The organism is Rossellomorea aquimaris (assembly GCF_000935355.1).
GTDB classification, from domain to species: Bacteria; Bacillota; Bacilli; order Bacillales; family Bacillaceae_B; genus Rossellomorea; species Rossellomorea aquimaris_B.
In genome coordinates this window covers 978543-1036213 of sequence record NZ_JXZC01000001.1, presented here as the reverse complement: position 1 = coordinate 1036213, position 57671 = coordinate 978543, and the positions used below count along the sequence as shown (strand labels likewise).

The window sequence follows — 57671 nt, the reverse complement described above, 5'->3', positions numbered from 1 at the left end:
CAAACGCATATGAAATCAAGCTTTCCTAATTATATCATTATGGAATCCCACTTACGAAAAGCCATTGAAAAGGGAGAGCTGTATGTCCATTATCAACCACAGGTGAATTTATCGACTGGCACCATCGATAGCTTCGAAGCGTTAATTCGCTGGAACAACCGTAAATTTGGGTTTGTATCACCGGCACAGTTTATTCCCTTGGCAGAAGAAACGGGCTTGATTCATCAGATTGGTGAATGGGTATTGGAGCAAGTATGCTTACAATTGCAAAAATGGAGAAAAAAAGGGTACAGGACAGTGCGTGTAGCTATCAACATTTCCCCTAAGCAATTTCTACAGGAGCAATTGGTGGATACAATTGATTTCTATTTATCAACGTATAATATTCCCGCTTCCTGCATAGAAATTGAAATTACGGAGGGAGCCATGCAAGACACTCAACAAACATTGAAAATGCTGAAAAAGCTAAAAAATCTGGGTGTATACATTTCTGTTGACGATTTTGGGACCGGATATTCTTCACTTCATTATTTAAAGCGATTTCCAATCGACATATTAAAGATCGACCAATCCTTTGTGAAGGAAATAGGAATGAATCAGAAGGACTCTGCCATAACGACTACCATCATACACCTTGCACATAGTCTGGGACTGGAAGTGATTGCAGAAGGTGTAGAAAGGGAGGGACAAGTCGACTTTCTTAAAGAGGCAAACTGCCAAAAAGCTCAAGGGTACTTCTTTAGTAAACCGATTTGCCCAAAGGAAATCGAGGAACAGCAATTTGTTCTTATGTAACGTTCTTGTCCAACTATTTGAGGCAACCTGTCATTTAAATTGAAGATACGTTTTTATTTTCATGCTTTTTCACGTACGTCTACTAAATGCGATGAAATGTTTGACAGAGTAGTTCCTATGACTTATTTTAAAGTGAGGAGAGTAAAAGATTCATAGACTGGAAGCGATAAGATCGCACCCAAAGTGAATCAGAGTTCCGAATGCTTTATGAAGGAGAGGGATTATGAAAAAGACAAAACGTATGGAAATCCTATTTCTCCCTACCGATAGAGGAACGATTAAAGTATATGTATATGGCTTTAAATCTCCTCGATCTTTAGGCCAGGTAGTTGTTTCATATAATAATGTTTCAATTGAAGCAAAAGGATATAAGAGAAATAAAACCATTATTAAGGCGTTGGCGCAATTACACGATACCATTGTTAACAACCCGGATGGTTGATTTATCAGGCTGATTTTTTAAGAAAAAGATATTTTCTTAAAAATCAGTCTTTTTTTATCGTTTAAATGGTTGTAATGCATCTCTATATGATAAAATTGTGAGTGAGCATTCATTCATTAATGAGGGGGAGTTACATATGGGAGAACAACAAGTTGTAATTGTAACAGGCGGTTCGAATGGTATGGGGAAATATATGGCGAAGCGCTTTGTAGAGTCTGGCGCAAGCGTCGTCGTAACAGGGAGAAATGAAGAACGGCTTCAATCGGTGAAAGAAGAGTTTTCTTCTCTTAAAGGAAGTATAGAAGTATTTCAAATGGATGTAAGGGAACAAGAACACGTCAAGGCCATGGTTGAATTTACTGCAGGGAAATTCGGCAAAATTGATGTGCTCATAAACAATGCAGCAGGAAATTTTATTTGTCCGGCGGAAAAGCTAACTCCTAATGGCTGGAAATCTGTTATTGATATCGTCCTTAATGGAACGTTCCTTTGCTCACATGCTGTAGGGAATTATTGGATTGAGCACAAACAAAAGGGATCCATTATAAATATGGTTGCCACTTACGCCTGGAATGCAGGTGCAGGTGTGGCTCATTCAGCTGCAGCAAAAGCTGGGGTTTTATCGTTAACGCGCACGCTCGCCGTCGAGTGGGGCCATAAATACGGTATTCGTACAAATGCCATTGCACCTGGACCAATTGAAAGAACCGGTGGGGCAGAGAAACTTTGGATTTCTGATGAGGCAGCGAAAAGAACGATTGATAGCGTCCCGTTAAAACGGTTAGGGACACCGGAAGAAATCGCCGGCCTTGCTTATTTTATTGCGTCAGATCAAGCGGCGTATATAAACGGAGAATGCATTACAATGGATGGGGGCCAATGGCTTAATCAATTTCCATTCTAAAAAAGCATGAACAAATGATTAAAAGCTTTCCCCTATATGTCTAGACGACAGTGCAGGGAAAGCTTTTTTTTATGTGTTTTCAATTCCACTGTATAGTTGTGTTATAATTATGCAAAAAAACATGAGTAATGGTGGGGGAGTGCGTATGGACGCATTAGAAGTGTTAACCAATATTGAAAAAGTGATTCCGTACTTTCAACCAATTTTCAGTGCGGATGAACATAAAATCATCGGCTACGAGGTATTAGGGAGAATAGAAGTCGATGAAGGAACAATCGAGAGTCTTGGTCCATTTTTTGGAGATGAAGAAATACCGGATGAATATAAAGTTGAAGTGGACGAACGAATAACCAGGCTTGCTCTAAACAAGTTTTTACGTGAGGGACAAGAGGGGTACATCTTTCTAAACCGTGATGCAAGGCTATTGATGCTTGACCATGGAGAATCCTTACTTGATCTCCTCCAGGAATACGAAAAAAAGGGATTGAATTTGAACCGGACAGTCATTGAGCTGTCTGAAAAAACCTTTTCAGGGGATTTCGATCAGCTGGTCCATTTGCTTCTATATTACAAAACATATGGGATTAAAATCGCAATCGATAATGTCGGCGGTAATAGCGGTCAGTTGGATCGGCTATCGCAATTCTCACCGGATATATTAAAGGTGGATTTATTCCAGCTTCGAAATGATGCGGGTAATAAAGTATACAAAGATATATTGTACAGTTTGTCGGTGCTTGCCAGAAAAATCGGAGCTTCCCTCTTATTTGAAAATATCGAAATCAACTTTCAGCTGCAGTTTGCCTGGTTGAACGGCGGCCGTTATTATCAAGGATTTTATCTTCAGCACCCGTCAGCCTCATTTTTGAAACCCGATCTCCTAAAAGAAAAGCTGAAGGAAAAATGCCAGGACTATATTCGATATGAGAAGAAGCATCTTGAAGCAGGGTATGAATTCGCAGATGTCCTGCACAAAGAAATCAGTCAAAATCTGCTTATGATAAAAAAACAGAGCACTGAATTCGATGATATACTTTTTGAGTTAGGGAAGAATTTTACACATAAATGCTTCAGGCTGTACATTTGTGATGAAAATGGCTTCCAAGTGACTAGTAACGTAGTAAAAGTTGATCAAAAATGGAGGATCGAACCAAGGTACAAAGGGAAGAACTGGAGCTGGCGTCCTTACTTTCTGGAAAATATCATTCGTATGAGGATCAATAAGAAAGGTTTATTATCGGACATTTACAGCGATATTGATTCAGGAGAATCGATCCGGACCTATTCGTTTCCATTTGGCAATGGCTTATATTTATTTATGGATCTTTCATATGAATTTTTATTCGAGGAAGATGGTTTGATTTTTTAAATCCCCAGGTATCCCTCTGTCAGATTCGCCTTATGCTAGTCGGGCCTGATCGAGCCGCCTCCGCTTTTCGCTATGTCCAGCTCCAGGGGCTTGGGGCTCGAGGTCATAAGCCAAGTAACCCAAAAAGGCAAAGAGCGCCTTTCCGGGTTACTCGTCTTATGCTTGTCGCCCCAGGGCGAGCCCCTTCCGCTTTTCGATATGTCCAGCTCCGGCGGCTAGTCCCTCGAGGTCATAAGTCAAAGCAACCAAAAAGGCAAAGTGCGCCTTTCCGGTTGCTTCGCCTTATGCTTGTCGGGCCTGAACAAGCCGCCTCCGCTTTTCTTGTATAGCCTTTTCCTATTGGGACAAATTATTCTTAAGGACATTATGTAAGGAGGGGCTATGATGAGTATATATATGATTGTGCTTGCCCTGATTGTAATAGGGATAGCCGGTTATTCTTTGGTGTATACCTTTAAATTGGCTGGCCAGGAGAAGAGGCTGAAGGGTGAGTATGACACAGATATTCCGGATGTTGTGAAGGAACATCCTTATATCCGGAATCCTATTTTCTTGTCTATTTTAATTGCAACCATTCTAATTACACTGTTCATTATATATTGGTCCGTTCGCTATTTATCATAATTAAAGGGGTGCCGCATGTAATAATGCGGCACCCCTTTTTGGGTAAATGTACCATTGATTTTTGTGTTTGACTGTCATTAATAGGGGGAATTTTACAACCAAACCAAAATATATGTCAGTCCTTGTTAGGATTTAACGAACAAATGATAACCTATCGACAATTTTCCATTGCTACAATATTTTCAACAAGCATATTAAGGGAGGGAAAGCATATGGAAAAGAAAAAATTATGGCTATTATTTCTTATTATAGGGCTCGTTACAGCGGCATGTGGACATGTCAGTCAAACCCAAGCATCTGAATTTTCTAAAGAAAACGCATTGTCTCTTGTGGAAGATGCCTTTCGTACCCAAGTATCATTAAGTGAAAAACCACAATCCAAGAAACATATCAATGACAAGTTGTCACAGTATTTCACAAAGGATCTGACAGCTAGCTTCATCAGGGAAAATGTGTATGAAGTAGAGGGCGGTTATATTACATTTGGATCTGACTTTGCCCCACACTATATTCCATTTTTTAAGTATGATGACTCTACTAACGTAGAATACATAGATGGAAATTGGTATGTATGGGAAGAACGGACAGGGGAGGAAGAAGGGCCTGTATCAACGGATTCCGGTGTTGAAGCTGTCGTGGTAAGTGAAGAAGAAGGAACATGGAAGGTTTCATCCATAACGTACGAATTACCGGAAAAACTTCAATAAATATTAAAAGTTGGCCATTAAAAGAGATTGGCCAACTTTTTTGTTGATAAATTGTTAAATCATCTCAATTCTTATTTGTTTAAAGCTGCAGAAAGGGCTTCGAGGTTGAAGCCTGATATTACTTCGGAGTCCACTGTGATGGTTGGGGTGGAATATGACTTCAGCTCTTTCACAAGATAATTCCTTGCTTGTTCATCTTGCTTGATATCAATTTCTTTGTAGTCAACATTGTGTTCTTTCAGAAACATTTTGACTACTTCACAAGGGGGGCATTCTGGTTGAGTGTATAAAGTGACTATTTTCATAATGTTTCTTCTCCTTTGCTTTGCCTAATGAAGTAATCTGCGATTCCCATTGCAGATACATTCATATCAAGCTTTAATAATTTGAAAATCGAGTGGTCCGGCTCAACGCCTTTTTGGATCATTTTGCTTTTCGTTAGTTCAAAAAGTACAGAAGTTATCGCTTTTACGTTCTCTTCCACTGTTACTTTGGAAGAGAACTGTTTCTTACTTTTTTCCATGAAAAGGTCAAGCCATTTTTCTACTTCCCCTAATGCAAATGATACTTCTTCAGTGACACCGTAGTGCCCAAAATACAAACGATCCAGATGTAACTCCTTATACAAACGAATCGAATCCTTCATTCGTTCAGGACTAAATTGATTGGGGGAGGTGGAAGGGAAGTAAAAGTGCTTTGACCTAACAGAATACTGGATCCCGCATGTGTCCCCGGTGAACATCCCATTTGAAACAGGATCAAAGATGCTAAAATGGTGATTTGCATGGCCGGGAGTATCGAAAAACGTTAATGTACAGCTTTCGCTCAGTTCCAGCTTTTCTTCATGCCCCATCACAATCACTCGCTCTTCAGGAATTGGCACAATCGGGTGAAAAAGCTCATCGAATTTTTCTCCATATACCGCTCTTGCTCCTTTGATCAAGCGTGTCGGGTCAACAAGGTGCCGTTTGGCTTTCGGGTGAACGATGACCTTTGCATTAGGGCATTCTTTCAGAAAAAGACCTGCACCTCCCGCATGATCAAGATGGATATGAGTTAAAATTATGTATTGAATATCTTCAAGATTAATGTTTAACTTAGAGAGACCTTTTTTTAGATGAGGTATAGAAGGACTGGCAGACGTTTCGATAATGGTAAGGGACTCTTCGTTTATTATATAACTTCCTGTACGTTCCTGTAATGACAGATCCATTAGATCAACTAAGGATATTCGAGAATCTATACGATAAATACTCATCCAATCAATCCTTTCCGGGGAGAATATATTTCTACCCTTTCATTATAAAGGAATTTATGTAGAAAAAGGACAAAACATTAGATTTAACAGGATAGAATCTGGTACAATGCAAAAGCTATGACCAAGAATTAGAACAGGAAAGGAGAGACCAATTATGTCTCAGCTTCTTGGAATTATACAAAGATTAAAATCATTACAAGAACAAGGTGAACAAGGGGAAACTCAACAACGATTTTTCGAATACAATGGAAAGAAAATTTGTGAGGTAAAGTATTTACCAAAGCAAGATACATTCGAAATTGAAGTCATGAATGAAAAAGGAAGCAGTTTTCCTTTTGATAACATAGACATTACAGCGATTGAAATTTTTGAACTTCTACAAGAAGCTCAACAAGATTAATGTACTAAAAAGGTAACCATGTGGTTATCTTTTTTAGTCTTTATTCCAATCGTCAAAACATACATTTTTCTTCCAGTATGTTAAAATGGTCAGTGTCTGCTTCTTTTGTTTATAGATCGGCACGCAAATTCTTATTTTTTAAAATGAGGGGTTATACATGATTTCATTGAGTAGCAAAGAGTTATTAGAAACGAATATTAAAGATTTCATTATTCCTTCTGAGAAAGTTGCTCATGTTCAAATAGGGAATTCCCTGGAACATGCGTTACTATTACTCACAAAGAGTGGTTACTCAGCCATCCCTGTACTTGATCCGACATTTCGTTTTCAGGGCTTGATTAGTTCAAGTTTAATTACCGATTCCATTCTTGGTCTCGAGCGTTTTGAATTTGAAAAACTTGAAACAAAGAAGGTAGAGGAAGTCATGACAACTGAATTTCCAAGTGTATCCTTACAATCGGATTTCAAGAAAGCACTCGAGCTTTTAGTGGACCACCCATTCCTATGTGTGGTTTCTGATGACGGGTACTTTGAAGGGATCATGACAAGGAGAGTTGTGTTAAAGCAACTTCAAAGACAACTGTTTAAAAGGGATTAAACCCTTCATGGCAGTTACATAATGTTAAGATCATATAGGATGGCATATTTGTCATCCTCTTTATTTTTTATTGAACACGATTTAAAGGAGAAAAAGATGAGCAGTTTGGAATTGAATTCAGTCAAAAGGACAAAAAAACCGCTTGTATTGGCAGCAGTGATGCTGGCTATGTTCATGGGGGCGATTGAAGCAACAATCGTCTCTACTGCCATGCCTGCCATCGTGGGGGAACTCGGTGGGTTTTCTCTTTATAGTTGGGTGTTTTCTGCTTACCTTTTAATGAATGCCATTACGGTCCTGATCTACGGAAAGCTATCTGATTTATTTGGAAGGAAACCGATCATTACGATTGGGATCGTCATTTTTCTTATCGGCTCCATCTTATGCGGGTTTGCTCAAACGATGGGACAATTGATCTTATTCAGATTTATACAGGGCTTTGGAGCCGGAGCGGTTCTACCAATGGCAACTACCATCGTGGGCGATATATATTCCAAGGAAGAACGTGCGAAAATACAAGGGTATTTATCAAGTGTTTGGGGGATATCTGCCATTAGTGGACCACTTGTCGGAGGATTATTGGTTGAATATGCAAGTTGGAGATACGTTTTTTGGGTCAATATCCCGCTAGGTTTATTATCTATCGTTGGTCTATGGCTTTACTTACATGAAAATGTTGAAAAGAAAAAACCGGTTATCGACTATGGGGGAGCTTTTCTATTGGTTGTATCCCTCTCATCTTTAATGTTTTTACTGGTGGAGGGAGGGGTTCACCTACCTTGGAATTCCTGGCAGGCAATACTCCTGATCGCACTTTTCATTTTGGGATTTGGAGCGTTTATTTATCAAGAACGGCGAACGGCACAGCCGATGATGCCTTTTGATTTATGGAAGGTCCATTCCATTTTGGTCGCCAATATCGTTTCATTAACAACTGGCGTCATGTTAATCGGTATTTCAAGCTTCCTTCCTGCTTTTGTACAAGGCGTCATGGAGCAAAGCGCAACAGTTGCAGGGTTTACATTAACGGCGATGTCTATTGGATGGCCGATTTCGGCAACGATAGCTGGTCGCTTATTATTAAAAATCGGGTATTTTAGGACCTCCTTGATTGGTGGATTATCTCTTATACTGGGCGGAAGCATCTTTGTGATGATGGAACCATCCTACGGTCCATTATGGGCTGCATGTGGGTCATTCTTTGTAGGTGTAGGGATGGGTCTCACCTCAACATCGTTTATCGTTTCTATTCAGTCCACTGTCGAATGGCAGGTACGGGGGATCGCGACTGCCACCAATATGTTCATGAGGAATTTAGGTACGACGATAGGGGCTGCATTATTAGGTGGAATCCTTAACAGCCGGCTGCAGACGTACTTAGATGAAAGCGATAAGGACTTTTCCATTAACGATGTGAACATGCTCTTAAATAAAGGGGAAAGAGAGAATTTATCTTCTGATGTGCTCGAATTGTTTCAAGGGGCACTTACAGGTTCCTTGCAATCGGTATACGTTGTCGTTCTCCTCTTCGCCCTGTTTAGCTTTATCGGCATCCTATTCCTTCCAAGGGACCGTTCCCTAAAGAAATAGGTTTTTTCCGAGTTGTAGTATAAGAATGAAAGTGAGGATGTTTAGCAGGATTTGTACATGTTTGGTAGAAAGCTTAGCTGCTAGTCTTACCGCCACCTGAGCCCCCACAAGGGCACCCATAGCAAAAGGGATGGCAACTTCCCACTCGACGTGGCCATTATGAAAATACACCGTAAATGCACCTAAACAGCTTACAAATGTTTGAAAACGGGTAAGAGCTACTGATTTCAAATACGAAAGCCCGTGTAACAAATGAGTGTACATAAGCATGGTAGCCTGACCTGGTCCGAATAAACCGTCATACGTACTGATTAAGTACAAAAATCCATATGTCCGATAGTGCTTCTGTTTTTTTTCCCTTGGCTTGAATCCTTTTAAAATACTTAGTGAAAGAGCGAACAGCAGAAAGAAAAAGGCCATCCATTCGAGCAAGGAGGGAGATATGCTATCCGATAGAAATGCCCCCGATAATCCCCCAACCAGTGCAATGGGAAGAATGGGCAAACATTCTTTCCATGTAACTTTCCGGTCCCTAATTAAATAAACAAAGCTTGAAAAAGAACTGATGATATTTGAAAATTTAGCCGTAGCGATTGCTGTATGAATAGGTAAACCAATTAAAAGCATCACCGGCATACCAATCAAACCGCCGCTCCCTGCCAAAGTGCCAACAAGTGCAACAACCAATCCAGTGAAAAAGAGAATCACTTCCATTATCCAACACCTCTTTTCAAATCTACTATCAGTGTATTCCATTCCATCTGATAATGAAATTTTATATAAATTAAGATATAATATAAGAAAAACTTATGAAGGTGAAAAAAATGGCGTTTTCTGAATATCAATTACTAAACGTACTGGCTCAGGAAATGAACATGCGTAAAGCAGCAGAGCGGTTATTTGTATCACAGCCGGCATTATCGCAACGACTCCAGACGATTGAAAAGGAATGGGGAACAAAATTATTCCTCCGTTCTCAAAAAGGTCTTGCATTGACCCCTGCCGGTGAGCTTGTTGTGAAATTGGCTGAAGAGATGTTGCAGAAGGAAGAGAGTGTGAAGGAAAGAATTCAAGCTTTGGAGTTTGAGGTGCATGGAACCTTAAAGATAGCTTGTGCATCCATCGTGGGTCAGAATTGGCTTCCTAAAGTACTCAAACGATTCGTTGAAAGCTATCCTCATGCCAAGATTTCTTTAATGACAGGGTGGAGCTCTGAAATTCTTAAAGCGATATATGAAAATGAAGTGCATATCGGAATTATCAGGGGGACTCCTGATTGGAAGGGGCCAAAACACCATCTCTTTCAAGATACATTGTACTTGGTGGATAGAGAAATCCAATCGATTGAAGAGGTCATGAAAACCGATCGACCGTTTATCCAATTTAAGAGTGATTCGAATTATTATCAGGAAATTCAGGATTGGTGGCATCGTCAATTTCAGACAACACCGAAAAGAACGATTGTTGTAGATCAAATTGAAACTTGTAAGCAGATGACATTAAATGGAATCGGCTACGCAATATTGCCTGCCATCACGTTAGACGGCATGGAAGATGACATTTATAAAGTACCTTTAATCGATGAACATGATTCGTTGATACACCGGGATACGTGGTTACTCGGGTATGACTCTGCATTCCAATTAAGGCAAGTGGAAGCGTTTGTTGAAGTTGTAAACGAATTCATTGATGAAAACTCATAGGATTCGCCTTTATGGCTTGTCTTCCACTCTTTAATTTGATAAAGTAATTCAAGGAACGAATTCTGAATTTATACATAATTATGGAGGGTATTCTTATGAAAATGATGGACGCAAACGAAATTATTTCTTTTATTCAAAATAGTACAAAATCAACACCTGTGAAAGTTTACGTGAAAGGTGATTTAGAAGGAATCCACTTTGGTTCATCTTCTCAAACCTTCCTTCAAGGAAACTCCGGAGTAGTATTTGGTGAGTGGAACGAGCTTTCTGCTATTCTTGAAGAAAATAAAGAAAAAATCGAAGACTATGTAGTAGAAAATGATCGCAGAAATTCGGCGATACCTCTTCTTGACCTAAAGGGGGTTAAAGCGCGTATTGAGCCGGGCGCTATCATTCGCGATCAAGTGGAAATCGGTGACAATGCGGTCATTATGATGGGTGCAATGATCAATATCGGTTCTGTAGTAGGTGCAGGAACGATGATCGATATGAATGTTGTACTTGGTGGCCGTGCTACAGTAGGGAAGAATTGTCATATTGGAGCGGGTGCAGTGCTTGCCGGTGTAATTGAGCCGCCATCTGCAAAACCCGTCGTCATCGAAGACGATGTTGTCATTGGTGCAAATGCGGTTGTCCTTGAAGGTGTAACAGTCGGAAAAGGAGCTGTCGTAGCAGCCGGGGCGATTGTCGTCGATGATGTAGCTCCATACACGGTTGTGGCAGGTACACCAGCCAAGAAATTGAAAGACATTGATGAAAAGACAAAATCGAAGACTGAAATAAAACAAGAATTACGTCAACTGTAAACATTTCAACAATAGCATGATCAAGGAGAGAACGGACGGCTGGCGTCTGTTCTTTTCTTGTAAGATCCCATTTTCACTAACTATCCATCTATTATCCATGTAAGGAGGATACCCATGTCTACTTTAGACTTTAAGTCGATCAGGAGAGATCTCCATCAAATTCCTGAACTTGGGTTTCAAGAGTTTAAAACACAGCAATATCTATTAAATTATGTTTCAAGTCTGCCTGCTGACCGATTAGAGATTAAGACCTGGAGAACAGGGCTCTTCGTTAAGGTTCATGGCACAAATCCTACAAGAATGATTGGCTACCGCGGGGACATTGATGGCCTGCCGATCACGGAAGAAACAGGTTTGGATTTTCCTTCAACACATGAAGGGAGGATGCATGCCTGCGGCCATGACTTTCATATGTCCATTGAGCTGGGGGTTTTAACTCATTTCGTTCACCATCCGATAGAAGATGATCTTCTGTTCATATTTCAACCAGCAGAGGAGGGACCAGGTGGAGCGAAGCCCATGCTTGAAAGTGAGATCATGCAGGAATGGACGCCGGATTGTATATTCGCCCTTCACATTGCACCGGAATATGAAGTGGGGACGGTGGCTATTAAAGAGGGTCTGCTCTTTGCCAATACGTCTGAGTTATTTATTGATTTTAAAGGGAAAGGGGGCCATGCTGCCTATCCTCATCAGACCAAGGATATGATTGTCGTGGCCTCGTCCTTTGTCACACAAATGCAGTCGATCGTATCAAGGAATGTCGACCCATTAGACAGTGCGGTCATCACCGTCGGAAAAATGGAAAGTGGGACGGTGCAAAATATCATTGCTGAAACTGCCAGATTGGAAGGTACCATCCGTACCCTTTCAGCCGAGTCGATGGAAAGTGTAAAAAAACGGCTGGAAGCATTAATCGAAGGTATGAAAATCAGTTATGATTGTGATATTCAGGTGGATTATGGAAGCATGTATCGCCAGGTCTACAATGATCCTGAGTGGACAAATCATTTCATTTCTTTCCTCCAAAAAACGGATCGGAACCTAGTAATCTGTCAAGAAGCCATGACGGGTGAAGACTTTGGTTATATGCTTGAGGAAATACCAGGCTTTATGTTTTGGCTTGGCGTAAATTCTCCATATGGCCTGCACCATTCTAAATTAAACCCTGATGAGGAAGCGATTGACTTTGCCATCTCCCTTCTCTCAGATTATATTGGCGGATTAAAATAATGACTATGAATCACGGAACGTTATCTTTGGATATCGTTCCGTGATTTTTTTAATTTAAGAATAATTAACATAAATTCCTAAAATTTACTTGCTAAGAGATTAGAATAGTGTAAAATTACACTATGGGTAGGTGGAAACTGAGGAAAAAGATAAAAATAATAGAAACTTTTGCCATAAGGATTTCGTCTATTTTGTAGAGAGAAAGAAAGAGGGGAATTCATGTGAAAAGATGTACGAAAGCAATATTTGTGATAATAGTAGGGTTCTTGATGTTTCTTGTCATGGAAGATACAACACTTGCACAAGCGCAAATTAAAATTTCAGTGGATGAAGGTATCGATGGAAAAGTGAAGGAGGGAAGAGGTTTCCCTCTTAAAGTGACCGTCGAAAATACAGGTTCTGATTTCAAAGGAGATCTATTGTTTGATTATGCACCTTCCTACCAGACGGGAGGAGCAAGAGCATTATCAATAGATGTTCCTGCAAACTCCACACGTACATATACATTTTCCATTCCAGGATTTAATGACGAGATAAGGCATAACTCAAATCAGGAGACCATTCATTTATTCGAGGGCTCATGGGAAAAAGGGAAAGAGATGAAATTTAAAGGAGATAAACGATTAACTCCTAATTTCATTTATAGCAATTATACAGCCATCGGTTTATTGAGTGAAAATCCTGACCGTTTGAAGGGAATTAAAGGGGCTAACATGGGAGGGAATCAGGTAGAGGTGTTAACGCTCACAAAGGAAAATATTCCTGAAGAGAAGAGCGGATTTCAAATGCTTGATTATCTTATCATTGACCAATTCAATATTTCAGAACTTAGCCAGGATCAACAAAGCGCGTTAAAAAGCTGGGTTGAGGCAGGTGGTGTTTTATTTATAGGAGGGGCTCCTCATTTAGAGGATACTCTAGGATCTGCAGCAGATATGGCTCCTCTTACGTTCGGGGAAGAATCGACACTCTCCGACACTTCAACCTTTAATGTGAAGAAGAATATAAAGGCTTCCTTTAACTCATTAGCAATCTATAAAGGAACTGTTAAACCAGAATCGGATGTTCTCGTTGAACAAGACGGAATCCCATTGGTCGTGAAAAGTTCCGAAGGCTTAGGAGAAGTGTGGCAGACGGCATTCTCATTGGGTGACCCTGTATTAAATGCATGGGAAAGCTATGACGAATGGTTTGCAAATGTCCTTTCTAAAACAGAGCCATACTTTTTACTTGGCCAGTCCAACGGAGATCAAAGTTTCCTGGAGAGGATTTATTATGAAGTAGCTGACAGCAATGAGCTCTTTCCGACTACCAATTTTAAAGTAAGTACTCTAGTCATCATTCTCATCATTTATTTGATTGTCCTTGTACCTCTACTGTATTTCTTATTAAGAAAAGTGGATAAGCGTGAACAAGCATGGTGGATCATTCCTGCCATCTCGGTCCTCGTTTCCTCAGGCATCTTTATCACCGGAGCTAAAGATAGAATCTCGAAGCCACATTTGAATCAAATGAGTGTCTTAAAAGTTGAGGAAGATAAGAGCGTACACGGAATTTCAGCATTTAGCGCGTTATCCAACTCCGGGGGAGACTATGATTTTGTTTCAGATAAGCATAATTTAGAAATCACACCTGCAAGAGTAAGGAATAGTGCGGGGGGAGTGGATCAGTATAAGTTTGCAGTTGAAGAGATGACGAAGGATAATCGATCCATTACATTTCGGGATGTAGAATACTGGTCCACGAGGACATCACTCGGTACTAGCGAAAAGGAAGAAGTAGGAAGGTTTATACCGGAATTAGTGTTAGAGGATCAAACCTTATCCGGTACAATTCAAAATGATTTCCCATATGACTTTACAGATGTATATATTTGGTCAGGGTCCAGAATGTATCGTCTCGGAGATATGAAAGCCGGGGATACCCTCGAAGTTGATAAAAAGCTTTCAACGAATTATTTATCTTCTCCTATTGGTATGACCCCAAATATGTCAGCGCCTTTACCGAATCAGCAAAATATCAAGCAGCAAAAGAAAGAACGGTTGGAAAACTTCGCATCTCAAATGATTTCTGCGGATAATGAAAATAACTCCCCGGTCATTTTTGGGTATACAGAAGCGGAGATATTCAATATGAAGATTAAAAACAAAGAATCCAAGTCTGAAAATTTCTCATTACTCTATCAACATTTTCCATCCCTCGGAAACTATAAGGGTGCTTTTACACTTAGAAATGAACAGCTTGATCTGGATGTGTTGCCTATAAAGGGACAGGTGATTGAGCATTACTCACATAATGGTGCAAATGAGATGGGACTTGAAGATGGCACGTATGAGCTAACCATCCACCTCCCAAAACAGATTGATTTATCTAAAGTTACTCTTCATTCGCTGAATATGACTCTGCATACAGGAGGGGTGCTTCAGTTTTCTCTGATCGATCCACAAACAGATGAACGAATGGTGCTTTCTGAATCATCCACGAACTCAATCGAAGTAAAAGATAAATTGAACAAATATATAAATGACAATGGTGAAATCGTATTCGAATTTGAAAAACGATCTCAAGGGGATCCGTTTGTTCGTTTACCTGACATTGTGTTGAAAGGAGAGGTCCGACCATGATCGAAATTCAAAACTTATCTAAACGCTATGGGTCTTTCCTGGCCCTTGATGATCTGAACTTATCCATTGAGAAAGGAACCGTATTTGGCTTTGTTGGTCAAAACGGAGCGGGGAAATCTACGACATTCTCCATATTGGCCACTCTATTAGCTCCTACTACAGGAACGGCTACAGTGAACGGATTCAATATAAGTAAAGATCCAAAATTGGTCAGGAGGCAGATCGGCTATATGCCAGATTTCTTTGGAGTGTATGATCAATTAAAAGCTGACGAGTATCTGGACTTTTATGGTGCAAGCTATAAAATTCCCCAAGAGCAAAGAAAGAAACTCATTCCCCAGTTGTTGGAACTGGTAAATCTCTCTCATAAAAAGGACTCCTATGTTGACCTCTTATCCAGGGGGATGAAACAGCGCCTTTGTTTAGCAAGGTGCCTTATCCATGATCCGGAAGTGCTGATACTCGATGAACCGGCATCAGGGCTTGATCCGAGGGCCAGAATCGAAATGAGGGAAATTCTAAAAGAACTAAAGAAAATGGGTAAAACGATTTTAATTTCATCCCATATCCTTCCCGAATTAGCGGAAATGTGTGATGAAATTGGTGTGATCGATAATGGGAAGCTCATAGCTCATGGCTCTGTCCAGGATATTCAATTTCAACTTCAGGCAGATAAATTGATTGTCGTGAAAGTACGGGGGATGGTGGAAAGTGCTGTTGCATTCTTTGAAGACGACCCCTATGTTTCAAAGGTTGAAGTGGATGAAGCGAATAGAACATTTCAATTCCTTTATAAAGGTGAGGAAATGGAGCAAATAGAGCTATTGAAAAAGGCCATCTTAAATGACATCCAGATTGTGAGTTTCAAAGAGACTGAAACGAATTTGGAAGATGTCTTTATGGAGATTACGAAAGGAGTGACACTTTCTTGAAGCAGTTACTCATCAACCCTATGTTAAATAAAGAATTTAAACTTCGTTTTCGTTCCTTTAAAGCATTCATCGGGATGTTATGCTACTTAATTGCGGTAGGAATTGTCGTGATCGGTTTCATCTATATGCAAACGCGATTTTCAAATACTGGTTATTTTCGTCCCGAAGAAAGCCGTGTGATGTTTATGATTCTCTCATTTTTGCAGCTTGCTCTCGTGCTATTCATTACACCCGGGTTAACAGGAGGCGTCATCAGCGGAGAAAGAGAGAAACAAACGTTAAGCATGTTGTTGACGACGGAGCAAAGCTCAATGAGTATAATCCTAAGTAAACTGGTATCGTCCGTTTCTTATTTGTTATTACTCGTTGTCTCAAGTTTGCCTCTATACAGCTTTGTGTTCTTGTTCGGGGGAGTTTCACCAACGGATTTACTTTTTGTGTTCGGATTCAGCTTGTTCCTGGTTTTTGCATTTGGTTCCGTCGGAGTTTTATATTCAACGATTATTCGAAAGACGATCGTGTCCATGGTCACAACCTATGCGACGGTTCTGTTTCTTGCAGGTGGGACGTTATTCCTCTTTATGCTCTCAATGGCAATCGGGAGCGGCCCTTATCAGAATCAGACCAATCCTGCACCGTACCTAATCGCTATGTTTAATCCGGGGATTGTCATGATGGGGCATTTTGAGCCAATGGCGATTGAAGAAGTTTACACTCGCAGTGGCATCACATTTCCTTTATGGATTTCATTCCTGCTCATTTATACTGTTCTTGCAGTGATTTCCCTTTCCCTCAGTATTATGAAGCTAAGACCAAGTATGAAGGTGAAGAGCGATAAAAAAGGATGAGAAGATGGAACATACTCAACAATTTCTTCAATTGCTTCAGCAAATAAGAAAAAAGCTCTGGGTCAATCAATTCTGGTTTTACATTCAGCTCCTGCTTGTTTATGCAGGAGTCTTTACTCTATGCATCGTTTCAGTGGCAGCGTTAGTAGTCATTCCATTTTGGGAAAGGATCCTTTGGATAGGTTTTCCCTTTATTTTCATCGGTGTTGCGATTTTATTTTATCGAAGGAGAGCCACCTTGAAGGATAGTGCCTTCACCTATGATGGGTTCGTTGAGGACAATCGTGTAACTGCCGCTTATAGTAGCCTTAACAGTGGCCATGCCCTTTCCTCCCTGGTTGTGCATGATGCATTGAAGCAGATGAATAGGGTTCATCCGGAAGTGTTGAAATATAGAAAGAAGAGAGTTAAGCCTTCATTCCTGTTAACAAGCGGAATTCCTATGGTTTTATCCTTACTGATTTTCACACAATGGAATACCTCATTTCAGGTAGCGAATCGGATTGAGGAAGAAAGGGAAATCATTGCGGAGTCAAATAATAGAATAGCAGAACAGGCGGAAAAGAAAGAGAATGCTTCTATCAAAGAAGAGTTGTTGAAGAAAATTGAAGAGCTCGAGAAAGTAAAGGAAGCGACCAAACGATATGATGAACTATCCAAAAAAGTGAAAGAGCTCGAGTTACAGAAAAAATCAATTGAGAAACGGAATAATAATCTTCAGGAAGTGAAGAAAAAAATAGCAGAGGTTGAGAACGTAGACGAAGCGCTTCAAGAAAAAAATGGCGATAAACTCCAGCTAGCCATTAATCAAATGACACAAGCACAAAGGGATCAGCTTTTAATGGCTTTGAAGTCACAGGGGATTGACTCCTTGAAGGAATTGTCAGAAATAATGAAAGAGTCGGATAACGCAGAAGAACAGTTAGATCAACTAACTAAACTTCAAGATGAACTACAAAATGAAGCCGATCTCTTAAAGAATGCAATCGGACAGAGTGATACCACAAGTTCAAATTCATTGGCACAGAATTCCGATAAAGCGCCATCTAACCAGGCAAACAGTAAGTCACAGGGGAATAATGGTCCTTCTTCGTCTGCAAATGGAAATCAGCCAGGCAACAGCGATTCAAATTCACCTGGCCAGGGAGGGAATGGAAACGGTGCAGGAACTGGGAACGTTTCCTCCCCTCTAGCCGGAAACGGAGCCGGCAACGGGCAGGGGTCCAGAGAAATGCTTTCTGTCCCGGAAAAAATCGAAGGGCAGAACCATATTGAACGGGATACAGGCAAATTAGGTAAGGGTGAAGAGGGAGAGCGGTTTGATAGCAATGGACCGGTACAAAAGGGAACCCTCCGTCCATATGAAGAAGTGTATCAGGATTACTATTCTTCTTACCGGAAGTCGTCAGACCGATCGACAATCCCAAAAGATTTAGAAAATATCGTACAATCCTATTTCAGTGAAATTGATCCAGGGGAGTTGGCAGAGTGAAATTAGAGGATAAAGAACAACAATTTAAACATGCATCCTTGAAGATAACAGAAGTGAAGGAAGAAGTTCAGCGCTTTATCGTAGGGCAGGAGGGAATTGTAGAGGGTGTGCTTTGGTCCATCCTTGCGGGAGGTCATTCTCTCTTGGAAGGCTTACCCGGATTAGGGAAAACGATGTTGGTGCGTACTCTGGCAGATGTTATGGACCTTAGCTTTTCACGAATTCAGTTTACCCCTGATCTAATGCCTACAGACATCACTGGAACAATGGTCATGAAACAAAACCGGGACGATCAACAGCCGTTTGTATTCCATCAAGGTCCTTTGTTTCATCACTTAGTTTTAGCGGATGAAATCAACCGTTCGACCCCCAAGACGCAGAGTGCCCTTCTTGAGGCAATGGCAGAGAATACGGTGACGGTGGTAGGTGAAACGATGACCTTGGATAAGCCCTTCTTTGTCATGGCTACACAGAATCCGATTGATCTTGAGGGAACGTATCCTTTGCCTGAAGCACAAGTTGATCGGTTCATGTGTAAAATCTTGGTTTCCTATCCTACTAAAGCAGAGTTGAAACAAATAATCCAGCGTACAACAGGAACAGAAGACATCGTTCTTGAGAAAAGACTGAATGAAACTGAACTATTAAGCATTCAGGACCTGGTGAAAGAAATCATGGTCACAGATGAAATGATTGACTTTGCCATTGATCTTATTGATGCAACACACCCTAATAGTGAAAGAACAACGGAAAGAATCAAACAATATGTTGAATTTGGGAGTGGACCAAGAGGGCTTCAAAATGTCATTCTTATGGCCAAAGCCAGAGCATTGACACAAGGCAGGTACCATGTTTCCATTGGAGACCTGAAAAAGGTGGCTCCCCTCGTATTGCGGCACCGTATGATCCTGAATTTTGAAGGAGAAGCCATGAATGTTGGAACGGATGAGCTCATCCTTGAAATGATCGATTTCATTCAAAAAGGTGATAGTCGGTGAAAACACTTTGGCACAGCCAGTTTCTAGCTCAACTGAAAAGGCACAGGATCACTGGTAATCGATTAAAGAGCGGTCATCATAAAGGTTCACGTCTCGCAACCCATCATGGGGGTTCCCTGGAATTTTCCGATTATCAGATGTATGAACTTGGGGATGATGTAAGGCAGATCGACTGGAATGTGTATGCCAGAACGGAAAAGGTTTATATCAAAAGGTATGAGGATGAAAGAGAAATCAAGGTTCATATTTACCTTGATTGCTCGAACTCCATGTTAATAGAAAATAGAAAGTGGAAGAGAGCGAAAGAATTAGCTGGAGCACTGTCATTTTTAGCTCTTTCAAATGATGATCGGCTTTCATTGCATTGCATGGGGGCTCATCACCAAAAGTGCTTTATGAAAAAAGGGCCCCGGGACGCAAAAGCGATTCTCCATGACATTCAAGAGCTGTCTATGGACCATACAGGGGAAGAAGGAATTTCCTTTTTTTGAGCAAGTAGGAAAAGGGGTACGAAAAAAAAGCTCCGTATCCTTTATTCTTTCTGATGGACTCGAATCGCTCTCAGTGATAGAGGAAGCACTCAGAAAACTTTCGATTAAAAGAGAAATGGTTTATTTTATCCAACTCCTCGATGAAGAAGAGCTAACACCGTCTTATCAAGGTGATGTCAAATTATTAGATAGTGAAAAACAACGGGAAACGAATGTATCAATTAATCCGAGGATGGTGGAGCTCTATCAGGAGCGATTAGTTCATCACAACAAAGAAATAGAAGCATTATGCAATAAATGGGGATTTGGCTATATCCAGACAAGTTGCCTGCCACCATTAAACGGAATATTCTTTAAAGATTTCAAAAAAAATGGATGGATCCACTGAGGTGATAGGATGGGAATAGGGAATCCAGTCTTTTTTTTCTTTTCTGTTTTTATAGCCGCCGTTATTTTAATGTATTTCTTTCGAAAACAATACAGAGATCAAGTTGTTCCTTCAAATCTACTATGGGAAGAGGTTATGAAGGAATGGCAAGCTTCTCCATGGTTTCATAGATTACAGAAAAATCTCTTACTTCTTTTACAAGTCCTGGTCCTTTTCTTCTTAATGATCGCCCTGGTAAAGCCTTACACATTTAACGAAATGGCCAAAAAAGATCATCTCGTCATTTTACTGGACACCTCTGCCTCTATGAACGCATTGGTGAATAATCGATCTCACTTTGAAGAAGCAAAGGAAGACATTCAATCTTTGATTGAAGGAACTGATGGAAAAGTAACCTTATTGGCAGTGGGGAAATCTGTAACCACCATGGTCTCGGAAGAAACAAACGACAGGGTTGTTCTCAATGATTTAAAGAACCTGCCATTGTCTAATGACAACGAAGATATGAAAAAAGCGATTCACCTTGGAGAGGCATTGGCGATCGGGTCGGAATCAAGCATACATATCTTCTCGGACTCCATGGAAAAAGACGATTTTACAGAAGAACTTTCAAGTCCTATTCAGGTACATAATCTATTGACTAATCCTGTAAATGTATCACTAACAAGTTTCGGGGTTGAACGGCTGGGATCTTCTTATAAAGGAGTCGCTGTGATCGAAAATCAAAGTGAGATATCACGAAGGGGCCACCTCGCCATTTACGATGAAAAGAATGAAATCTTTTCAGTGGAACTGACATTGGATCCGGGAGAGGAAACCGTTGTTCCATTAGCTGACCTTTCCTATAGCCCATTTTATAAGGCGGTAATCGATTTTAATGATGATTACATGGAAGATAACAGCCTTTCAAGTATTCAGGCTGCTTCAAAACCAGCCATTTATGTCCTAGGGGAAATCAACCCCTTCTTATTAAAAGGGTTTCAATCCATCGGAGTAAACGTGAAAACCATTGAAGAGGATAAAATGAAGTCGGGGGATGAAATCATCTTGACCACAAAGGAGAAGTGGCAGCGTTTATCGGTCGAGGGTCCTGCCATGATTGTTCCGGAGCGGTCAAAAGAATCCACTCCCCTGACACAGGGGATTAAAGCAATGAATGATGATCCCATATTAAAACATGTTGATCTGCAAAAAGTGTACGTGGAAAAGGTGAATTCCATCCAAATGAAGAATCTCCAATCAGTTGTCACAGGTGATTCCATTCCTCTCATACAGAAGGGAGAAGTGAATGGTCAGAAGCTTGTCCTGTTAAATTTGCATCTCAACGAATCAGATTTCCCATTACATCCGGGATTTCCGATCTTTCTTTATAATTCTTATCAATTTTTATCAGAGAATCTCGGGTTTTTAGGCTATTATCAACCGGGTGAAGAGAGGACATTACCTCTTTCGGGAGATAAATGGGATATATACTCGACTGAAGGTGAGTTTGTTAAAGAATGGAATGGGGAGGGAGTGTTCAAGGCACCCGAAGCCCCTGGTGTATATCAGGCTATACAAAATGGTGACACGAATTATTTCACTGTCGAACTTGATGACCGTGAAAAACAAATATCAGCAGGGTCTTCCTTTTCCCTTGAACCCACTAAAGGGATGAATAACGAGGAATCAAAGAGCATTCCCGAATCCCTTACTGAGTGGTTTTTAATCTTGGCAATCCTTTTATTATTTATAGAATGGGAGGTTTACAGACGTGGGAATTGAGTTTAAAGAAATCCTTTGGTTATGGCTGATGATTCCCCTTGGATTTGTACTCTTCCTATTTGCCAAACAGGGATTGAAGAGGAAGGAAGATAAGATCGTCTTCCTATTAAGGGGATTCGGTATGAGTCTATTGATCATTGCCCTTGCTAACCCGTATATTTTGTTGCCGGATAAAGGGCGGTCGATACTCATTTTAGCAGACCGTTCTGCATCTGTGGCGGAACAAGAGAATCATATCCTGAATCTGATCAATCAAGCATCCCGGACCACTGAGGAACATGATGGATACGGAATCGTAGCCTTTGGAGAAAACGCGGAAATTGAACGAACAATTTCACAGGAAAGAAATGAAATCGATCAGTTTGCAGGAGAAATCAAAGAGGGAGAAACGAACCTCGAAGAAGGATTAGAATATGCATCGAATCTCCTTACCCGTGGAGGTAGAATTGTCGCCATTACGGACGGTAAGGAAACGACGGGGGCTGGGGGAAATGCCATACCATTATTAAGGGGTAAAGGGATTGAAGTGGATTGGATTCCGCTTTCACCTGATACGAAAGAAGACGTGGCAGTGACGAATGTTACGTCGCCCTCCATTCAATATGAAGGGGAAGAAACAATCATAACCGTTAACGCATACAGCACAACTAAAAAAGAGATAGAGATGCGCATATCCTTAAATGATCAGTCAATCATTAAGGAAATTGTACAAGTACAGGAAGGTGACAATGAATTTCAGTTCAAGCATGTCGTAGGTGAATCGGGTTTATTGGTATATAAGGCAGAGGCGTTTACTGAAGGAGATGGAAGCAAAGAAAATAATACCTTATACAACCTTGCCCGTTCAGAAGGTCCAGCCAAAGTCCTCCTGGTGGAAAGCCCTTCTGGAGAAAGTCCATTAACCCCTTTACTGAAATCAGCAGGGTTTAGTGTCGATTCATACAAACCTGAGCAGTTACCGGAAAAGCTGACTTCCTACCTTGAATATCAGACGATTCTTTTTGATAACGTATCTGCTACAAGCATTCCTGAAAATAAAATGCTCCTAATGGAGAAAAGCGTGAAAGAATTTGGACGAGGATTTATTATGTTTGGTGGAAGCGAAAGTTTTGCTCTTGGAGGATATTTTAAAACGCCGATCGAAAAATTACTGCCCGTCGACATGGATGTGAAAGGGAAAAAGGAGCTTCCTTCTCTTGGTCTTGTCATTGTTCTCGACCGTTCAGGCAGTATGAATGGTCAGAAGATTGCTCTTGCAAAAGAAGCTGCCGCGAGAACCGTCTCTTTACTTAGGGATATGGATACGCTGGGAGTCATAGCATTTGACGATCGACCATGGGAAATCGTCGAGACGAAACCACTTTCTGATCGTAAAAAAGTAGAAAAGCAAATACGATCCATCTCACCTGGCGGCGGAACGGAAATCTTTTCCTCCTTACGACAAGCGTATGAGAGTTTAGAAGATTTACCTTTAAAAAGAAAACATATCATTCTTTTAACGGACGGACAATCTGCCACTACAGGCAGTTACCAGTCACTTGTAGAGGATGGGCACGATAAACAAATCACCTTATCCACCGTCTCAATTGGTGAAGGAGCAGATCGAGGTCTCTTAAATGATTTGTCCCAATGGGGAAAAGGTCGATTTTATGATGTCGTCGACGCCAGTGTGATACCGAGTATCTTAACAAGGGAGACTGCCATTACAACAAGGACCTATATTGAAGACAATCCATTTTATCCAGCGATTTCTTCGTCTAAATGGGAACCTTTATTTACAGAAGGCATTCCCCAAATGAATGCCTATATTGCTACTAGTCCAAAAGGCACTTCTCAAGTGGAGATGAAGAGTGAGAAGAATGATCCAATTTTGGCAACCTGGAGATATGGTCTGGGGAGGTCATTTGCCTTTACGTCCGATACAACTGGAACATGGACAGGGGATTTTGTCAGGTGGGAAGGATGGCCGACGTTCATCAATCAGCTTGTTACACGTTCGTTTCCTGATATTCAATCCAATCCGTACACCATCGATGTGGAAGACGATCCGGGACATACTAAGTTGAAGCTTTCGTCACCTGCGGGAGATGTTTCGCAACTTGAGGTAACAACACTTGATGAAAGTGGAAAAGAGATTCCTGCAACGATGAGAATCAAGGCTCCGGGAGACTATGAAGTCGAATTTGAGAGCAGGTTATCACCCGGATTATATCATATGAATATCTCCAAGGCAGGTGAAGAGGGTGGAGGCTCATACCAAACAGGCTTTGCGGTTCCATATTCGAAAGAATACTCCTACAAGGGTGGAACCCGAACACTGGAAGAGATAGTAGAAGCAACGGGAGGGAAGCGGTATTCATCCCCTAAAGAAGTCTTTCGAGAGTTCAAATACAAATCATCCAGAGAGCAATCAATCCGTACACTCCTTATGATTATTGGTTTTCTACTATTTTTTAATGAAATTGCTATAAGAAGGTTTGGATTAGGACCTATATTGGAAATCATTCATAAGCTTAAAAGGAAGATCCCTGTCTCCGCTCCCAAAGAACAATCAACTATAGAACAACTTGGAAGCAAAGTGAAACAGAAACGCGGGGGGAATGAGCAGGAAAAACCTATAAGCAGCAATCAGACTATGCCTGAAGTTTCAGAGAAGAAGGGGCAGATGAACAAATTCAAGGTTAAACAGGAGCCACAAGAAACGAAGGATGATGATCGCCTTCAACGTCTACTGAATGCAAAAAGGAGAAGAGGCAAATAAAAAGAGAAGGTGCGGGCACCTTCTCTTTTTACTTTCATCAGCTTTCTTTCTTTTCGATATAAACCTGGTGAGGGTATGGAATTTCAATTCCATTTTGGTCAAGAGCTTCTTTTAGAGCTTTACGAAGCTTCCGTTCCACTCCCCATTGTTCCATGTTTTTCGTTTTGCATAGCACTCTCAATACTACATCTGAAGCGCCAAGTGTCTGAACACCTAACACATTTGGACCATCTACAATATTGCCATCTTCTTGAGCGATCGTGTCACAAACCTGCTGAAGCACGACCATCGCTTTGTCAATGTCATCATCATATGAAATCCCGATATCAACAAGTGCTCTCATATTTCCACGGGAATGATTGCTGACACTCGTAATTTCCCTATTTGGCACATAATGCAGAGTACCATCAAACCCACGTATATGAGTCGTTCTTAAACCAACCTCTTCTACAATCCCTGAGAAATTTCCAGTGGACACGTAATCCCCTACATCCACTTGCTTTTCCAATAGAATAAAGAATCCAGTCACTACATCACTTACTAATCCTTGTGCCCCAAAGCCGACTGCAAGGCCAACAATTCCTGCTCCGGCAAGAATAGCCGTTACCTGAATCCCAAAGATTTGTAAAATCGTAACAAAGAAAACGAAAATCAGAATGTATCCGATTATATTTTTTGAAAGACTTTGTAGTGTTTGGGCGCGGCCTTCAGAAACATCATTTCTCTTGCGGTACTTATCAAAGACTCTCTCAACCACTTTGTTAGCCGCACCTTTCACGATAATGAAAGCGATCCAAATCGCTACAATCTGTAAAGCGCCAATTCCGATCGTCACCAATAAACCGCCCCAATTAAAATTGGCAAGTCGGTCACTTAAAGCATTAAGACCAAGTATGTAATTCAATCCAAAACATCCTTCCATTAAATAATGACCATTCTAGTATACACAATTCACCATGGGACATGTCAAAGAGTATATCAAAATGCATATTGTTTTATTCCCCAGTTGAGAAATGGTAAACTTTATGTAGATGTTTAATCAGGCAGAAAAGTGAGTAAACTTCTATATTATAGGGAAAACCAAGTAAGGGATATTGTCAATAAATTATAATCATTTTAACATTAAATTGATTATAATTTGAGATTGACTAAAAAAAATTAATCCTATATAATTAAAATTGTGATTCAGAAAGGACAAGCCTTCCTTTCTCAGATAAAATATTTCATTAAAAACTCATTGGAGGGATTCACTCATGGCAGAACGCATGGTAGGCAAACAAGCTCCACGTTTTGAAATGGACGCTGTATTGCCAAACAAAGAATTCGGTAAGGTGTCACTGGAAGAAAATATGAAAAACGATAAGTGGACAGTATTGTTCTTCTACCCAATGGACTTCACTTTCGTTTGTCCAACTGAAATTACAGCAATGTCAGACCGCTACGATGAGTTCGAAGATTTAGATGCAGAAGTTATCGGTGTCTCTACAGACACTATTCATACACACTTAGCTTGGATCAACACAGACCGTAAAGAAAATGGTCTTGGTGAGTTAAGATACCCATTAGCTGCAGATACAAACCATAGCGTATCCAGCGAATACGGAGTGCTAATCGAAGATGAAGGTATCGCTCTTCGCGGACTATACATCATCAACCCGGAAGGGGAACTGCAATATCAAGTAGTATTCCACAACAATATCGGCCGTGACGTTGAAGAAACCCTACGTGTACTTCAAGCACTTCAAACTGGCGGACTTTGCCCGGCAAACTGGAAGCCAGGTCAGAAAACTTTATAATTTCTAAATGAATAAAGGCCTAACCGATTGTTAGGCCTTTTTCTTATCACATTCCATTAATTACAGGAGTAGGACAAATTCATCCTGTTGACAATAGAAATAATACTTAAGACAGATTGAAGGAGGCTCTATTAATGAAACTTCGTGAACCAATGCCTGATCTAACGGGCGCCACAGAATGGTTGAATGGAGAAGTAACAAAGGGGGATCTGGTGGGAGAAAAGCCGACGCTTATCCACTTCTGGTCCATCTCTTGTCACCTATGTAAAGAGGCCATGCCTCAAGTAAATGAATTCCGAGACAAATACAGTGATAAACTGAACGTGATGGCTGTTCATATGCCACGTTCTGAAGACGACCTTAACATGGAAGAAATCAAAAAGGTAGCGGCTGAGCACGATATCACTCAGCCAATCTTCGTAGACAGTGAGCATAAGTTAACTGATGCATTTGAAAATCAATACGTGCCAGCTTACTATGTATTTGATAAAGATGGGAATCTTCGTCACTTCCAAGCAGGAGGAAGCGGAATGAAAATGCTTGAAAAGCGTGTCAATCGTGTGTTGGATGAAATGGAAAAAAGCGAATGAGTTCAAACGTATTATGGAGAAGAGATCGGTCAAAAGACCGATCTTTTTTTGTGGATTCATTTTTACAATAAATAAGAATAATACGATTAGAAGGATAATTCATAAAAAAGTAAAAAATTCTAAAAAAGGGTAGATAAATATTTCGAAAGCCGATATATTTATTAGTACGTCGTTTTTTTCTGGAACATTGAAGGGAGAGAAATTATGGATACATTTAAAAAATTGAAAGCCTTTTATTGGCCTTATAAAAGGCATTTTATCATTTCAATGATCTTTTTGATCTTTGTTACAGGCATTACTGTTGTCTATCCAATGATCCTGCAAATCACGATCGATGATGTGATTCTGCAAGGGAACTACCAGTGGATTCCTTACCTGGCATTCGGGTTTATCGGCATCATGATAGTGAAGGGTGTTGCTACCTTTATTCAACAATATAATGGAGATCTATTCGGTATTACTTCCGTCTACAGACTGAGAAACGAACTGTATGAAAAGCTTCAGTTCCTTCCATTCAGTTACTACGATAATGCCAAAACAGGGGATCTCATGTCCCGGCTGACGGCAGATGTAGAAGCATTCCGTTTCTTCTTATCATTTGGTTTTTCCGAATTGCTTCGATTTTTCCTTTTGGTAACGGTAAGCTTTGGGGTTATGTTCTACTACTCACCTCAACTGACATTTGTCACCCTCGTTTCCTTACCATTTCTGGCGATTGCCGTATACAAATTTGATAAAGCGGTTCACCCGGCATTCAGGGGCATCAGAAAGTCATTCGGAAAGCTGAACACCAATGTACAAGAAAATATTTCAGGAATCAATACAGTAAAATCCTTATCCCGGGAAGATCATCAAATCAACAAATTCAACCGATCAAACGGTGATTATAAAGATAAGTACCTTTTCACCTCGGACATCTGGGCAAAGTACTTTCCATTAATGGAGTTCTTGGGAAATGTAAGCGTGGTGACACTCCTCGCATACGGTGGTTATCTGGTGATGAACGGCAACCTTCAACCAGGAGAGCTTGTCGCGTTTTACAGTTTAGTGTGGTACATTATCTGGCCGATCATGAATCTTGGATTTACGATTAACTTGTTTTCCCAATCGAAAGCATCAGGGGAACGTTTACTCGAGATACTTGAAGTGGATGAAGAAATAAAAGATCATCAAGATGTTCTTCACGTCGATCGAATGAAGGGTGAAGTGGAGTTCAAGCATGTGTCCCTGAATTACACCGTTCATGATGAAGCTGCACTGGAGGATATTTCCTTCAGAGCAGAACCCGGAAAAGTCATCGGTCTGATCGGAGGGACCGGCTCGGGTAAAACAAGTATCACACAACTCATTACGCGTTTCTATGAACCCGAAGAAGGAGAAATTCTCATTGATGGCCGGGACCTGAAAGACTACTCTTTAAAGTCCCTGCGCAAAAATATTGGATTCGTCCTTCAGGAGTCTTTCCTATTTTCCTCGACCATCAAAGCCAATATTTCGTACGGGCGACCTGAAGCAACCATGGATGAAATCATGGAAGCAGCCAAACGGGCACAAGCTCATGATTTCATTTCAGAATTGCCTGATGGCTACGACACAAGACTCGGAGAAAGAGGTTTAGGTCTTTCCGGTGGCCAAAAGCAGCGAATTGCCATAGCCCGTGCGATCTGTACAGATCCATCGATCCTGATCCTTGATGACGCTACAAGCGCCGTAGACATGGAAACCGAATTCAGAATTCAAAAAGCGCTGAAAGAAGTGATGTCGGATCGAACGACCTTTATCATTGCACACCGAATTTCGTCTCTTAAGCATGCAGACGAAATACTCGTACTGGAAAACGGGAAAGTCGTCGAAAGGGGAGTTCATGAATTCCTACTAAAGAATAATGGGCCGTATCAACGGATCTATGACATCCAATACAAGGACCAGAAAAAAATATTACAAACTCAGGAAGGGTAGGTGAGTGGATTTGAGTCAGAAAAACAAAGTGAACAAAAGCGTACTAAGCAGATTCCATTACTCTACAGATCAAGTGATTGATAAGCCGTTTAACTGGGAACAACTCTACCGGTTACTAACGTATTTAAAACCCTATTCTAAAAAACTTCTGCCCTTATCCATCATCACCGTTCTAATCACAACAGCAGTACGATTGATCGTACCTATTCTGATCGGGGTATACACATTAGACAAAGCAATCAGGCAGAAGGATTCCAATTTACTCTTTACACTAGTTGGAATTATCGCAGGACTCTATGTATTGAACTACGTTGCAAACGTGCTCAGGATCAGATGGATGAATCAGCTGGGGCAAGGGGTCATATACGATCTCAGAAAGCATCTTTTCAGCCATGTTCAATGGTTATCCCATCGCTTCTTTGATCAGAGGTCGGCCGGTTCCATCCTGGTCCGGATCATGAATGACATTAACTCCCTGCAGGAACTCTTCACAAACGGAGTTATAAATCTCTTGATGGATATCATTCTACTTATTGGAATCATCGTCATCCTATTTACGTTAAGTCCTGAGTTAACACTGGCCGTCATGGTCATTCTGCCAATCATGTTTTTTATTTCAACCAGCTTACGGAAAAACATCCGCAGATCCTGGCAGATGGTACGACTCAAGCAATCGAAGCTAAATTCCCATCTGAATGAAAGCATTCAGGGGATCCGTGTTACTCAATCATTCACTCAAGAAAAAGAAAACATGGCCTTCTTCGATGGGGTAAACACCGAAAACTTCGATAGCTGGAGAACAGCCACAAAGAAAAATGCCATGTTCCGCCCGCTGGTAGAATTGACAAACGCCATAGGGACAGCGGTCCTCATATGGTACGGTGCCCATCTCATTCAAGGCGGCTCATTGGAACTCGGAGAATTCGTTTCATTCGCCTTCTACCTGGGGATGTTCTGGGAACCTATTTCAAGGCTAGGTCAAGTATATAATCAACTACTGATCGGTATGGCTTCATCAGAGCGTATCTTTGAATTCCTCGATGAACAACCGATTGTAAATGAAAAAACGAATGCAGTGAACCTGACTGACATCAAAGGAAGAATTCAATTTGAGAATGTTGAATTCTCCTACGATGACAAACGAAAAGCATTGCAAAACATTAACCTTGAAATGAAAGCCGGCCAAACCGTCGCATTAGTCGGTCATACCGGTTCAGGAAAAACCACGATTGCCAACCTTATCAGCCGTTTTTACGACCCGACGAAAGGTGAAGTGAAGATTGATGGGGTGAACCTGAGGGATGCATCCGTTTCAAGCTTAAGAAGCCAAATCAGCATCGTCCTTCAGGATACCTTCATCTTCTCCGGAACGATCATGGATAACATCCGATTTGGACGTCCAGATGCTACGGACGAAGAGGTTAAGAAAGCCGCCGAAGCAATCGGAGCTGATGAATTCATCGAGAAGCTTTCTAATGGATACGAGACCGAAGTTGAAGAACGGGGGAACGTATTATCAGTCGGTGAAAGACAATTACTGTCATTCGCCCGGGCACTCTTGGCAAACCCGAGAATCATCATATTGGATGAAGCGACAGCATCCATCGATACAGAAACAGAAGTCAAAATCCAAAACGCACTGAAAAAACTACTGAACGGCCGGACCGCGATCATCATCGCCCACCGCCTATCCACGATCCGTGAATCGGACAATATCTTTGTTCTGGAAAATGGAAGAATCAAAGAATCCGGTAACCACGATGAGCTAATGGAGCAGCAGGGTGATTATTATGAGCTGGTTAAATCGCAGTTCAGAATGTTGGATGCGATGTGAGTTTGGAGGAGCCCTGCACTGGTGTGTGCGGGGTTTTTTTGTTGTGGTTATGGTAGAGGGAGTGGTGTTGGGAGGTGGTATAGGGGCGTAGGGGTAATGCGGAATTTGTCGAGTTATGGGTAATGGCAGATAAATTCTGAATCAGGCAGATAAGAGCCCCCCAGACAAAATTCTCGCATAAAGTTAGAGAGCTTTGTATCAGAGTTTTTATCGATTCAACAAAATTATTGCAAGCTCCATCAGACTGCCAAAGAATTAACGAACACTTCTCATCTCCTTATCAAACACCACACCCAATACATACCATCCCCCATTGAAAAGGAAATCATCTCTGGAGTGCAGTGCATTTCATGTATGTCATATTCCATGATTCGTCACAGATGTTCGTGGTTATGCCCATCATGCGGGTACTATGACAGAATTGCCCATGTGCAAGCCATTTATGACTTCCTGTTATTAAAGGGTCCTACTATAAGCAATAGGAAGGCTAGAGAATTTCTGGGCATTGAATCCCAGAAAATCACTCATAGAATCCTCAACACTATGAACTTAGTAACCAAAGGTAAGGGCAAAGGAACAACCTATTCTCTCCCAAAAAACTTCCCCCACCAAAATCTATAGCCAAAACCAACCCAAGCAACATCATTGCCAACCACCCTAAAAACCCCTAATATAAAGGTAGAACTAATGTTTGTGAAAAACGTCACAAAATATTCATGTTCAACACATCACAAACTCATTTTCAGGTTTTATAATGGACCATAAGTGATAAACAGGAGGAAAGAGCTGTTTACGAAAAAAAGTAATTCGGTAGGGGGAGTAGTGAATGGTTTTGGATAGTGTGGTTTTGAGTAGAATGCTCACGTCGACAACCCTTGCATTCCATATTATATTTGCGACGATTGGGGTAGGGGTGCCGATCATGATTGCCATTGCAGAGTTTATGGGGATCAAACGGAATGATCCCCATTATCTATTGCTTGCGAGAAGATGGGCAAGGGGATTTACCATTACAGTTGCGGTGGGGGTTGTAACCGGTACAGCCATAGGGTTGCAGCTGTCCTTATTATGGCCTTCGTTTATGCAGGTGGCCGGACAGTTGATTGCCCTGCCCTTATTTATGGAAACTTTTGCGTTTTTCTTTGAGGCTATCTTTTTAGGAATCTATCTTTATACTTGGGACCGATTTAAGAATAAGTGGATTCACTGGCTGCTGACGATTCCCGTTATGATTGGTTCTTCAGCTTCTGCGTTGTTCATTACGACGGTGAATGCGTTTATGAACACGCCTCAAGGGTTTGAATTGGAAAATGGGAAAGCAATTAATATCGATCCGATTGCTGCGATGTTGAATCCGGCAACTCCTACAAAAGTGTTTCACGTATTGACGACTGCCTATTTAACATCTGCTTTAGTGTTGGCGGCGATTACGGCATTTGCGATTCTTCGTAAGAAAGGCGGGGAGTATCATAAGAAAGCCCTGCGTTTAACGATGGTTTCTGCACTGATTTTCGCTTTTGCCACTGCTTTGGCAGGGGACTTATCAGCCAAATTCCTGGCGGAGTATCAGCCTGAGAAGCTCGCCGCAGCAGAATGGCACTTTGAAACGGAAGAGAATGCGGATCTGATCGTATTTGGAACACTGGATGAAAATAATGAGGTCCATAATGAGATACGCTTACCCGGATTCTTAAGTTTTCTGGCAGGGAGTTCTTTTGAAACAGAGGTTATTGGTCTGAATGAATTTCCTGAAGATGAGCGGCCGCCTTTATGGATTCACTATATGTTCGACCTGATGGTATCAATTGGATTTTACAGTATCTTTATTTCAGCTGCATTTATTTTATTCTGGAAGTGGAAGAAGCGAAATGAATGGAACAAGCCTCTTTTATGGGGTATTGTAGCGAGTGGACCACTTGCGATGCTGGCGATTGAATTTGGTTGGATTTATGCCGAGGTGGGGCGACAGCCGTGGATCATGAGAGGGTATATGAAAGTGGCAGATGCTGCAACGAAAGCCGATGGAGTAGGCTTGACGTTTGCGTTGTTTGTTGGTCTTTATATCCTCCTGGGCGTACTATGTGTGGTTGTATTAATCAAAATGTTCAAAAACAAGCCTGCAGAGGCGGAATTAGAACAACGTTTTCCTAAGAAAGCGAGTTAATGAGAAATAAAAGGGCTCCTTCTTTAGTAGTCGAGGAGAAGGGGCTTCAAGCTTTAAGGGAGGAATGGGCATGAGTTTGGAAGTAGTAGGGATTACCGTATTGTGGATATTCCTTTACGGGTACCTTATTGTGGCATCGATTGATTTCGGGGCTGGCTTCTTCGCCTTTTATGGAAGAATGAAAGGCAAGGAGCATACATTAAACGTGTTGATCAGCAGATATCTTTCTCCGGTATGGGAAGTAACAAACGTCTTTTTTGTCTTCTTCTTTGTGGGTCTTGTCGGTTTTTTTCCCGACGCAGCCTATTATTATGGAACGGCATTATTACTTCCGGGAAGTATCGCCATCATCTTGATTGCCATAAGGGGAAGCTTCTATGCATTTGGAAATTACGGCTCAAAGGATAATATCGTGTATCTGTTTTTATACGGAGCAACCGGGTTATTAATTCCTGCTTCTCTATCGACGGCATTAACGATCTCAGAAGGCGGGTTTCTGGAAGAAAAGGGAGATAAGGTCATCTTCTTGGCCGGGGAGCTTTTTACCAGTCCTTATTCATGGAGTGTGGTGGCACTCTCCATTGTGTCGGTGTTATTTATTAGTGCGACTTTTCTAACCTATTATGCAAACCGTGCAGGGGATATGGATTCCAGGGAGGAATTAAGAAAGTTTTCTCTGTTTTGGAGTCCACCGACCATTCTTGCAAGCTTATTAGTGTTTGTGTCTTTAAGAGAGCATAATGCAGAGCATTTTACAAAGGCCATTGATATTTGGTGGATGTTTGGGTTATCACTCCTATGCTTCTTCGGTGCATCACTCTTAATCTATCTGCGTAAGAATTTTGGAACTGCCTTTATTTTGGTTATGCTGCAATTCTTCTTTGCCTTCTTTGGCTACGGTGCATCGCATTTACCTTATATTCTAAAACCGTTCATTACGATTGAAACGAGTGTAACGAATCCAACAATGGGAATGGCACTGGTAATCGTCTTCATAGCAGGGTTGCTTTTATTGATTCCATCTCTTTACTTGTTAATGAGACTGTTTTTATTTGATGCAGATTATGTTAAAGGTAAGAAGTGATGATGGAAGAGGGTGTTGTTAAAATGCTCCTCTAAATTTAATACAGGGAACGACAGGGAGAAATTTCATTTTCTCCTTTTTTTTGTGCTAAAATATAGAATATATAGAGTGCGGGGGGATGTAGGGTGAAAAAAGAGTTTGTGGTTGTTGGATTAGGGCGATTTGGAGGCAGTATTGTACGTTCATTATCCGATCAAGGCATGGAAGTTATGGCGATTGATCAGGATGAAGATAAAGTAAATGAATTCTCTTCTATTGCCTCTCATGCGGTAGTGGCAGATTCAACGGATGAATCCGTTTTAAAGAGCCTGGGAATCAGAAATTTTGATCACGTCATTGTGGCTATTGGAGACGATATCCAATCCAGTATCTTAACTACCTTGATGATGAAAGAAATCGGCGTGAAGAACATTACAGTCAAGGCTCAAAATGATTATCATGAAAAAGTATTACGGAAAATAGGTGCGAACCAAGTCGTTCATCCAGAGCGCGACATGGGAAGAAGGATTGCTCATAATATCGTTTCGAATAATGTACTGGATTACTTAGAGCTATCGGATGAGCACTCCATCGTGGAGATTGTGGCGAATGAAAACCTGAGCGGGAACTCGTTGATCGATCTGGATATCCGTGCTCAATTCGGAATCAATATTGTGGCGATTAAAAGGCAAAAGGATATTATTGTGTCTCCCCAAGCCGATGAACAGATTCGTGAAGGAGATATCCTGATCGTAATCGGGGCGGATACGGATATTAACCGTTTTGAAAAGAAGGTTTTATAATAAAGAAGAGGCTGCCCTTTATATCGGGGCAGCCTCTTTTTTGATAGATCAGACTTCCATAATGATTGGTAAAATCATAGGACGACGTTTTGTTTTTTCATATAGGAATGGAGCCAGTGTATCTGTGATTTCATTTTTGATTTCTGACCATTGAGAAGTTCTTCTCTCAAGAACTTTGTTCAGATGTTTAGAAATAAGTGTTTGAGCTTCATTGATAAGATCACCTGATTCACGCATGTACACAAATCCTCTTGAAATCAGGTCCGGTCCAGAAGCAATCTTGAAATCTTTCATATCGATGCTTACCACTACGATGACTAAGCCTTCTTCAGAAAGGATACGGCGGTCACGAAGGACGATATTACCGATATCACCAATACCGCTTCCGTCGATATAGACGTTTCCAGAAGGGATTTTACCAGCAACTTGTGCGGAGTCATTGCTTAATGCAAGTACCTCACCATTGTCCATTATGAAGCAGTTATCAGGCTGTACTCCACAATCTACACCAAGCTGTGCGTGCATCTTCTGCATGCGGAATTCACCATGTATCGGCATAAAGAAGGTAGGATTCATCAGGCGGAGCATTAACTTCATCTCTTGTTGTCCACCATGACCGGATGTATGGATATCACTTAATGGGCCATGAATGACTTCTGCTCCAGCACGATATAATAGGTTGATTGTGCGATTTACACTGATCGTATTTCCAGGGATCGGTGAAGAAGAGAATACAACTGTGTCACCAGGCTGGATCTGAATCTGACGGTGAGTACCGTTTGCGATTCTTGATAATGCAGCCATTGGTTCACCCTGGGAACCTGTGCATAATATCGCGACTTCATTCGCAGGTAAACGATTTATTTGGTTATGTTCAATGAATGTATCTTTAGGGGCGTTGATATACCCTAATTCTTGACCAATCGTAATGGCCGCTTCCATGCTTCTTCCAAATACAGCGACTTTTCTATTATGAAAGACAGCTGCTTCAACCACTTGTTGTAAACGGTGAATATTAGAAGCGAAAGTAGCGAATATAACACGACCGTCCACTTTGCGGAAAATGTCATTGATGCTTTCTCCGACTTTACGTTCCGACATTGTGAAGTTTGGAACTTCAGCGTTTGTACTATCAGATAGAAGACAAAGTACGCCTTCTTTTCCGATTTCAGCCATTTTGGTTAAGTTCGCGGGTTCACCAACCGGCGTGAAATCAAATTTAAAGTCACCTGTGTGTACAACATTACCAGGTGGTGTTTTCACGACAATTCCGTATGAATCCGGAATACTGTGAGTCGTTCTGAAGAAGGTTACGGACGTCTTGCGGAATTTAACGATGTCATCTTCTTTGATTACATTAAGTTTCGCATTTCGTAATAGACCGTGCTCTTCAAGCTTGTTTTTAATAAGTCCCAGTGCGAGCTTCCCGCCGTAAATCGGGATGTTTAATTCGCGAAGTAAATAAGGGATTCCACCAATATGGTCTTCATGTCCATGTGTCACGAAAAGCCCTTTGATTTTGTCTGCATTCTTCACCAGATACGTATAGTCTGGGATTACGTAATCGATGCCTAGCAGTTCGTCTTCAGGAAACTTGATTCCTGCATCGATCAGGATGATTTCGTCTTGGAATTGTACGCCGTATGTGTTTTTACCGATTTCACCTAAACCGCCAAGGGCAAATACTGCGGTTTGGTCATTCTTGACAAATTTCATTTAATTATTGCTCCAACTCGAAAGAATGATGGTTTTCTTCATACTCTAAAAAAGCGCCCTCTAGCTTTTGTACGAATTCAATGTTATACGGTTTGTCTTTTAATTTCAGGCGTACTTCACGTTCTGAATCTGCTTCCATGTAAAGAGATTGAGTGCATTCGCGAACAGGCACTTCTGCTTTACTTTCTTGATAAAATACTTTAAAAATCATGTTTTTTCTCTCTCCTTATCCGTTTTCAAAAAATCTAACTTTCATCTATGATAAAAAAGTTATCAACTACATAACAAAAGCGGCGTCATAAACCCTATCCGCATAAAACCTTAATCCGGTTGAGGGATGTGTGTGGATTATGAAGAATAGGGCTAGACGCTGGAGCTGGACATTAGAGGGCTGGTTTCCCTGCTAATAGGTATAGATATACCATTGTGGTCTGAACAGTTACTATGTTCATATATGGCTCATTTACGCCCTGTGGTAAAAAAACGATTGATAAAAGTATCATTTCCTTAACACAGGGCGACCTTTCAGTATGTATGAAAGGTGAGTGAAATCCATCTTTCACGAGAATTCACCATAGCGGGCAGTCCTAACTCTAACTCTTCGAAATGAACCTATCATTTAAATAGGGATGAATCATCTTGTTTATGTATGCTATAAATTATAAAGGATTCTTTCATGTAAATAAAGTTTTTGCAAGAATCCTTCATTAAAACATTACAAAAATAGAGAAGAGGGACTGAACCAATGGAGACGAAAAAGCTCACTAGTGGCATCAGTCCCTTATTATTTGTGTAAACGTATGACAGTATAGCCGAATGACATGTATTTTAGTAGTGTGACTGCCTGATTTCGTTCAGCAGATAAAAAAACTATGCAATCGTTTTTTTTCTAAGCAATTCTTTCCACTGTTTTAAAAGCTTTTTCCTGAGCTTTTTTAACATGGTGGATCACTCCTTATCAATAGTTTACCGAGATTTTCCTTTGAAGTAAAGGAACAATAAATACCGACGTCTCTGTTGTCTTACTTATATTGTACGGAATTTATTGAATCTCTTACATGGTTAAGTTTGGTAAATGAAGCTGTTTGGGCTCATTCATTGACTTTTAAGCCGTAAAGGATTACTTTAAACAACGGGTAAAAGAGATGAAAGATCGATAATGTATGAAAAGGAGAACGGTTATGTCTAAAATAGTTTTCTTCGATATAGATGGTACACTGCTTGACCACGATAAGAAGCTGCCTCAAGCAACGAAAGAAGCCATCCAAACACTACAATCAAACGGCACTTATGTTGCGATTGCAACTGGCAGAGCCCCATTTATGTATGAGAGTCTGAGGGAAGAGTTAGGGATTGAATCCTTTGTTTCCTTCAATGGTCAATATGTGGTTTTTGAAAATGAGGTCATCTATACCAATCCATTAAAAATAGAGACGTTGGAAGAGTTACTGGAGGATACGTATTCTAAGGAACATCCGGTGGTTCACTTAAACCATGAAACGATGAAGTCAAACCAAAGACACCATGAATATATTGAAGAAAGTATGAGAAGTTTAAAATTTCCACATCCTGATTATGCTCCTGAATTTTATAAAGGGAGAGATATTTATCAATCCTTGTTGTTTTGTACAAAAGAAGCAGAAAGCTTTTATCGGGAGAAATACAATGATTTCACGTTCATTCGCTGGCATCAGTACTCAATGGATATACTGCCAAAAGGTGGATCGAAAGCAGAAGGCATTAAGAAGATGATCGCTAAGCTCGGCTTTAAAATGGAAGACGTTTACGCGTTTGGAGACGGATTAAATGATATTGAAATGATTCAGTCCGTTGGTACAGGTGTTGCCATGGGAAATGCCGTCCAAGAAGTACAAAAACATGCAAATTTGATTACAAAACACGTAGATGATAATGGAATATACCATGGTTTAAAGGAACTGGAATTAATCTAATTGAAAAAGACTTCTTCGGAAAACAGGAAGAAGTCTTTTTTTATTATCGTTCAATGGCGATTGCATCCGGAATCGGCTCGAATGGGTTATTCGGGTTGATGTGGTCATAGAACATGATTCCATTCAAATGATCGATTTCATGCTGGAACACGATGGATGGTAATCCCTTTAAACGCAGTTTCACTTCGTTTCCATCCACATCCCAGCCTTTTACCGTCACCCTGGCATATCGAGGAACAAATCCAGGGACATTTCTATCTACTGACAGACAACCTTCACCTGATGTTAAATAAGCTTTCTCGATTGAGTGACTGATAATTTTCGGGTTGAATAAAGCATAACTGTGTAATTTTCCTTGATTGTCTGTCACATTCACAGCCAGCATTCGCTTAGAAATATTGATTTGAGGCGCAGCGAGGCCAATCCCGGGTCTAAGGCCATATTTATGTGCTGTTTCAGGATTTTGACTGTTTATTACATACTCCAATAAGCTTCTTAATGTTTCCCGGTCTTCATTTGATGGCGGGATAGGCACTTCCTTTGCCACCATTGTTAATGTTGGGTGGCCCTCCCGGATGATGTCATTCATGGTAATCATTGATCTTCCTCCTCAGGTACAATAGAGATATGAATGGATAGGCAATATATGTCCTTAAATAACACTTGAAGACATGTTCTAATGATCAATCACTTCTCTACTTTATATATTAAGATAATCTACTATGTATGATAATAGTCTATCATTTTACATCGGAAAAGTTAACGAATCAGGTTTAAGGTGGAATACTCACCAGTTAAATGTCATAATCATTTTAATAGGAAGAATTGTCTAATCGACATTTTTTTCCACAGTTGTAAATCCCTATTGTCAAATGTTGTAGACATAGATATAGTAGAAGGTGGTAAATAGTTAAGGGGGATCTAGTTGTGTCGAAATTTCGTTTTGCTTTCATTTTAGGAGCCGCTATCTTTGTATTGATGGGCTGTGTTGGTGGTTCTTCACCCGAGGAGAATATGTACAATGTTCTTGAAGAAACAGTATCCAAAGAAGGGCAATATGTTGAAGTTCAAAAGCCTCTTCAAGAGTTAGAAGAAAAAGAAAAAGAAATTTATACTAAGATTATGGATCTTGGGATGAAAGAGTTTGACCAAATTGTAAAACTTTCCGACGAAGCTCTGGAAAACATCAAAAAAAGAAAAGAATACATAGATAAAGAGCGTACGTCCATGAGTGAAGCCGAAGAAGAGTTTGCGAAAGCAGACGAATATGTAGATAAGTTAGAAAACGAAGATCTTAAAAAAGAAGCCGAAAAGCTGGGGAAAACGATGGAAGAACGCTATCAGCTTCATGAAAAGCTAACATCTTCTTATCTGGATGTGCTGTCTCTGGATAAAGAACTTTATAATATGTTCAAAAAGAAAGAACTCACATTGGAAGAGCTTGAGAAACAAATCTCTTCTATTAATGAACAATATGAAAAAATAGTGAAGTTCAACGAGGACTACAATAAAAAGACAGAAGAATTTAATAAGCTGAAACAAGAATTTTATTCCAATGCCGGTCTTGATGTGAAAGACTCAGAATAAGATGGATAAAAAGTGGTAGAAGAGGAAAACTTCCTCATCTACCACTTTTTTTATCATTTCACTTAAAAAATATTCTGAATCCCTATCAAGTCTCAAGGTCATAATGGGGTTATGAGGAATTACGGTATTCTTACTCTATAACAGATGCGATTGTTTCCGATGTTTATATATAACAGTAGATGAGGAAGTATTGATACAGTTTTGAAAAGAAATGGCAGAAAAAATTTGAAGGTTGTTTGGAATCATTAATTTATAATACTTTGTCGTTGACTTCCTGAATTTCTATATTGTAAACTAGTAAAGGTATTTATGAATTGTATTAGTCTTTATGGAATTTAGACTGATACAGATAAGCTCGAATGTAATTTCGGGTTTTCTTTCTTGGTATTTGTGGAAAACTACTAATAGTGTGTGTATCCTCAAGTATTGTGGTAGGTCATACTGAATTTGGGTAATCTAAACTTTGTATGTAAAAAAACCAAAATAAATGTATAAAGAAAGGATAGGTGACTTCGATGGCTTCTAAATCAAAGAAGGCACAATTCGATGCAGTTAAGACGCTCGAACAAATTGAAGACAAGTTTGAAATGTTCCAAATTTTGAACGAAGAAGGCGAAGTAGTAAACGAAGATGCAATGCCGGAGATCTCTGATGAGGATCTGCAGGAATTAATGCGTCGTATGGTTTATACTCGTATTCTTGATCAAAGATCAATCTCCCTGAACCGTCAAGGACGTTTAGGTTTCTATGCACCAACAGCTGGACAGGAGGCATCACAAATTGCTTCTCACTTTGCTCTGGAGAAGGAAGATTGGATCCTGCCAGGTTACCGTGATGTTCCACAGATCGTTTGGCACGGTCTTCCTTTGGCTCAAGCGTTCTTATTCTCACGTGGACACTTCAAAGGGAATCAGCCTCCAGAAGGAGTGAATGTATTATCACCACAGATCATCATCGGTGCTCAATACATCCAAACTGCCGGGGTGGCATTAGGTCTTAAGAAACGTGGTAAGAAAGCTGTTGCCGTTACATATACAGGTGACGGTGGTTCTTCACAAGGTGATTTCTACGAAGGAATTAACTTTGCAGGTGCGTACGCAGCTCCAGCGATTTTCGTTGTTCAAAACAACCAGTTCGCCATCTCAACACCACGTGATAAGCAAACAGCCGGCCGTACAATTGCGCAAAAAGCAGTTGCAGCTGGTATCCCTGGTATATTAGTGGATGGAATGGATCCATTAGCAGTGTATTCAGCTACATTAGAGGCCCGTAACCGTGCTGTAAATGGTGAAGGTCCTTCACTGATTGAAACACTTTGCTACCGTTATGGCCCACATACGATGGCTGGTGATGATCCAACTCGCTACCGTACTTCAGAAATGGATACTGACTGGGAAAAGAAAGATCCATTGGTGCGTTTCCGTAAATTCCTGGAAGGTAAAGGATTATGGAGTGAAGAGAAAGAAAACGAAGTGATTGAAGAAGCGAAAGAAGATATCAAACAAGCAATTAAAGAAGCAGACGGAACTCCTAAACAAAAAGTTACTGATTTCATTAACAATATGTATGAAGAGCTTCCTTACAACTTGAAAGAACAATTAGAAATCTACAAAGAAAAGGAGTCGAAATAAGCCATGGCGCAAATGACAATGATTCAAGCGATCACTGATGCACTGCGCACAGAACTACGCAACAACGAAGACGTTTTAGTTTTTGGTGAGGACGTAGGTCTAAACGGTGGTGTATTCCGTGCAACGGAAGGACTTCAGAAAGAATTCGGTGAAGACCGCGTATTCGATACTCCACTAGCAGAATCAGGAATCGGTGGTTTAGCAATCGGTTTAGCATTAGAAGGATACCGTCCAGTACCTGAAATCCAATTCTTCGGTTTCGTATATGAAGTAATGGACTCAGTAAGTGGACAAATGGCGCGTATGCGTTACCGTTCAGGTGGAACGTATACTTCCCCAATCACAATCCGTTCCCCATTCGGTGGTGGAGTACATACTCCAGAACTTCATGCGGACAGCTTAGAAGGATTGATGGCTCAGCAACCTGGTCTGAAAGTTGTTATCCCATCAACACCATATGACGCAAAAGGTTTATTAATTTCATCCATCCGCGATAATGACCCTGTCATTTTCTTAGAGCATATGAAATTATACCGTTCATTCCGTCAAGAGGTTCCAGAAGAGGAATACACAATCGAACTTGGTAAAGCGGATGTTAAACGCGAAGGTACAGACCTTTCCATCATTACTTACGGAGCAATGGTACACGAATCATTAAAAGCGGCTGAAGAACTGGAAAAAGAAGGACATTCAGTCGAAGTAATCGATTTACGTACTGTTAGCCCGCTGGACATCGATACGATTATGGCATCTGTTGAGAAAACAAACCGTGCCATCGTTGTTCAAGAAGCTCAAAAACAAGCTGGTATCGCAGCGAACGTGGTTGCTGAAATCAATGACCGTGCGATTCTTAGTCTTGAAGCACCAGTACTTCGTGTAGCGGCACCAGATACAGTTTACTCTTTCTCTCAAGCGGAGCCTATCTGGTTACCAAACCATAAAGACGTGCTTGAAACTGCGAAAAAAGTACTTAACTTTTAATGGGTAAGGAGTTTTTATAGCTCCCCCCTAGATATTCAAAGGAGAACAGAAGGGCAATCCACCCTTCTCTTTTCCAATTGTAGATATAAGAAAATCAGACAGAGATAAAATATTACATTCATCTATTTTTAATCATTATTCAATACAGGAGGTAGAGTCCATGTCATTCGAATTCAAATTACCAGACATTGGTGAAGGTATTCATGAAGGTGAAATCGTAAAATGGTTTGTTAAGCCTGGCGATAAAGTTGAAGAAGACGATGTACTATGTGAAGTCCAAAATGATAAAGCAGTAGTAGAAATTCCATCTCCGGTAGCAGGAACAGTTGAAGAACTTCTTGTTGACGAAGGTACTGTAGCGGTTGTAGGTGACACACTGATTAAGTTCGATGCTCCTGGATACGAAGATCTTCAGTTCAAAGGTGACGATGGAGAGAAGAAAGAAGCTCCTAAAGCTGATGAGAAAACAAAAGGTCAAGTTCAAGGATCTGCTGAATCTGGACAAGATGTCAAGAAAGAAGCTGCTCCTGAAACAAAGGAAGAATCAACAGGTCAAGATGCTGAAGTTGATCCTAATAAGCGTGTGATCGCTATGCCTTCCGTTCGTAAATACGCTAGAGAAAACGGCGTGGAAATTCGCCAAGTATCCGGTTCTGGTAAAAACGGACGTGTTGTCAAGGAAGATATCGATGCATTCTTAAGCGGAGATTCTAAGCCGGCTGAAACTGCTGAAGAAGCTAAAACAGAAGAAAAAGCACCAGAAGCTGATTCTAAAAAAGCTGCTCCTAAAGCACCAGAGGGTGAATACCCTGAAACTCGCGAGAAAATGAGTGGTATGCGTAAAGCAATTGCGAAAGCAATGGTTAACTCTAAACATACAGCTCCTCACGTAACATTAATGGATGAAATCGATGTGACAAAACTTTGGGCTCACCGCAAGAAGTTCAAAGAAGTTGCAGCTGAAAAAGGTATTAAATTAACATTCTTACCATACATCGTTAAAGCATTAACAAGTGCATTACGTGAATACCCTGCTCTAAACACATCTATTGATGATTCAACGAGCGAAATCGTACAAAAACATTATTACAACATTGGTATCGCAGCGGATACTGACAAAGGACTATTAGTACCTGTTGTGAAAAATGCTGATCGTAAATCCATGTTCTCAATTTCAAATGAAATTAACGAACTGGCTGGAAAAGCTCGTGATGGTAAGCTTTCAGGTGATGAAATGAAAGGTGCTTCATGTACAATCACGAATATTGGTTCTGCCGGTGGACAATGGTTCACTCCAGTAATCAACCATCCAGAGGTTGCCATCCTTGGAGTCGGACGTATTGCAGAAAAACCTGTAGTTAAAAATGGTGAAATTGTAGCCGCACCTGTGTTAGCATTATCATTGAGCTTCGATCACCGAATGATCGACGGAGCTACTGCTCAACATGCACTTAACCATATCAAGCGTTTGTTGAACGATCCAGAATTATTATTAATGGAGGCGTAATACAATGGTAGTAGGAGATTTCCCAATTGAAACAGATACTATAGTAGTCGGTTCAGGTCCCGGAGGATATGTTGCTGCAATCCGTGCAGCGCAGCTGGGGCAAAAAGTGACAATCATCGAAAAAGAAAACATGGGTGGAGTATGCTTGAACGTTGGTTGTATCCCATCTAAAGCTCTAATCACAGCGGGTCACCGTTTTCATCAGGCTCAACATTCTGATGACATGGGGATCGTAGCTGAAAATGTAAAAGTGAATTTTGATAAAGTTCAAGAGTGGAAAGCTGGAGTGGTTAAGAAATTAACTGGCGGTGTTGAAGGTCTTCTTAAAGGAAACAAAGCAGAAATCGTTCGCGGTGAAGCTTACCTTGTAGATACTAATACATTGCGTGTGATGGACGACAACTCTGCTCAAACATACAAGTTCAAAAACTTGATCCTTGCAACTGGTTCACGTCCAATCGAAATCCCTAGCTTCAAGTTCTCAAAACGCGTCATCGATTCAACAGGAGCTCTTGCTCTTACTGAAATTCCAGAGAAGCTTGTGGTAATCGGTGGAGGTTACATCGGAACTGAACTTGGTACTGCTTACGCAAACCTTGGATCCCAAGTAACGATTTTAGAAGGTGCCGACGATATCCTTAGCGGTTTCGAAAAGCAAATGACTACGGTCGTGAAAAAAGGTCTTAAGAAAAAAGGCGTCGAGGTTGTAACGAAAGCAATGGCTAAAGGCGTTGAAGAGAGCGATAGCGGCGTTGTCGTTAAATATGAAGTAAAAGGTGAAGAGAAAACGGTTGAAGCTGATTACGTGCTTGTAACAGTTGGCCGTCGTCCAAATACGGATGAAATCGGTCTTGAAGAAGTTGGCATCGAGATGTCAGACCGCGGTGTTGTCAAAATTGATAAGCAGTGCCGTACGAACATCCCTAACATCTTCGCAATCGGTGACATCGTGGATGGACCACCACTTGCTCACAAAGCTTCTTACGAAGGTAAAATTGCTGCTGAAGTCATCTCAGGTGAACCGGCAGAAATCGATTACCTTGGTATACCTGCTGTGTGTTTCACAGATCCTGAATTAGCGACAGTAGGTTATTCTGAAGCGCAAGCGAAAGAAGAAGGCATCGAAGTGATCGCTGCTAAATTCCCATTCGCTGCTAATGGCCGTGCATTGGCTCTTAATGCGAGTGATGGTTTCATGAAGCTTGTTACTCGTAAAGAAGACGGTTTAATTATCGGAGCACAAATCGTAGGTTCCGGTGCTTCAGATATGATAGCTGAATTAGGACTGGCGATTGAATCAGGTATGACTGCTGAAGACGTTGCGATGACGATCCATGCTCACCCTACATTAGGTGAGATTTCCATGGAAGCAGCAGAAGTTGCTATGGGTAGCCCAATTCATATCGTAAAATAATGTAACAAATCGAGGATGATCCCAGCTTGCTGGGATCATCCTTTTTTTATTTGTTACCAAGAATAAAAGGGATTGAAGCAATAATGCGCTTCAATCCCTTTTTTACAATTGTTATTATTCCCAACTTTCAATTGCAGTTGAAACGGGTTTTATAATGTCTTCTTTGGAAATATCGCCTTCCACTTTACATATGACCTGATTATTTTCTACGACTACGATTGCAGGTGAAGTCGGGGGAGAATCTGCTATTTCATTAGGTGCCTCAGTATTGAGGCTGACAACCTTCAAACGTTTAAGGTCATCAGGATATTGTTTTTTCAGCTCAATGATTGCATCGTAATAGGGTATTTCTTTAGAAACGTTGCGTTCATCCGTAAAGAATATAACCTGCTTTTCTATAAATTGATCTTCTGCTAAAACAACCTTGTTCGAAGAAATATAGTCACATGAAGTCAAAAGCAACATCGTGGAAATGATTAATATTGATAAAGTGAGTGTATGTTTCATACATCATCCTCTTTTCTTAAACGATGCTATGAACTTTAATTTGTAAATAAATAACTTTTATACTGATCTTACGTCACATTTTATCATATGAAAAATCGTAAAAGGGTCAAGTCATTGAAATGTTACATAATTGAAAAGACATACATAATGAAAGTAATCTTAAAAGAATATACTATATTAATACGACGATTGAAGGTTGCTCTAAGACTTTATTATCTAATCGTCAGGTTTCAATTCAGGTTTCAATTCATGAATAGGGGTAAATAAAAAGAAGGAAGTTTAAAATAAATCACTTAAAGGGTGTAATAAACATGAAATCGTATATTGCATTTTTGGTTCAAATGATTTTATGGAGTGTTTTCTATATAGCTGAATGGATGTCTGATAAAGATCATTTAGAATATAAGTGGATCATGTTTGTTATATTCTTTTACTTAGCTTTTATTGCCGCCAAGAAAATCGTTCAATCAAGAAAGCTGACCTTATTTATTACATCTTTCAGTTTAACGTGTTTCTTTGCCTTCAAAGTTGTATTTGAAAATGTAATGGAAATATTTTAATTCTTTCCCAGATTCATTTAAGAATATGTTAAAATATTCAAAGTGAATACGGAAAGGTGAGAGACATGAAAAAGATTTTAGCAACCGGCTTAACCCTACTACTATTAACAGCATGTTCCGGTGAACCAACAACCACCAACGAAGAAACCAAGAAACCCGATCATTCTGAAATGGAAGAAGAAAGCGGCAAGACAACTGAGGTTGACTCTTCAGCAGAGAAAAACACTGAACAGGAAGAGACAAGTGAACCTTCAGAAGAGGTAGTTCAAACAAAGGACTATACAATCAATGAAAATAACTGGAGCATTAATCCTATAGGTGATGCGAATCCTAAAGTAGTTCTCCTTACGATCGATGATGCACCAGATCAACACGCCTTACAAATGGCAAAAGATCTTAAAGCGCTGAACGCTCCTGCTATCTTCTTTGTAAATGGTCATTTTCTTGAAACACCTGAAGAGAAAGAGACTTTAAAAAAGATTCATGACATGGGATTTACGATTGGAAATCATACGTATAGTCATAGCAGTCTGAAAGAAATCAGTCCTGAAAAACAAAAAGAAGAGATCGTGTCCCTAAATGATCTTATTGAATCCATCATTGGGGAACGACCTAAATTCTTCAGAGCTCCATTTGGTCAGAATACTGACTATAGCCGCCAAATTGCAGCAGAAGAAAAGATGTCACTGATGAACTGGACATACGGATATGATTGGGAAAAGCAATATCAGAACAAAGATGCGATCACCGATATTATGATTAACAGCCCTTACCTGAATGATGGGGCAAATCTTCTCATGCATGATCGCACGTGGACGAGCGAGGGCTTATCCGATATTGTAAAGGGCCTTCGGAATAAGGGATATGAGACTCTCGATCCCAATAGAATAAAAACCATTGAATAACTCTTAAAGCTGCATGAAGAATCTCTTCTTTATGCAGCTTTTTTCATTGCGCCTGCGAAAATGTGCAAAAACTCTTTGAATTTCTTTAAAAACTGTTCATGTTAATGAAAACACTTACATATAGTTTAATCTTTAATAGTATGGTTAATTAAAAGAATGAAAAGTTAAATATGTTATACAATTTAGGCTTGATATTTTAAATGTGTTATATTATTATAGAAGCAGATAAGATAAAGCGTTTACAAAAAACATCGCGAAGGAGAGGAAAAAAGATGGGAACAATTGTATGTCAATCATGTCTTGGCACTATCGAGCATTATGAGGATGAGAAGGTTTCTGTTTTATTCTCTAACTGCTGTGACTGCAACGACGACAAAGAATTAGACGACTGATACCTGCTAAGGGGAGCAGGGAGTGAAAGTGTCTTAAAGGGGTTCTAATAAATAAAAGGATGAAGAAGGGCGGGACCTTCTTCATCCTTTTTTGTTTATCTTATAGCTCTGTGCTCTTTAATTACTCTCAAGTGACGCAAATCATAATCTTCAGGTCCTTGTACTGGCAGACCTGCTTCTATATTGGTTTTAATATAATTGATGTTTTCCTGTGTGATGATTTCACCAGGGATGAAAATCGGAATTCCTGGAGGGTAGACCATAATAAATTCAGCGATTGTTCTTCCGACAGACTCATCAATTGGAATGACCTCGGTATCTGCATAAAACGCATCCCGGGGAGTAATGGAGAGAACCGGGATATCAGGAAGCATCACTTTAACAGGTGTCATTTCTCCCTGTTTCTTAAGACTTGTCACAAGTTCTTTTAAAGCAATGACCAATTGATTTCCCTCAACCTCGGTGTCACCAGGTGTGATGATGCAAAGGATATTATAAAGGTCAGACATCTCAACCTCGATATTATGAGCTTCCCGTAGCCACTTCTCAGCATCAAATCCACTGATCCCTAAATCCTTCACGGACACAATCAACTTTGTTGGATCATAGGCATAGGTAGCTTTCGTTCCAAGGATCTCTTCACCAACACAGTACAAATCGTCAATTTCGTTGATCTGTCTTCTAATATCCTGCGACAGTTCAATCGTCTTGGTGATGAGCTCATGTCCTTCAGTGGCCAGCCGTTTTCTGGCAACATCGAGGGAAGCCAGTAATAAGTAGGAAGTCGAAGTGGTCGTCAACATACTTAAAATGGTTTGCACCCGTTTCGATGAAACAAGTCCCTCTTTCATGTTAAGGACAGAGCTCTGAGTCATAGAACCACCAAGTTTGTGAACGCTGGTAGCCGCTAGGTCAGCACCTGCCTGCATTGCTGAAAGGGGTAGCTCGTCATGGAAATGTATATGAACGCCATGAGCTTCATCCACAAGTACTGGAACATTATATGAATGGGAGATTTCTACAATCTTCTTAAGGTCTGCAGAAATCCCAAAATAAGTTGGATTTATGACCAGAACACCCTTGGCATCGGGATTTTGGTCCAATGCTTTGGCTACAGCATCTGTTGTGATTCCATGAGAGATACCTAAGTCCTCATCAATGTCCGGGTGGATAAAGATAGGAATAGCTCCTGAGAATACAATTGCAGACATAACCGATTTATGGACGTTTCTAGGAACAATGATCTTGTCGCCAGGTCCACATACACTCATTACCATTGTCATAATGGCACCACTTGTTCCTTGAACTGAGAAGAATGTATGATCGGCACCAAATGCTTCGGCGGCAAGGTCCTGAGCTTTTTTTATCATTCCCTTGGGCTGATGTAAATCATCTAAAGGACCGATGTTAATCAAATCGATGGAAAGAGCATTCTCCCCGATGAAATCCTTAAAATCAGGATCCATACCTGCCCCTTTTTTATGACCTGGGATATGGAATTGGACGGGATTTTTTTTACTATGTTCAATTAAGCCGGTAAACAACGGCGTTTCATTCTGAGACAATTCATTCAACACCTCTTTATATTCTTGATAACACAATTAACCAACTTGCTAAAGATATCATTATATAGGATTATAACCACAATTTCATACATTTTCTTTTGATATTTCAACAAACAAATGAATTATAGCACTTAAGAAAATCTTTGCATAGTGGCATATGCCTAACCAGGGTTTATTTTGTATTTCATAGCACAAAACAAAAGAATAGATCCCCATGATTTTTGGCTCATTTCCGTCCTGTGATAGAGAATCCCCCGCCCAAGCTCGCTTGGGCGGGGGATTCTCTATCACAGGACGACCTTTCAGCATAGCTGAAAGGCGAGTGAAACATACGTTTCACTCGAATGAGCCAAAAATCTGCACTACACTCCAATTTTAACGCGGTAATTCATACAAATCAGGTTCAAAGTATCTTTTTAATTATGCTCCCACCAAGAAAAGGATTTCACGCACTCCATCGAGAATAGATGAATGAATGGAGGGATTCAATTGAATTGGAAAACACGGGTAACAGAGTTATTAAACATTCAATATCCAATTATACAAGGTGGCCTGGCTCATCTGGCATATGCAGAACTCGCAGCGGCAGTGTCGAATGCGGGTGGACTTGGCCAGATTACTGCAATGTCCCTGGACAATCCTGAACAGCTTCGTGAAGAAATCGTAAAAGTAAGGTCGTTAACAGATAAACCGTTTGGAGTAAACTTTGCCATCGGTCAACATGGACGCCCCTTTAGCGAATTTGTGGACGTTGCCATTGAAGAGAAAGTACCGGTCGTTTCCGTTACAGGAGGAAACCCGACGCCCCTGTTTCAACAACTACAAGGGGAGAACATTGTTAAGCTTGTTTTAGTTTCCTCAAAAAGACAGGCTATCAAAGCGGAAGAACTAGGTGCGGATGCCGTTATGGTGGTCGGACAGGAAGGGGGAGGCCATCTAGGGAAAGATGATATCGGTACATTCGTCTTGATTCCAAGGGTCGTTGATGCTGTTTCTATTCCGGTCATTGCTTCGGGAGGTGTTGGAGACGGTAGAGGGTTAATGGCTGCCCTCAGCTTTGGTGCTGAAGGAGTTGAGATGGGTACAAGGTTTATTGCTACAAAAGAATGTGTACATGCTTCTGATGTTTATAAGCGTGCCTTGATTGAAGGAGACGAGAGTGGTACAGTAGTCATCAAACGATCTTTAGGGGCCCCGGCAAGAGCCATTTCCAACACATGGACCAAGCAGATACTGGATGCTGAAACATCGGACGCTGGATATGAAGGATTAAAATCATACATAAGCGGTGAAGCCAATAAACGATACATTTACGATGGGGAAATAGACGAAGGGTTTGCGTGGGCTGGACAAGTGATGGGTTTAATCCATGATATCCCATCGGTTAAGGATCTCATTCAACGAATGATCCGCCAATCAGAGAACATTCGTAAGGAATGGAAATAACACATCATCATTCATCAAGGAGTTGTTTGAACTATGGAATACCAATACCCTTTCGATATAGACTGGTCTACGGAAGAAGTAATTGACGTTATTGCCTTTTTTGAAGCCATTGAAAAAGCCTATGAAAAAGGCGTCTCAAGAGATGATCTAATGGATAGGTATAAGCGATTTAAGGAAATCGTACCAGGTAAGGCAGAGGAAAAGAGAATTTGTAATGAGTTTGAAGAATCAAGCGGCTATTCTTCTTATAAAGTCGTAAAGAAAATGAAAGAACTTCAAGACGCTGACAAAATTTCAATGAACTAAAAAGAACGACTGCTATTTTTAGCAGTCGTTCTTTATGCATTATTGACAACACTTATATGGTTTAGTTCATTTTATAAAGGGGTAAAAGTGTTTCAAAGGCACTATTAACTTCCTGGATAAATTCATCACCATTCAGCTTAATAGCTGTATCCCGGTCAAGATGAAGTCCACATAGAAGTTCGGCTTTTTTAACATTTTGCACTCTTTCAGTTAAAGCAATGAATTCATCCTGTGACATAGAAGAAAAAGGTATAGCATCTGGTTTTGTATGATCTCCAGACCAAACAAAGTGACCAGGGATCAATGATCTTATCTTATCCGCACTTTCTGCAGCGTTTCTACCGAATTCAACTTTATTTGGAGCTTCATAGATCATTGCAAACCATATAAAAACATGCGTTTCCCATAATCCAATCTGGAAATGTGGATGTTTTTTATAACCCCGTTTGTTGTTCGCAAACGCAACCCAGGTATCATCAGGAGGGTTAACCGATCGACGTGCATGTTTAGCCACATGGTAAAACATTTCATCTCCTGTTAATGCACTTAAAGTGGGGGCGAAATGTTCGCCTAAATCTTCAAGTTTAGGCCTAATCTGTTCCTGAATGGCAGTCATTCGATCTTCTAACCCATTAATAGTGAAAACTTGAAAATCTTCTTGTTTGAAACCATTGAATTTCATGTTGAATCCTCCTTATTTACCACCAATATCTTAACATAATGTAGTGCGAGCTTGTAGTCGATTGATTTATCCATGGGTGTCTGCACATTTTAGTTACAAGATGAGAGGATATTTCATAACATGTAGTAAATATTATCAGAACAATCAGATAAATCGAAAACTCGGAAGGGGTGTATGGCCATGAAACAAGTAATGAACACTTCTAAAAAACGTGATGTCCAGCAGCAAAGGATGAATGTATTAAGGCTTGAAATGGATTATGAATTAGCTGTTTTGTTCGAAGCAATTCAAACGAAGAATAAAGAAACCCAGACCAAGTCCAAACAGAAACTCATGAGTATTCGAGAAGAGCTAATGAAAATGAAGGCCTTATAAAGCTTTAATCCTTTCAGGTGGGTATAAAGTATTTTGACATGATTCAACAGTTGAACGGCGAGCTCAAAGGCATAAAGAGTTCGCTTTTTTGTGGTCATAGATACTCCCGTTTTCGATCATGTCTAATTTGCGATGAGCAACGAGGTAAATAACTTGAAACAGTCTCTTATTTCCATTAAGCTATTTAGCTATAGAAGAAGAAGTGTATTGCGATTTTTGTTTAGAGAATGAGTATGAGTCGGATCTAATGAAAACGACCATATTAATAATTGTAATAAGTTGATTGTTACACATATTGGAGGCTAGTTATCAATGACAAATTGGACGGAATTAGATCAAAATGTTAGAACGTGGATACGGGAAGCTGGAGAGAAGATTCGTCAATCATTCAAGTCAGAATTGAATATCAAGACAAAGTCGAACCGAAATGATTTGGTTACCGATATGGATGAAGCAACAGAGCATTTCTTTACAGAAAACATCCGGAATACTTACCCTGGTCATCAAATCCTCGGTGAAGAAGGTTACGGGGATGACTTTAAGGAGTTATCAGGTATAACGTGGATAATCGATCCTATCGATGGAACAATGAATTTTGTTCACCAACAACGGAATTTTGCCATCTCTATCGGCATCTATGATGGAGATGCAGGGAAATTAGGATACATATATGATGTTGTTCATGATGAGCTATATTTTGCAAGTAAGGGTAATGGGGCTTATATGAATGATGTGAAGCTTCCCGAGCTTGATCCAGTACCTGTTCAAGATGCAATTGTAGCTTTGAATGCACTTTGGGTGACTGAGAATAAACGAATTGACCGAACAATTCTTTCGCCACTCGTGAAGGATGTAAGGGGAACTCGTTCCTACGGATCAGCCGCCATTGAATTGGCATATGTTGCTTCAGGTAGATTGGATGCTTACTTAACAATGCGTTTGGCTCCTTGGGATTTCGCAGCCGGAAAGATTATGATTGAAGAGGTTGGGGGAGTTGTGACAGACCTTAATGGAGATCCCTTGAACCCATTGAATAAAAGCTCGGTGTTTGTAGGGAAACCAAAACTGCACCAAACCATCTTGACTGACTATCTTGGACGGAAGAACTAAAGGAGGGAGACCGGCAATATTATTGCCGAGTCTCTCTTCTTCTGTCTACAATCGACCTTCTTCACGGTATTTTTTCTTTGTTTTGAAACCGAATCCCATCACGATAAATAGAAAAATTAAGCTTACAGCAGCAAGCAGGATGCTTTGTAAACTGATTGATATCGCAATACCCATAAGGGAAACGGCAGCTAATAAAGAAAATAATACAAATATCCATTTAATATTCCCCATCATAAAACCTCCAAAAAAATCAAAAATCATTTTCCTGATTTTATTAATATTATACATATTTTATAGCTCTCCCAATTAAATTCTACCTATCAAATGGATAATGTGCAATGGGTATAGTAGACAAAGAGGGAGAGGGTTGTGACCCAAGTGATGACGGAAACTAATAGTTGACGGATAGGTAAAAGAAATATTTATTAGGGCTTTTCTTAATGCTGTGATATAATGGTCTAGTTGAACTGAAATATATTATCTTTAACATAATAAAGAAATCCAATATTCAGGAGTGGAAATATGAAATTAAGAAATGATCTTAGAAATATTGCTATTATTGCTCACGTTGACCACGGGAAAACGACATTAGTAGACGAGCTTTTAAAGCAATCTGGAATCTTCCGCGAAAATGAAACAGTTTCTGAACGCGCGATGGATTCAAATGATTTGGAGAGAGAACGCGGTATTACGATCTTAGCGAAAAATACGGCGATTCAATATAAAGATTCTCGTATCAACATTCTTGATACCCCGGGACATGCTGACTTTGGTGGAGAAGTTGAACGTATCATGAAAATGGTAGATGGTGTTTTATTAGTAGTGGATGCGTATGAAGGATGTATGCCTCAGACTCGTTTCGTTCTTAAGAAAGCACTTGAGCAAAACCTTACACCTATCGTAGTTGTAAATAAAATTGACAAACCTTCAGCGCGTCCGGAAGAAGTAATCGATGAAGTTCTGGAATTATTCATTGAATTGGATGCAAATGATGAACAGCTTGAATTCCCTGTTGTCTATGCCTCGGCTATCAACGGTACAGCAAGTACAGATCCGGATCCGGAAAAACAAGACGAAAACATGCAGTGTTTGTATGACTCAATCATTGAGCACATTCCTGCACCGGTAGACAACTCTGAAGATCCACTGCAATTCCAAGTTGCATTGCTCGATTACAATGATTACGTTGGTCGAATTGGAATAGGACGTGTGTTCAGAGGGACAATGAAGGTTGGCCAGCAGGTAGCATTAATGAAGCTTGACGGTTCTGTTAAACAATTCCGTGTAACTAAAATCTTCGGTTTCTTCGGATTGAAACGTGAAGAAATCCAGGAAGCAAAAGCGGGTGATTTGATCGCTGTTTCCGGAATGGAAGACATTAATGTTGGTGAAACGGTTTGTCCTGTTGAACATCAGGATCAACTTCCGGTTCTTCGTATTGACGAGCCTACACTTCAAATGACATTCTTAGTGAACAACAGCCCATTTGCAGGTAGAGAAGGTAAATTTGTTACTTCAAGAAAAATCGAAGAACGTTTATTGGCTCAGCTTCAAACAGATGTAAGTTTACGTGTTGAACCAACAGATTCACCTGATGCATGGACAGTTTCAGGGCGTGGAGAGCTGCACCTTTCAATCCTGATTGAGAACATGCGCCGAGAAGGTTACGAATTACAGGTATCAAAACCTCAGGTTATCATCAAAGAGATCGATGGAGTGAAGAGTGAGCCTGTAGAACGTGTTCAAATTGATATTCCTGAAGAATACATGGGCGGAGTCATTGAATCCCTTGGTCAACGTAAAGGTGAAATGCTGGATATGGTAAACAACGGGAATGGACAAGTCCGTTTAATGTTTATGGTGCCTGCACGTGGATTAATTGGTTACTCAACCGAATTTATGACTCTTACTCGTGGATATGGTATCATCAATCACACATTCGACAGCTACCAGCCCCTGCAAAAAGGTAGAGTCGGCGGACGTCGTCAAGGTGTATTAGTATCCATGGAAACAGGGAAAGCATCCCAATACGGAATCATGCAAGTGGAAGACCGCGGTATTATCTTTGTTGAATCCGGTACTGAAATTTATGGTGGAATGATTGTTGGGGAACATACAAGAGAAAATGATATTACCGTTAATATCACAAAGCTTAAACAAGCGACAAACGTTCGTTCTGCTAACAAGGATCAAACCGTAACCATTAAAAAAGCAAGAATCATGACATTAGAAGAGTCTCTTGAATACCTAAACGATGACGAGTATTGCGAAGTGACACCTGAATCGATCCGTCTTCGTAAAAAGATTCTTGATAAGAATGAACGAGAAAGAGCAGAAAAGAAAAGTAAAGTTTCTCAATAAACTAAGTGAAGGGGGAGTAGGAAATGGATGTAACAGAGCGTTTGTCCTTTTTCGCATCCCTTTACCGTGTTGACCAAAACGCGGAAATGGGTATGTGGTTGCTTTATATAACCATAGTTGGGCTCTCAATCTTAGTTTACAAGCTCGGTTTTGCGAAGAAGCTGCCAGTAATGAAATCGATTTTGATTTATACTTTTCTCATTTTGGGATGTACCGTATTAACGTTTCTCGGAATTTTCTTGCCGGTTGCCGAAGGATTAGTCGTTGCGGCTCTAATCTTGATAATATATAAGGTGCGTCTAACGAACGAAAAGAAAAAAGGCACGTTTTAAGTATATGAAAAAAAGCTGTAGTCTCTAATGGTGAGACTACAGCTTTTTTCGTTATGTGGATTAACCACGTACAGAAAATAGATAATAAAGCGGGGGTAAAGACAGTGCGTAAAGAAGGTGTCCTGCTGTCCACAAGATAATTGCCTCTCCATACAGTAAACCGGGTACATCTTTAATCGCCAGGTATGAAAGAGGGAAATATAGGAACACCGTCGGCGCTGTTAGGGCAAAGGAAAGGATCCAAGCGCCTTTACGAGAAACGTTCAGCCTTTCGATCATGTACACCAACACTACCCCGATCACACATGAAATAACCAAATGGAACAAAAACTCCATCCATTCAGGAAAGTCTTTATCACCGAACACGGGAATGAAATCAACATTCAATAAAAGGACATATACCTTGATGCCTGTCATTCCTTGCATCCATTTAAGGAAGAATCCTAATAGGGTACCTGAAACAAGACCGATAATAGTTCCAGAACCGATTTGTTTAAAAGTCATCTTCTACTTGAGGTGAACGATAAAATCTGAAATTCCCGGTAGACACACGTTCCTCTGTCTTTTCTTTGATACGATCATGGCACTTGTCACACATATACGTATGGATGGGGCGGTTCCGCAATTTCTTTGCTTGCAGGGAATAATCATCAATATTCTCTATCACTTCACATAAAGCACATTTTACTCTCATACATTACACCTCTATTTGTTCTAATCATAAGTTTAGTCTTTTTAGTATATCATGTAGTAAAGTCAAACGCTTTATTTAACTTTCCTGTATGCTTTTATCATTAGAATTTGGTATAGTATAATCAAGATGAATCACGAATGAAATGAAACGCTTACAGAGAAAATGAGGCCTCATAAGGGGGGGTTGTATGGCTAATCAAGTGGAATCAAGCTTAATTCCTGCACTATTTGATGTACTTCAATCAGAGCGGTTTGTTACGCTCGCTACCGTTGATTTTGAAACTCATGGACCCAATGTGAGTGCGATTTCCTGGATACTTGCGATGGATGAACACACGTTGCTATTTGCTGTTGATCAACGTTCCAGGATTGTAGAGAATATTAAAAATAATTCCCTTGCAGTTGTGAATTTGATTGCAAATGAATCGACCTATTCCATAAGCGGAAAAGCAGTGGTCCAAGAGGAGAAGCTGGAAGGGGTCCCTTTAAAGCTGGCGCTAGTTAAACTTGCTATCAATGAAGTAAGAGACGTCATGTTCTATGGATCGAAAATATCGTCAGAACCTGCCTATGAGAAGACATATGATAAGACGGCCGCAGACCGTTTGGACCGCCAAGTAATAGAAGCCATGAAAAAAGCTTAGGACCCTAAGCTTTTTCATGGCTTTTTCTCATTCATCCTTTAAATACCCAAGAATTATTCAATCTTATCG

The 57671-nt window shown here is 40.4% G+C and carries 58 protein-coding genes (2 of these 58 cut by a window edge); 44 read left to right on the top strand and 14 right to left on the bottom strand.

Going from position 1 to position 57671, the window contains the following annotated elements:
- From TV75_RS05205 to TV75_RS05180, 6 genes are all read left to right on the top strand, one after another.
- A protein-coding gene (locus tag TV75_RS05205; protein WP_082051139.1) for a sensor domain-containing protein crosses the window boundary here: on the top strand, positions 1 to 795 show its final stretch. 1299 nt of this gene lie to the left of the window's left edge; 795 of the gene's 2094 nt are visible here — the last part of the coding sequence; its start codon lies beyond the left edge, outside the window; the stop codon is at positions 793 to 795.
- A 223-nt stretch (positions 796 to 1018) separates the two neighbouring features.
- The gene (locus tag TV75_RS05200; protein ID WP_044337575.1) at positions 1019 to 1237 is read left to right on the top strand and encodes a hypothetical protein; all 219 of its coding nucleotides are present in this window, start codon (positions 1019 to 1021) and stop codon (positions 1235 to 1237) included.
- A gap of 136 nt (positions 1238 to 1373) precedes the next feature.
- The gene (gene fadH / locus TV75_RS05195; RefSeq protein ID WP_044337574.1) at positions 1374 to 2141 is read left to right on the top strand and encodes a 2,4-dienoyl-CoA reductase; all 768 of its coding nucleotides are present in this window, start codon (positions 1374 to 1376) and stop codon (positions 2139 to 2141) included.
- A 145-nt stretch (positions 2142 to 2286) separates the two neighbouring features.
- Positions 2287 to 3510 (top strand): EAL domain-containing protein, encoded by a 1224-nt coding sequence (locus TV75_RS05190; protein WP_044337573.1) that lies wholly within the window; start codon positions 2287 to 2289, stop codon positions 3508 to 3510.
- 384 nt (positions 3511 to 3894) lie between these two features.
- Positions 3895 to 4134, top strand: coding sequence for a hypothetical protein (locus tag TV75_RS05185; protein ID WP_044337572.1), 240 nt, complete (start codon positions 3895 to 3897; stop codon positions 4132 to 4134).
- A gap of 212 nt (positions 4135 to 4346) precedes the next feature.
- The gene (locus TV75_RS05180) at positions 4347 to 4841 is read left to right on the top strand and encodes a DUF3993 domain-containing protein (protein ID WP_052504426.1); all 495 of its coding nucleotides are present in this window, start codon (positions 4347 to 4349) and stop codon (positions 4839 to 4841) included.
- Positions 4842 to 4912: 71 nt separating this feature from the next.
- On the opposite strand, the gene TV75_RS05175 is transcribed toward TV75_RS05180, so the two are convergent.
- Entirely contained in the window at positions 4913 to 5146 is a 234-nt protein-coding gene (locus TV75_RS05175) for a glutaredoxin domain-containing protein (protein WP_044337571.1), read from the bottom strand.
- Positions 5143 to 6099: an MBL fold metallo-hydrolase gene (locus TV75_RS05170; RefSeq protein WP_044337570.1), complete on the bottom strand. Its 957-nt coding sequence runs from the start codon at positions 6097 to 6099 to the stop codon at positions 5143 to 5145. The genes TV75_RS05175 and TV75_RS05170 overlap by 4 nt, the downstream gene beginning before the upstream one ends.
- 154 nt (positions 6100 to 6253) lie before the next feature.
- On the opposite strand from TV75_RS05170, the gene TV75_RS05165 reads away from it, so the two are divergent.
- The 3 genes from TV75_RS05165 (at position 6254) to TV75_RS05155 (ending at position 8687) form a co-directional block, all read left to right on the top strand.
- A complete protein-coding gene (locus TV75_RS05165) occupies positions 6254 to 6499 on the top strand; it encodes a YkuJ family protein (protein ID WP_044337569.1) in 246 nt (81 codons plus the stop codon).
- A gap of 157 nt (positions 6500 to 6656) precedes the next feature.
- Entirely contained in the window at positions 6657 to 7097 is a 441-nt protein-coding gene (gene cbpB, locus TV75_RS05160) for a cyclic-di-AMP-binding protein CbpB (protein ID WP_044337568.1), read from the top strand.
- A 96-nt stretch (positions 7098 to 7193) separates the two neighbouring features.
- The gene (locus tag TV75_RS05155; RefSeq protein WP_044337567.1) at positions 7194 to 8687 is read left to right on the top strand and encodes an MDR family MFS transporter; all 1494 of its coding nucleotides are present in this window, start codon (positions 7194 to 7196) and stop codon (positions 8685 to 8687) included.
- On the opposite strand, the gene TV75_RS05150 is transcribed toward TV75_RS05155, so the two are convergent.
- A complete protein-coding gene (locus tag TV75_RS05150; protein WP_044337566.1) occupies positions 8676 to 9401 on the bottom strand; it encodes a sulfite exporter TauE/SafE family protein in 726 nt (241 codons plus the stop codon). The two genes, TV75_RS05155 and TV75_RS05150, sit on opposite strands and share 12 nt — an antisense overlap.
- A gap of 110 nt (positions 9402 to 9511) precedes the next feature.
- Here TV75_RS05150 and TV75_RS05145 point away from each other — a divergent pair, with 110 nt between their 5' ends.
- From TV75_RS05145 to TV75_RS05095, 12 genes are all read left to right on the top strand, one after another.
- Positions 9512 to 10390, top strand: coding sequence for a LysR family transcriptional regulator (locus TV75_RS05145; RefSeq protein WP_044337565.1), 879 nt, complete (start codon positions 9512 to 9514; stop codon positions 10388 to 10390).
- A gap of 95 nt (positions 10391 to 10485) precedes the next feature.
- Complete coding sequence (gene dapD, locus TV75_RS05140; protein WP_044337564.1) at positions 10486 to 11196, top strand: 2,3,4,5-tetrahydropyridine-2,6-dicarboxylate N-acetyltransferase; 711 nt, start codon at positions 10486 to 10488, stop codon at positions 11194 to 11196.
- 114 nt (positions 11197 to 11310) lie between these two features.
- The gene (locus TV75_RS05135) at positions 11311 to 12429 is read left to right on the top strand and encodes an N-acetyldiaminopimelate deacetylase (protein WP_044337563.1); all 1119 of its coding nucleotides are present in this window, start codon (positions 11311 to 11313) and stop codon (positions 12427 to 12429) included.
- 221 nt (positions 12430 to 12650) lie between these two features.
- Positions 12651 to 15053, top strand: coding sequence for a hypothetical protein (locus TV75_RS05130; RefSeq protein WP_044337562.1), 2403 nt, complete (start codon positions 12651 to 12653; stop codon positions 15051 to 15053).
- The gene (locus tag TV75_RS05125) at positions 15050 to 15985 is read left to right on the top strand and encodes an ABC transporter ATP-binding protein (RefSeq protein ID WP_044337561.1); all 936 of its coding nucleotides are present in this window, start codon (positions 15050 to 15052) and stop codon (positions 15983 to 15985) included. Before TV75_RS05130 ends, TV75_RS05125 begins: the two co-directional genes overlap by 4 nt.
- A complete protein-coding gene (locus TV75_RS05120; protein ID WP_044337560.1) occupies positions 15982 to 16833 on the top strand; it encodes an ABC transporter permease in 852 nt (283 codons plus the stop codon). The genes TV75_RS05125 and TV75_RS05120 overlap by 4 nt, the downstream gene beginning before the upstream one ends.
- A 4-nt stretch (positions 16834 to 16837) precedes the next feature.
- Positions 16838 to 18325: a hypothetical protein gene (locus TV75_RS05115; RefSeq protein WP_044337559.1), complete on the top strand. Its 1488-nt coding sequence runs from the start codon at positions 16838 to 16840 to the stop codon at positions 18323 to 18325.
- Entirely contained in the window at positions 18322 to 19323 is a 1002-nt protein-coding gene (locus tag TV75_RS05110; protein ID WP_044337558.1) for an AAA family ATPase, read from the top strand. The genes TV75_RS05115 and TV75_RS05110 overlap by 4 nt, the downstream gene beginning before the upstream one ends.
- Positions 19320 to 19814: a DUF58 domain-containing protein gene (locus TV75_RS21090; protein WP_052504425.1), complete on the top strand. Its 495-nt coding sequence runs from the start codon at positions 19320 to 19322 to the stop codon at positions 19812 to 19814. The genes TV75_RS05110 and TV75_RS21090 overlap by 4 nt, the downstream gene beginning before the upstream one ends.
- Complete coding sequence (locus TV75_RS22605; RefSeq protein WP_052504424.1) at positions 19756 to 20202, top strand: DUF58 domain-containing protein; 447 nt, start codon at positions 19756 to 19758, stop codon at positions 20200 to 20202. Before TV75_RS21090 ends, TV75_RS22605 begins: the two co-directional genes overlap by 59 nt.
- Before the next feature lie 9 nt (positions 20203 to 20211).
- Positions 20212 to 21966 carry a vWA domain-containing protein gene (locus TV75_RS05100; protein WP_044337557.1) on the top strand — a complete coding sequence of 585 codons (1755 nt, stop codon included), beginning with the start codon at positions 20212 to 20214 and terminating at the stop codon, positions 21964 to 21966.
- Positions 21956 to 24727, top strand: a complete 2772-nt coding sequence (locus tag TV75_RS05095; RefSeq protein WP_052504423.1) for a VWA domain-containing protein — start codon at positions 21956 to 21958, stop codon at positions 24725 to 24727. The genes TV75_RS05100 and TV75_RS05095 overlap by 11 nt, the downstream gene beginning before the upstream one ends.
- 37 nt (positions 24728 to 24764) lie before the next feature.
- Here the strand turns inward: TV75_RS05095 and TV75_RS05090 are convergent, their stop codons facing one another.
- Positions 24765 to 25631 carry a mechanosensitive ion channel family protein gene (locus TV75_RS05090; protein WP_253275468.1) on the bottom strand — a complete coding sequence of 289 codons (867 nt, stop codon included), beginning with the start codon at positions 25629 to 25631 and terminating at the stop codon, positions 24765 to 24767.
- A gap of 349 nt (positions 25632 to 25980) precedes the next feature.
- Between TV75_RS05090 and TV75_RS05085 the strand changes: the two genes are divergently transcribed.
- The 7 genes from TV75_RS05085 (at position 25981) to TV75_RS05055 (ending at position 34936) form a co-directional block, all read left to right on the top strand.
- On the top strand, positions 25981 to 26523 hold the full coding sequence (locus tag TV75_RS05085) for a peroxiredoxin (RefSeq protein WP_044337555.1): 543 nt from the start codon (positions 25981 to 25983) through the stop codon (positions 26521 to 26523).
- A 134-nt stretch (positions 26524 to 26657) separates the two neighbouring features.
- Positions 26658 to 27113 (top strand): TlpA family protein disulfide reductase, encoded by a 456-nt coding sequence (locus TV75_RS05080; protein ID WP_044337554.1) that lies wholly within the window; start codon positions 26658 to 26660, stop codon positions 27111 to 27113.
- Between the two features lie 204 nt (positions 27114 to 27317).
- Entirely contained in the window at positions 27318 to 29072 is a 1755-nt protein-coding gene (locus TV75_RS05075) for an ABC transporter ATP-binding protein (RefSeq protein ID WP_044337553.1), read from the top strand.
- Between the two features lie 4 nt (positions 29073 to 29076).
- Complete coding sequence (locus tag TV75_RS05070; protein WP_156142317.1) at positions 29077 to 30906, top strand: ABC transporter ATP-binding protein; 1830 nt, start codon at positions 29077 to 29079, stop codon at positions 30904 to 30906.
- A gap of 826 nt (positions 30907 to 31732) precedes the next feature.
- The gene (locus tag TV75_RS05065; protein ID WP_044337552.1) at positions 31733 to 33070 is read left to right on the top strand and encodes a cytochrome ubiquinol oxidase subunit I; all 1338 of its coding nucleotides are present in this window, start codon (positions 31733 to 31735) and stop codon (positions 33068 to 33070) included.
- 70 nt (positions 33071 to 33140) lie between these two features.
- Positions 33141 to 34154, top strand: a complete 1014-nt coding sequence (locus TV75_RS05060) for a cytochrome d ubiquinol oxidase subunit II (RefSeq protein WP_044337551.1) — start codon at positions 33141 to 33143, stop codon at positions 34152 to 34154.
- A 125-nt stretch (positions 34155 to 34279) separates the two neighbouring features.
- On the top strand, positions 34280 to 34936 hold the full coding sequence (locus TV75_RS05055) for a potassium channel family protein (RefSeq protein ID WP_044337550.1): 657 nt from the start codon (positions 34280 to 34282) through the stop codon (positions 34934 to 34936).
- A gap of 48 nt (positions 34937 to 34984) precedes the next feature.
- On the opposite strand, the gene rnjA is transcribed toward TV75_RS05055, so the two are convergent.
- Complete coding sequence (gene rnjA, locus TV75_RS05050) at positions 34985 to 36652, bottom strand: ribonuclease J1 (protein ID WP_044337549.1); 1668 nt, start codon at positions 36650 to 36652, stop codon at positions 34985 to 34987.
- 4 nt (positions 36653 to 36656) lie between these two features.
- Positions 36657 to 36863 (bottom strand): DNA-dependent RNA polymerase subunit epsilon, encoded by a 207-nt coding sequence (locus TV75_RS05045; RefSeq protein ID WP_044337548.1) that lies wholly within the window; start codon positions 36861 to 36863, stop codon positions 36657 to 36659.
- Positions 36864 to 37833: 970 nt separating this feature from the next.
- Here TV75_RS05045 and TV75_RS05040 point away from each other — a divergent pair.
- Entirely contained in the window at positions 37834 to 38604 is a 771-nt protein-coding gene (locus TV75_RS05040) for a Cof-type HAD-IIB family hydrolase (RefSeq protein ID WP_044337547.1), read from the top strand.
- A 43-nt stretch (positions 38605 to 38647) separates the two neighbouring features.
- Here TV75_RS05040 and def read toward each other — a convergent pair whose 3' ends face one another.
- Positions 38648 to 39202 (bottom strand): peptide deformylase, encoded by a 555-nt coding sequence (def, locus tag TV75_RS05035; RefSeq protein WP_044337546.1) that lies wholly within the window; start codon positions 39200 to 39202, stop codon positions 38648 to 38650.
- Between the two features lie 329 nt (positions 39203 to 39531).
- Here def and TV75_RS05030 point away from each other — a divergent pair, with 329 nt between their 5' ends.
- From TV75_RS05030 to lpdA, 5 genes are all read left to right on the top strand, one after another.
- The gene (locus tag TV75_RS05030; protein WP_253275467.1) at positions 39532 to 40191 is read left to right on the top strand and encodes a YkyA family protein; all 660 of its coding nucleotides are present in this window, start codon (positions 39532 to 39534) and stop codon (positions 40189 to 40191) included.
- Positions 40192 to 40706: 515 nt separating this feature from the next.
- The gene (gene pdhA, locus TV75_RS05025) at positions 40707 to 41822 is read left to right on the top strand and encodes a pyruvate dehydrogenase (acetyl-transferring) E1 component subunit alpha (protein ID WP_044337545.1); all 1116 of its coding nucleotides are present in this window, start codon (positions 40707 to 40709) and stop codon (positions 41820 to 41822) included.
- 3 nt (positions 41823 to 41825) lie between these two features.
- A complete protein-coding gene (locus TV75_RS05020) occupies positions 41826 to 42803 on the top strand; it encodes an alpha-ketoacid dehydrogenase subunit beta (RefSeq protein ID WP_044337544.1) in 978 nt (325 codons plus the stop codon).
- A 160-nt stretch (positions 42804 to 42963) separates the two neighbouring features.
- A complete protein-coding gene (locus TV75_RS05015) occupies positions 42964 to 44310 on the top strand; it encodes a dihydrolipoamide acetyltransferase family protein (RefSeq protein WP_044337543.1) in 1347 nt (448 codons plus the stop codon).
- A gap of 4 nt (positions 44311 to 44314) precedes the next feature.
- A complete protein-coding gene (gene lpdA, locus TV75_RS05010) occupies positions 44315 to 45724 on the top strand; it encodes a dihydrolipoyl dehydrogenase (protein WP_044337542.1) in 1410 nt (469 codons plus the stop codon).
- A gap of 114 nt (positions 45725 to 45838) precedes the next feature.
- Here lpdA and TV75_RS05005 read toward each other — a convergent pair whose 3' ends face one another.
- On the bottom strand, positions 45839 to 46231 hold the full coding sequence (locus tag TV75_RS05005) for a hypothetical protein (RefSeq protein ID WP_052504422.1): 393 nt from the start codon (positions 46229 to 46231) through the stop codon (positions 45839 to 45841).
- Positions 46232 to 46542: 311 nt separating this feature from the next.
- Between TV75_RS05005 and TV75_RS05000 the strand changes: the two genes are divergently transcribed.
- The 3 genes from TV75_RS05000 (at position 46543) to TV75_RS21370 (ending at position 48088) form a co-directional block, all read left to right on the top strand.
- Complete coding sequence (locus tag TV75_RS05000) at positions 46543 to 46791, top strand: hypothetical protein (protein ID WP_044337541.1); 249 nt, start codon at positions 46543 to 46545, stop codon at positions 46789 to 46791.
- 65 nt (positions 46792 to 46856) lie between these two features.
- Entirely contained in the window at positions 46857 to 47696 is an 840-nt protein-coding gene (locus tag TV75_RS04995; RefSeq protein WP_044337540.1) for a polysaccharide deacetylase family protein, read from the top strand.
- A 272-nt stretch (positions 47697 to 47968) separates the two neighbouring features.
- Positions 47969 to 48088, top strand: coding sequence for a GapA-binding peptide SR1P (locus TV75_RS21370; RefSeq protein WP_082051137.1), 120 nt, complete (start codon positions 47969 to 47971; stop codon positions 48086 to 48088).
- A 95-nt stretch (positions 48089 to 48183) separates the two neighbouring features.
- On the opposite strand, the gene TV75_RS04990 is transcribed toward TV75_RS21370, so the two are convergent.
- A complete protein-coding gene (locus TV75_RS04990; protein ID WP_044337539.1) occupies positions 48184 to 49653 on the bottom strand; it encodes an aminotransferase class I/II-fold pyridoxal phosphate-dependent enzyme in 1470 nt (489 codons plus the stop codon).
- A gap of 489 nt (positions 49654 to 50142) precedes the next feature.
- Here TV75_RS04990 and TV75_RS04985 point away from each other — a divergent pair, with 489 nt between their 5' ends.
- Positions 50143 to 51099 (top strand): NAD(P)H-dependent flavin oxidoreductase, encoded by a 957-nt coding sequence (locus TV75_RS04985; RefSeq protein WP_044337538.1) that lies wholly within the window; start codon positions 50143 to 50145, stop codon positions 51097 to 51099.
- Between the two features lie 33 nt (positions 51100 to 51132).
- Positions 51133 to 51405: a UPF0223 family protein gene (locus tag TV75_RS04980; protein WP_044337537.1), complete on the top strand. Its 273-nt coding sequence runs from the start codon at positions 51133 to 51135 to the stop codon at positions 51403 to 51405.
- A gap of 61 nt (positions 51406 to 51466) precedes the next feature.
- Here the strand turns inward: TV75_RS04980 and TV75_RS04975 are convergent, their stop codons facing one another.
- Positions 51467 to 52087, bottom strand: coding sequence for a YktB family protein (locus TV75_RS04975; protein ID WP_044337536.1), 621 nt, complete (start codon positions 52085 to 52087; stop codon positions 51467 to 51469).
- Positions 52088 to 52267: 180 nt separating this feature from the next.
- On the opposite strand from TV75_RS04975, the gene TV75_RS04970 reads away from it, so the two are divergent.
- Positions 52268 to 52462, top strand: a complete 195-nt coding sequence (locus TV75_RS04970) for a hypothetical protein (protein ID WP_044337535.1) — start codon at positions 52268 to 52270, stop codon at positions 52460 to 52462.
- Between the two features lie 312 nt (positions 52463 to 52774).
- Positions 52775 to 53572 (top strand): inositol monophosphatase family protein, encoded by a 798-nt coding sequence (locus tag TV75_RS04965; protein WP_044337534.1) that lies wholly within the window; start codon positions 52775 to 52777, stop codon positions 53570 to 53572.
- Between the two features lie 45 nt (positions 53573 to 53617).
- Here the strand turns inward: TV75_RS04965 and TV75_RS04960 are convergent, their stop codons facing one another.
- On the bottom strand, positions 53618 to 53803 hold the full coding sequence (locus TV75_RS04960) for a YlaF family protein (RefSeq protein ID WP_044338018.1): 186 nt from the start codon (positions 53801 to 53803) through the stop codon (positions 53618 to 53620).
- Positions 53804 to 54094: 291 nt separating this feature from the next.
- Here TV75_RS04960 and typA point away from each other — a divergent pair, with 291 nt between their 5' ends.
- Positions 54095 to 55933, top strand: a complete 1839-nt coding sequence (gene typA / locus TV75_RS04955; protein WP_044337533.1) for a translational GTPase TypA — start codon at positions 54095 to 54097, stop codon at positions 55931 to 55933.
- 23 nt (positions 55934 to 55956) lie between these two features.
- Positions 55957 to 56265 carry a YlaH-like family protein gene (locus tag TV75_RS04950; RefSeq protein WP_044337532.1) on the top strand — a complete coding sequence of 103 codons (309 nt, stop codon included), beginning with the start codon at positions 55957 to 55959 and terminating at the stop codon, positions 56263 to 56265.
- Between the two features lie 60 nt (positions 56266 to 56325).
- Here TV75_RS04950 and TV75_RS04945 read toward each other — a convergent pair whose 3' ends face one another.
- Together TV75_RS04945 and TV75_RS04940 are read right to left on the bottom strand one after the other, a co-directional pair.
- Entirely contained in the window at positions 56326 to 56769 is a 444-nt protein-coding gene (locus tag TV75_RS04945) for a hypothetical protein (protein ID WP_044337531.1), read from the bottom strand.
- Positions 56759 to 56959: a YlaI family protein gene (locus TV75_RS04940; protein WP_044337530.1), complete on the bottom strand. Its 201-nt coding sequence runs from the start codon at positions 56957 to 56959 to the stop codon at positions 56759 to 56761. Before TV75_RS04940 ends, TV75_RS04945 begins: the two co-directional genes overlap by 11 nt.
- A gap of 187 nt (positions 56960 to 57146) precedes the next feature.
- Here TV75_RS04940 and TV75_RS04935 point away from each other — a divergent pair, with 187 nt between their 5' ends.
- Positions 57147 to 57602 carry a pyridoxamine 5'-phosphate oxidase family protein gene (locus TV75_RS04935; RefSeq protein ID WP_044337529.1) on the top strand — a complete coding sequence of 152 codons (456 nt, stop codon included), beginning with the start codon at positions 57147 to 57149 and terminating at the stop codon, positions 57600 to 57602.
- Between the two features lie 53 nt (positions 57603 to 57655).
- Here TV75_RS04935 and TV75_RS04930 read toward each other — a convergent pair whose 3' ends face one another.
- Positions 57656 to 57671: the 3' end of a YhcN/YlaJ family sporulation lipoprotein gene (locus TV75_RS04930; protein WP_044337528.1), read on the bottom strand. 587 nt of this gene lie beyond the right edge of the window; the window shows 16 of its 603 coding nt (coding positions 588-603); the start codon falls outside the window, past its right edge; the stop codon is at positions 57656 to 57658.

Excerpts from the sequence above, each read along its gene's own strand:
- TV75_RS05200 (WP_044337575.1), top strand. The coding sequence starts at position 1,019 with ATGAAAAAGACAAAACGTATGGAAATCCTATTTCTCCCTACCGATAGA.
- fadH (WP_044337574.1), top strand. The coding sequence starts at position 1,374 with ATGGGAGAACAACAAGTTGTAATTGTAACAGGCGGTTCGAATGGTATG.
- TV75_RS05190 (WP_044337573.1), top strand. The coding sequence starts at position 2,287 with ATGGACGCATTAGAAGTGTTAACCAATATTGAAAAAGTGATTCCGTAC.
- TV75_RS05185 (WP_044337572.1), top strand. The coding sequence starts at position 3,895 with ATGAGTATATATATGATTGTGCTTGCCCTGATTGTAATAGGGATAGCC.
- TV75_RS05180 (WP_052504426.1), top strand. The coding sequence starts at position 4,347 with ATGGAAAAGAAAAAATTATGGCTATTATTTCTTATTATAGGGCTCGTT.
- TV75_RS05175 (WP_044337571.1), bottom strand. The coding sequence starts at position 5,146 with ATGAAAATAGTCACTTTATACACTCAACCAGAATGCCCCCCTTGTGAA.
- TV75_RS05170 (WP_044337570.1), bottom strand. The coding sequence starts at position 6,099 with ATGAGTATTTATCGTATAGATTCTCGAATATCCTTAGTTGATCTAATG.
- TV75_RS05165 (WP_044337569.1), top strand. The coding sequence starts at position 6,254 with ATGTCTCAGCTTCTTGGAATTATACAAAGATTAAAATCATTACAAGAA.
- cbpB (WP_044337568.1), top strand. The coding sequence starts at position 6,657 with ATGATTTCATTGAGTAGCAAAGAGTTATTAGAAACGAATATTAAAGAT.
- TV75_RS05155 (WP_044337567.1), top strand. The coding sequence starts at position 7,194 with ATGAGCAGTTTGGAATTGAATTCAGTCAAAAGGACAAAAAAACCGCTT.
- TV75_RS05150 (WP_044337566.1), bottom strand. The coding sequence starts at position 9,401 with ATGGAAGTGATTCTCTTTTTCACTGGATTGGTTGTTGCACTTGTTGGC.
- TV75_RS05145 (WP_044337565.1), top strand. The coding sequence starts at position 9,512 with ATGGCGTTTTCTGAATATCAATTACTAAACGTACTGGCTCAGGAAATG.
- dapD (WP_044337564.1), top strand. The coding sequence starts at position 10,486 with ATGAAAATGATGGACGCAAACGAAATTATTTCTTTTATTCAAAATAGT.
- TV75_RS05135 (WP_044337563.1), top strand. The coding sequence starts at position 11,311 with ATGTCTACTTTAGACTTTAAGTCGATCAGGAGAGATCTCCATCAAATT.
- TV75_RS05125 (WP_044337561.1), top strand. The coding sequence starts at position 15,050 with ATGATCGAAATTCAAAACTTATCTAAACGCTATGGGTCTTTCCTGGCC.
- TV75_RS05115 (WP_044337559.1), top strand. The coding sequence starts at position 16,838 with ATGGAACATACTCAACAATTTCTTCAATTGCTTCAGCAAATAAGAAAA.
- TV75_RS22605 (WP_052504424.1), top strand. The coding sequence starts at position 19,756 with ATGACATTCAAGAGCTGTCTATGGACCATACAGGGGAAGAAGGAATTT.
- TV75_RS05100 (WP_044337557.1), top strand. The coding sequence starts at position 20,212 with ATGGGAATAGGGAATCCAGTCTTTTTTTTCTTTTCTGTTTTTATAGCC.
- TV75_RS05085 (WP_044337555.1), top strand. The coding sequence starts at position 25,981 with ATGGCAGAACGCATGGTAGGCAAACAAGCTCCACGTTTTGAAATGGAC.
- TV75_RS05080 (WP_044337554.1), top strand. The coding sequence starts at position 26,658 with ATGAAACTTCGTGAACCAATGCCTGATCTAACGGGCGCCACAGAATGG.
- TV75_RS05075 (WP_044337553.1), top strand. The coding sequence starts at position 27,318 with ATGGATACATTTAAAAAATTGAAAGCCTTTTATTGGCCTTATAAAAGG.
- TV75_RS05065 (WP_044337552.1), top strand. The coding sequence starts at position 31,733 with ATGGTTTTGGATAGTGTGGTTTTGAGTAGAATGCTCACGTCGACAACC.
- TV75_RS05060 (WP_044337551.1), top strand. The coding sequence starts at position 33,141 with ATGAGTTTGGAAGTAGTAGGGATTACCGTATTGTGGATATTCCTTTAC.
- rnjA (WP_044337549.1), bottom strand. The coding sequence starts at position 36,652 with ATGAAATTTGTCAAGAATGACCAAACCGCAGTATTTGCCCTTGGCGGT.
- TV75_RS05045 (WP_044337548.1), bottom strand. The coding sequence starts at position 36,863 with ATGATTTTTAAAGTATTTTATCAAGAAAGTAAAGCAGAAGTGCCTGTT.
- TV75_RS05040 (WP_044337547.1), top strand. The coding sequence starts at position 37,834 with ATGTCTAAAATAGTTTTCTTCGATATAGATGGTACACTGCTTGACCAC.
- def (WP_044337546.1), bottom strand. The coding sequence starts at position 39,202 with ATGATTACCATGAATGACATCATCCGGGAGGGCCACCCAACATTAACA.
- pdhA (WP_044337545.1), top strand. The coding sequence starts at position 40,707 with ATGGCTTCTAAATCAAAGAAGGCACAATTCGATGCAGTTAAGACGCTC.
- TV75_RS05020 (WP_044337544.1), top strand. The coding sequence starts at position 41,826 with ATGGCGCAAATGACAATGATTCAAGCGATCACTGATGCACTGCGCACA.
- TV75_RS05015 (WP_044337543.1), top strand. The coding sequence starts at position 42,964 with ATGTCATTCGAATTCAAATTACCAGACATTGGTGAAGGTATTCATGAA.
- lpdA (WP_044337542.1), top strand. The coding sequence starts at position 44,315 with ATGGTAGTAGGAGATTTCCCAATTGAAACAGATACTATAGTAGTCGGT.
- TV75_RS05005 (WP_052504422.1), bottom strand. The coding sequence starts at position 46,231 with ATGAAACATACACTCACTTTATCAATATTAATCATTTCCACGATGTTG.
- TV75_RS05000 (WP_044337541.1), top strand. The coding sequence starts at position 46,543 with ATGAAATCGTATATTGCATTTTTGGTTCAAATGATTTTATGGAGTGTT.
- TV75_RS04995 (WP_044337540.1), top strand. The coding sequence starts at position 46,857 with ATGAAAAAGATTTTAGCAACCGGCTTAACCCTACTACTATTAACAGCA.
- TV75_RS21370 (WP_082051137.1), top strand. The coding sequence starts at position 47,969 with ATGGGAACAATTGTATGTCAATCATGTCTTGGCACTATCGAGCATTAT.
- TV75_RS04980 (WP_044337537.1), top strand. The coding sequence starts at position 51,133 with ATGGAATACCAATACCCTTTCGATATAGACTGGTCTACGGAAGAAGTA.
- TV75_RS04975 (WP_044337536.1), bottom strand. The coding sequence starts at position 52,087 with ATGAAATTCAATGGTTTCAAACAAGAAGATTTTCAAGTTTTCACTATT.
- TV75_RS04970 (WP_044337535.1), top strand. The coding sequence starts at position 52,268 with ATGAAACAAGTAATGAACACTTCTAAAAAACGTGATGTCCAGCAGCAA.
- TV75_RS04965 (WP_044337534.1), top strand. The coding sequence starts at position 52,775 with ATGACAAATTGGACGGAATTAGATCAAAATGTTAGAACGTGGATACGG.
- TV75_RS04960 (WP_044338018.1), bottom strand. The coding sequence starts at position 53,803 with ATGGGGAATATTAAATGGATATTTGTATTATTTTCTTTATTAGCTGCC.
- typA (WP_044337533.1), top strand. The coding sequence starts at position 54,095 with ATGAAATTAAGAAATGATCTTAGAAATATTGCTATTATTGCTCACGTT.
- TV75_RS04950 (WP_044337532.1), top strand. The coding sequence starts at position 55,957 with ATGGATGTAACAGAGCGTTTGTCCTTTTTCGCATCCCTTTACCGTGTT.
- TV75_RS04945 (WP_044337531.1), bottom strand. The coding sequence starts at position 56,769 with ATGACTTTTAAACAAATCGGTTCTGGAACTATTATCGGTCTTGTTTCA.
- TV75_RS04940 (WP_044337530.1), bottom strand. The coding sequence starts at position 56,959 with ATGAGAGTAAAATGTGCTTTATGTGAAGTGATAGAGAATATTGATGAT.
- TV75_RS04935 (WP_044337529.1), top strand. The coding sequence starts at position 57,147 with ATGGCTAATCAAGTGGAATCAAGCTTAATTCCTGCACTATTTGATGTA.